A 46,761-nucleotide genomic window follows, 5' to 3' on the forward strand; every position below is an offset into this window, starting at 1 on the left:
GGGACTTTGCCTCCGGCTTCCTTCAGATTCCACCTCACGATGGACACCCTTGCCTTTGGCTAATGGTTCCCACTGCCAAGCCCATAGCGGACTTTCACCGCCAAGTTACTGCCCATGCCGGGCGCACATTATAAAGCCGAGTATCCACTCGGCTTTTAGCTTGTAGACAAACCCTTGAGATTTTCCTTCCTGCTCAGATCCGCGCCGCTTTTCTAAATAAAAAAATAACAAAGCCTTCCATTTGGAAGATTGAAAGGAATACTTTGTTGAAACCCATGACGGAAATTATGACTTATCTACAATTTAGGAAAGTACATAATTTCCTATGGGTTATAAGGAAAAAAGCGGCTTGCTGATTCGCGACGAAGCCTAAATCTCAAGGGTTCTTACTTATCCCATTACTTTTTCTACAGAATGAAGCCGTGCATCCACTCGGCTTAAGCTATCTCTTCATAGTGTTCAATATATCGATCTGCCAATAAACAAATATCTCTCTTATAGGGAAAAGAATATTCATCTGCAATAGCAAACACCTGCATTCCCGCCCTTTTGGCCGCTAAAACCCCTGCATACGTATCCTCAAATACTAAGCATTTTTCAGGCTTTACCTTTAAATCCTCCGCAACCTTTAAAAACACATCAGGATGAGGCTTTCCCTTTTTTACTTCACAGGAGGTTCGGATAGTATCAAAATAATGCAAAATATTGTGTCTCTTTAATACAGCTTCTGCTAAATCCCTGTCATTGCTCGTTCCGATACCTGTTTTGATGTTATTTCCTCGCAAATATTCTAAAAATGAAATAACACCCCTTTTCAAAGGTATCTTGTTTGCATAAAAATCCTTAGCCATAGCTGTCCATTCACCCTTGATCTCTTCAATGGTATCAGGCAAAGAAAATCTCTCTTTAAAATATTGGGCTGTTTCCGTAAAACTCATACCTTCTACTTCTTTTTGAAGATCATCAGGCAGTACAATTCCTCTCTTTTCTAAATATTCAATGTCGATCTGCTTCCAAATCCACATGGAATCTACAAGGGTTCCGTCCAAATCGAAAATAACGCCTTGAACATTGTAAAACATCTTCTTCTACCCTCTTCCTAAATTTAAGCTAAAATCATATCATATTTAGGGTATCACATCTTTCATCACCATTCAATAAATTTGCAGATCTTTCTTTCGCAGGCGACAAAAAAACTTCGTAGCTTCCCATGCAGTTCTTTTAGGTTTTTTATCTACAGCACAATCCTTTTTATCCTATACGCATAAAAGCTGTATGTACAGATCATACAGCTTTTGTATTATTCTAAAACTCTTCATTTTTCAACTGTTCTGCCCTTTTGGCTGCCCTGTGAAGCAATCCATCTTTGTTTACAATCCATCTTTCATGGGTACCTCTGCCAATCATACCCACTTCATCACAGGCAATCATATCTAGCACAATCTTTTCTCCATCGAAATCCTTAACTTCCACCTTTACACTTACCGTCGCCCCAAGGCCTGTGGGCTTTTCATGCACGATTTCAACCATTCTTCCTACAGTGATCATCCCTTCCGGCAGTTTATCATCCAGTAGATTTACTGCTGCCTCAATCATTAAAGCCACTAGCGTAGGGGTTGCCAATAAATTTTCCAGCTTTCCACTACCGTAATTCAATGCAGTATCCTCTTCCCTAATTTTCTTCTGAATTACGATGGATGAGCCAATATCGATTTTAGGAGCTTCCAACATGTTGCTCTCCCCCTTTCCGTGTATATATATTATTTTTACCACAATATTGTATAATTATTCAAAATTTCTCAATTTAAAAACCAGGACCCTCCTGGTTTTTATTTAATAAAATTTCTTACATGCATTATATTCTTCTACGCTTCTTAAAGCTTCTCCGAATCTTTGGAAATGGACAACTTCCCTCTCCCTTAAAAATCTCAAAGCATCTTTCAATAGAGGATCATCTGTCAACTGCAAAAGCTGCTCATATACTGCCCTTGCTTTTTGTTCTGCCGCCATGTCTTCATGAAGATCAGCCACGGGATCGCCAATGGATTGGATATAGGCAGCCGTCCAAGGATTTCCGGTGGAATCCGCTGGATAAATGGCTTTATCCCGAATGGCATAATATGCTCCCATATCTGATTCCTTAATCTCTTCAATGGTCGCCCCTTTGGTCAACATATGCACCATGGCGCAAATCATTTCCCAATGGGCCAATTCCTCTGTTCCGATATCTGTCAACAGGGCCTTTGCCTGATCTGTGGGCATATGAAACCTTTGATGAAGATATCTTAGAGAGGCAGACAGTTCCCCATCCGGACCTCCCAATTGTGTCATGATATATTTTGCCATTCTTGGGTCCTTACATGAAATTTTCACCGGATACTCTAATTTTTTTTCATAGATCCACATATGCATTTATTCCCCCTCTAGTATTCGATTTCCCAAGGCCAAGGTCCTTCGATCCACTTCCATGGATATTGGCTCTGGGAACATCCAAAATTCTTTAACGGACCATACATGCTCTCATATCGGTTCTTTAACATCATTAACTGGTATGTGTACGTATTATAGTCCATTAAAGCTTTCTGATCCATGGGATGGGTATCTAAATATAAGTTTAAATCCACACAAGCAAATTCAAGCTCTTGGATTCTTTTTAACACATCTAATTGATCTTTGTGCATGTGTTTCCCCCCTTATTTTTTTACAATTTCTTCACAATAATACGGTGGCCAGGTTTTTACTAGCTCTGGAAACAACGTACCTATTTTTAATGCCATGGGTAGCGGATACTTCATCCGATACACCTGATAAGGCACATAGGCTTTGGCGAGCACATATCTTAACTGTTTAACCTCTGGCGAAACAGGATGATGTTCATAAGAATATTCATGATATTTCAAGCGTGCTTCCCCCTTTGATATGATTTTTACCTTGCAATACCATAATATTCAAAAACAAAAAATGGGAAACTGATTATCTAAGGATTTCCTATAACTTTCCATAAAAAAACTGCCTTCTTCGTGATCCAGGCAGTTTCCAAGACAATGTGCAATAATAATCTGACTGCTATTCCCAGTTTTGTCGATTCTCCCATCCTGCTTGGGCTCTTATATAAATTTCCTTTGATTCCTTGGCATATTCATTCAACTTTCTTAAATTTACGATCCAAAGATATAATACAAAAGGAAAGAATAATCCCATGAATGCTGGGATTCTTGCCATAAGGATAAAGTCAAAGATACCATGTAAAATGACGGGTACGGTTAAGGCCTTTCTTAAGAAATGCTTCCTATGAAATTCGTCCCTGGCAAATCTCGAAAGAGATAAATAATAGCCCATGGTGACACCAAACAGCATGTGGGCAGGTACAGACAGAATTCCCCTGTATAATCCCACATAAGGATTGGCAGCAAAGCGAAATACCACATACATGATATTTTCAATAGTAGCAAATCCTAAGGCAGCAAAAACTGCATAAATAATTCCATCCAGCTTTTCATCAAAAGCTCTATGATAATAGGCCGTTCTTAACACAACGCCTCTTTTGAAAAATTCTTCCGTAAAGCCTGCCACAATGAAGGCTGTATAAGCAGCCGAAAAAATACCCGGAAAGATATTAAAAGACAATAAAAAACGCTCCACAATAGCCGTGGGAATTACCGATAGTGCTCCCAAAACAAATACTTTGATCAAAAGATGCAAAGGCTCTCGATCATACCGATCCGTCAGATAAGCGGCCAAAGCTAAGGCCAAACCCGGAGCAACAGCTATAATGAATAATCTCGTTATCACAAAATCATCCTTTCTTCCTTGGACTACTCTTAGTATTTGTATATCAAAGCAATATTAAATAGGTTAATATTTACAATCATCTTTTTCCATTTTACAGTAAAATCTTCTTTTTTGCCACGGCATTTTTCCATCTGTTTTGGAGGCTTTTTCTTACCTACACAAAAACTCCGGCTTTTTTCTGCCGGAGTTCTTACTACTCTGCTTTTTCCCTTTCAATTTTTCTCCAATGATATAAATAGAAAGGAACAGCCACAATAATCATGGAAAGACTTTGCACCATTTGTTTTTTCTTGTAAGATTTTTGCCGTTGGAGATCTAATTGCTGTTGTTCTTCCCGCATTTTTTGATATTCTTCCAAAGTCATGGTATTGTTTGTTCCTTGGTTGTACTTGATATAATCTTGATAATCCCTTGCAATCATTTCGGGCCCTATAGAATAATACTCCGGAAAAAACAAATCAATAAAATTATTCAAAGCTGTCACGGTTCCTACCAAAATCATAATAATACAAACAAAACATACAAGATACAGATAAATATTCCTTAAATCCCATGCTGTACGCTGCTTTATCATGGCATCACATCCTTTAGAAATTTTATACTTGTAGTGTAATTTTACACTATTATTTTGACTATGTCAATCCTCCTGTCATCGATGAACCATGTCAAAAACTTCTTGCAGCCTCTATGAAAACTTATCCCTTGAATATCTTTCCTTTATTTGAACTTTTCCAGAGATCTCTTCCTATGCAAAAAAGAACCTCCCTGCTACCGTGTAATTTTATTGAAACCTACGGATACTAAATATATATGGACAAGGAGGTTTGTATATGGATAAAAGAAAACTTTACGCCGGCTATGTAAACAATACCGATGTCAATGGCTATATCAGCAATCTGATTCATGAAGATAAGAAAATTATAGGTGAACAACCAAAAAAAGATCAAAACTCTCCCCATCAAAAAAAGATGTTCTATAGCGAACACATCAATGATTCTGTTGCCAACCTGGATATTACGGTATAAACCTCGAAAAAACATGTGCACAGCTTTCCAAGACAAATGCAATCCCTTAAATTTGAAGACCCGTAGAATTTTCGCCGGGTCTTTTGTCAATATCTCTCATTAATATAACTTTCTATAACAGATCTTTTCTTTTCTTCAAGCCATACACCTTCTTCTTTCAAGCACTCCATCAACCAAGGACTTTTTGAGTGAAAAACTACATTTTCGTAATCTTTCAGTACAATCTCAAATAATTTATCCTTCAAATTGTTTGAATGCACCTTCACAAAGTAAGCTTCTACATTTTTGAATTCCAGGTATTCCAACAGGCGAAGAGCTGATTTATCTTTTTGACGATAATACCCATCGGCATCCTCCAGTAATTTTTTCGCAATGGCAGGATGTTTTTGAATCAGCTTCGGGTCCTTTGCCTTCATATAGCTGTATTTCGCAAGCATGTTATAATACTGATAGTTATAGATTCCCTTTTCAAAGGAATCAATTCTTTGAAAAGGTTTTAAATTCAATCTTTCAATAAATGCGTAGTGTTCCTCAATAAACTCCCTCTTGCTGATATCCCCTTTTTTAAACTGTCGTATCAGCGACTCACGATGCTTGAAAAATTTGTCAAATACATTTTCTTGAATACGATAGCTCAATATAAACACCTAATTTCATCTAAATTCCCTATATAGATGGCTGCATCATACATGTTTTTTCCCTGCATGTTTCCCGTCATTGCTAATAATGTTCCCCATTTTCATAGTAGCGATGCCTATCAAAAACTTGAAAAAACACATCTACATGGGAATAGCCCAGTTCATGGATAAACTTTGTAATCGACTTTGCCACTTGATCCTGTACTGCCTGCCCACGATCAAACCAAGCTACTTCTATAAAAGGATACCCCGATGTTATTTTCCCGTCCATGATAAAAGTGGAAGGTATACATTCAATCGTAAAATAATCCCTTGGACATCCAATAATTTTTTCCAATGAATCAATCATTTCCTTACTGACGGCACATACTTTTTCTGCTGCTATACCTCTGATTTTAATTTGAGGCATTTTCTCACCTCCCCCTTATTATTGTACCCTCTATTGCAAAAAAAGCAAAGGGGAAAAGAAATATTATTTCCCAAGAAATAATATCAGTCTGTAGAAAAAGCAGATTTTCAAAAAAGGGAGTTGTGTTATGCACAAATTTATAGGAAAAAGCCCTTTAGGGGCAAATTAGCTTACCTTGATGGCATACTTTTGAAATATCGCCTTGATTTTTTCCATGAATGCTGGGGTTGGCGTTTGAACATCTCGGAGCTCATAATGGAAACCAAGTTCCTCCCATTTATGGACACCCATGGTGTGATAAGGCAAAAGTTCCACTCGCTCTACATTTTTCAGTTCCTTCATAAATTGACAAAGCCTCTCCACATCTTGCAGATCATCGGTATAACCCGGTACAACCACATGCCGGATCCAAACAGGTATGCCCTTGACCGATAAATGCCAGGCAAACTTTAAAATTTTCTCGTTGCTGACTCCCGTAAGCTCCTTATGTTTCCTGTCATCTATATGCTTTAAATCTAAAAGAACCAAATCCGTGTAAGGAAGAAAGATATCTGCTTTGTCAAGGTCACAATAACCGGAAGTATCAATACAAGTATGAATTCCTTCCTCCTTGCACCTTTTGAGCAATTCCTCCAAAAATGCATATTGCATGGTAGGCTCCCCGCCGGAAACAGTAATGCCGCCCTTGGAAAAATGAAAGTAGGGCCTATACTTTTTCACATCCTCCATAATTTCATCAACATCCATGATTCTGCCCGTGCTTCCGGTCCAGGTATCGCAATTATGGCAATACTTACACCGCAAAGGGCAGCCGGACAGGAATAGGATATACCGGATTCCGGGTCCGTCCACTGTACCACAGGTTTCAACAGAATGCACTTTTGCCTTCACCGTCATATTCATCACCCCAGCAAATTACAGTATTTCATGGAAGGTACGATTGATTACGTCAATTTGCTGCTCCCTGGTTAATTTAATAAAGTTTACCGCATACCCGGATACACGGATGGTCAGCTGAGGATAATTCTCCGGATGCTCCATGGCATCCAATAATGTTTCTTTGTCAAACACATTTACGTTCATATGATGTCCTGATTGGGAAAAATAACCATCCAATAATCCTATCAAATTCATTTTTTGTGCTTCCCTTGTTTTTCCAAGGGCACCGGGTATGATGGAGAAGGTATAGGAGATACCGTCTTGACTATGCTCATAGGGCAGTTTTGCTACAGAGTTCATAGATGCAATGGCACCCTTCTTATCCCTTTTATGCATCGGATTGGCTCCTGGGGCAAAGGGTTCTCCTGCTTTTCTTCCATCAGGCGTACTTCCCGTCTTCTGGCCGTAAACCACATTGGAAGTAATTGTTAGAATACTCATGGTTGGAACAGAATTTCTGTAGGTTCTGCATTTTCTCAGTTTCTCCATGAATCGCTTTACCACATCCTTGGCAATTTCATCGGCCCTTGGGTCGTCATTTCCATAGGCCGGATATTCTCCCTCAACGATATAATCCACGGCCAATCCCGCTTTATTTCTGACTACATTTACCCTAGCATGCTTCATGGCTGACAATGCATCTGCAACCACAGACAATCCGGCAATGCCGCATGCCATGGTTCTTAACACATCCCTGTCATGGAGGGCCATTTCAATTCTTTCATAGGCATACTTATCGTGCATATAGTGAATAATGTTTAGGGTATTTACATAAAGTTTTGCCAGCCAGTCCATCAAGGTATCAAACTTGGCCATCACTTCATCATAATCCAGATAGTCGGAGGTTATTGGTTCAAATCTTGGTGCCACTTGTTCTTCCAGCTTTTCGTCGACACCGCCGTTGATTGCATAAAGCAATGCTTTCGCCAAGTTTGCTCTCGCACCGAAAAACTGCATTTGTTTGCCGATTCTCATGGCTGATACGCAGCATGCAATACCATAGTCATCTCCCCAATAAGCTCTCATCAAATCATCATTTTCATACTGGATGGAGGATGTATCAATAGATACTTTTGCACAATATTTTTTAAAATTTTCCGGCAGGTTTACAGACCAAAGAACAGTCAAATTGGGTTCCGGTGCTGGTCCCAGATTATAGAGGGTATGCAGCATTCTGTATGAGTTTTTCGTAACGAGAGGTCTGCCGTCAATCCCCATGCCGCCGATGCATTCCGTCACCCAAGTAGGATCCCCGCTGAACAATTCATTATAATCCGGCGTTCTTAGAAACCTTACCATTCTCAGCTTCATCACAAAATGATCCATGATTTCCTGAATTTCTTCTTCCGTATAGATACCATTTCTTAAATCCCTTTCCATGTAAATATCTAGGAAAGTAGACACACGCCCAATACTCATGGCTGCTCCGTTTTGTTCTTTTACCGCAGCCAAATAACCGAAATACAGCCATTGAACAGCTTCTTTGGTATCGGTGGCGGGCTCTGAAATATCAAAACCATAAGATTTCGCCATTCTATGCAATTCATGAAGCCCATTGATTTGCTCTTTAATTTCCTCCCTTAATCGAATCACATCCTCCGACATAAAATCCTCTTCTAATGAGCTTAGTTGCCTTTTTTTATCTTCGATGAGCCTTTGCACACCATATAGGGCAACCCTTCGGTAGTCTCCAATAATTCGGCCTCTGCCATAGGCATCGGGGAGTCCTGTAATAACACCTGATTTTCTGGCCAACCGCATTTCTGGAGTATACACATCAAAAACTCCTTGATTATGGGTTTTTCTATATTTTGTAAAGATCTCTTCGATCTGAGAATCCAGTGTATAGCCATAGGCCTCACAGGCATCCTTTACCATTTTGATTCCGCCGTAAGGCATCACAGCCCTTTTCAATGGTGCATCCGTTTGCAAACCTACGATGGTCTCTAATTCCTGATCAATATATCCTGGCCCATGGGACACAATAGTAGAGATTGTTTTGACATCTACATCTAATGTTCCTCCCTTTTCCCTTTCTCTTTTGAATAAATCCAGTACTTTCTTCCAAAGTTTTCTGGTTTTCTCCGTGGGTCCAACCAAAAAGCTGTCATCCCCTTCATAGGGAATGTAGTTTTTTTGAATAAAGTCTCTTACATTAATCTCTTCCTGCCATTGGCCAGGCTGAAAATCTTTCCATCCCTTCACATCCATCACTCCTCGTTTACAATTATTTCCTTCAAAAACCATCCTTTAAGAATATGTTATTTAAAAGAAACTGAGATTCCTGTGATATATCTCACAATAAATGAAAATTTTTATCAATGTATACAATATACTGTATTTGTTATTATCATATACCATTTCTATGCTTCTTGCAATACTTTCCATTCCATTATTTTTTGAAAAGAAAAATAAAAAACACCTGGACAATTTTTTGCCCAGGCGGTCGGCGCTTCTGACTCAATCACACTCCCTGTGGTAAACTCCACTTCCGCCAGTCATGTGACTGTAAATAAAACAATAGATTGTACTCAGAATATACAACAAAAATACATCTTTGTCAAATAGTTTTTGATGAATAGGCGGCTGAAAAATTCCTTATTGCCTTTGGAATGTTTGAATCTGATGGGAGATATTGTGGAAAAGGAGCTTATATCTGTCTATTTCCATCTCCAAAGCTGCAACCCTTTCCCTCAATTGCTTTATTTCTTCTATAAACATTTGATTGCCGGGAACAGTATCATTTCCGGTCAAAGGCATACTTAAAATTTTATCCAAAATCTTTAATATTCCTTCTCCATAATCTTTTCCCGGAACAGCCCATTTTCCGTTCAAATCAGTCACAAAGGGAGCCGTACCCAATAGTCCAGCATTCTGCAGGACAGCGTACCTGGGATCCACCACCGGCTGTTTCGGAGGTTCCTTGGTAGCATAACCCTTCAGATGTTGAATATGGGCCCTTACGCCGATCCTAGGCGTAGGAAAACTGGCCCCTTCACCGGGTTTGCTCCCGGCTAAGGCCCCTAATCCTGCATAATTATTTTGATCAGGTGTTACAATACCTCCATATCGGAAAAATCCTGTTTCTTTTAAAGCCTGAGCAAAGGCAATGTCTCCCCTTACCCCTTCCATATCACCTTCTTCCAGATAATAGACAATCAAGGCATCCACAGAGCTGTTCAGTTTTGGTGAAGGATTCACAGATAGAAGATATTGTTTCATTTGGCTATGGGTCGCCACGGCTGTTCCCATGATCTTTACTTTCCGATGAATTCTATCTAAAAACATGGCTTTATCTAAAGAACTTCCCGGACAAGTTTTCGATGCATGATCCCGATGAAACACAAGATGATCCGTTTTGAAAAGGTCAAAAAGTCCCTGGATCAGCTTGACTACAGCTTCATATTGCGCCCCTTCCAGCACTTCCTGTCCCTTGTCAAAATTGCCAATCATTTCAATAGCAAAGGCTTTTTGGTTATATCCCATGATGCTGGCAGGCACCTGATTCACATCCCTACCATCCCATACCAACCCATCAGGGGAAACCGTCACATGCTGTCCGATATCCTGCCACCCTAAAGTTTCCGTATGATACTTCCACATGCCATAGATCACCTGTTCCTTATTGCTGGCCAGATGATATCCTTTTTTTGTAGGCTTCCACGTATGATGCAAATGTATATCTTTGATTTCTCGTGTAATTTTTAAGCTTTTTAAATGTTCAAGGTAACTTTCCAGCTTATAGCTTTGAAATCTTCTCATTTTTTCACCCCCTCACCATTCTATATGCGGGAAGTGAAAAAATAATATATATTTTTTGCATACTGAAGACAAAGCAATAAAATACTTGAGAACCCTTGAGATTTCGGCTTCGTCGCGAGTCAGAAAGCCGCTTTTTTCCTTAATTCTTTTGTTCTCATGTTTTATCTTTTCGGGAAATCTGCAGATGCATCTTAGCCTTTTCCTTCGGCTGCAGCAACTGTCCCTTTACATTATCCATCTCCCTTTGTATCTCATCCCTGCATCGGGGACAATATTTGTGATGAGCAGACAAAAGCAGGCAACCGCACCTTTTGCACTCGATATTGATGAAGTTATTTTCGATTTCAATCAATCGGCCTTCTTTTACAAAATTATTCACCACATGATAGGGAATACCTGTCTCCAATTCAATTTCAAAGGCCGTGGCCCCAGGATACTCCTTTAAATAAGATCTTATTTTTTCAAATACTTCCTCTACAATTTTATAACAGTCGGCACAATAGTCATAAAGCGATTTCTCATCGATAGGTTTTTTGCATTTCTTGCAGGTCCTAACCAAAATACCCGAGTAATTTTTCTTGCCCATTGTTTTCACCTCTATAGAAGAAAGCTGTTAACCCATTCAGCCTACAGTTCAAATTGAAACATATCCTTGAGTACATTATACAATAATATTTAAAGAAAGATTATCGAAATCATAATTCTCCCCTAGGTATCTTTTCCTATTTTTTAAATATGACCCCCTTACAGGACAGATCCGTTCAAAACTTTCAAAGGGGTAAAGTTCAAATAGTCGCAGGAAACCAAATAATACTCGACACCGTTCATTTTTCCCTGCAAAGCACCTCGGAAGGACTCTGTCCCATGGAGATGTCCGTAAATCACTTTCTTTACCCTATATTCTTCGTAAATGGCTGTGAAGCCTGAAGGCTCCAATTTATCATTGGTAGGGGGATAATGGGTCATGACAATTATATTTTCGTATCCGTTTTTTTTCCCTTCATCCAAAGATAGCCTTAAGCGATGGAGCTCCCTGGCATAGATCTTTTCGTCCTGGGCATCAAATTTTTTTTCGTTGGGGCACATCCACCCCCTGGTACCGCAGATAGCAATGTTTCCGTAGGTGTAAAAATTATTTTGTAAAAAAGACATATTCTCAAAAAGAGCGTTCAGCTTTGTAACAGAATTCCACCAATAGTCATGGTTCCCCTTCAAAAGAATTTTTTTTCCGGGCAATGCATGGATCCATTTTAAATCAATCATAGCCTCCTGCAGGTTCATAGCCCAGGATATATCGCCGGGAATCAATACCACATCCCCATGACCTATACATTCAAGCCATTTTTCTTTTATCTTGTTATGATGCTGCACCCACTGCTCACCAAAAATATCCATGGGCTTATCTGTTCCACCGCTGAGATGCAAATCTCCAATCGCATATAATGCCATATGATCACCAACTTTTCTCAACCTTGTTTTTTTATGCCCTTCTCCATCCATATTTCCTAGAATTGTGTCTCCCCTGCATATACTGCATGGAAACATATGATTATCCATATTATAGCATAGGAATTCAGGCTATACACCATCTAAGAAAGATATCCCCTGCTGTTTGAGCAAATACACCTTCCCCGATGTCATGGGGCCATATGAGATTTGCCGCTATCTGCCATGTTTTGCTCTGAATTGAAAAATAAAAAAATACAAAAGAGATTAGCAGCAGTACAGCCTTGGCTAATCTCTGATGGTTTGCATATCCTAGAAAACAAGATCCTATATTCTTTCCCGTGCTTCAAAGTGGGTATGCAAAAGCTCATGGGCCTTTTCGCCGAAAGGCTTGCCCAGATACTTTTCATAAAGTTCTAGGATTTCCTTGTTTTCATGGGATTTTCTCACTTTTTTCCTTCTATCTTCTTCATAAATGGCTTGCTGGCGTTTTTTTACAATCTCGGCATTTCCATGGTGATAGGGTTGTCCCGGTCCGGCAATACATCCTCCCGGGCAGGCCATGATTTCAATAGCATGATACTCTGATTTTCCTTCTCTGATTTCCTCGAGGATTTTCCGTGCATTCCCCAAGCCGCTGGCAACGGCAATTTTTAATTCCTTTTCCCCTATTTTTACCGTAGCCTTTTTAATCCCGTCCATTCCTCTTAACTGTTCGAATTCAACATTCTCCAGTTTTTCACCTGTCATCCATTCATAGGCTGTACGCATTGCCGCCTCAATTACCCCACCGGCAGTACCAAAAATCACGGAAGCCCCTGTCGTTTCTCCAAGAGGTTTATCGTACTCACTGTCGGGAAGGGCATCAAATTTAATGCCGGCTTCTTTAATCATAGCTGCCAGTTCCCGGGTTGTTATCACAATATCTACATTGTTATGTCCATCCTTTGTAAGCTCCGGCCGTTTTGCCTCAGCCTTTTTAGCCAAACATGGCATTACGGAAACGACCACAATATTATCGGGATCTATTCCCTTCTTTTCAGCATAGTAGGTTTTCGCAATGGTTCCAAACATGATATGGGGTGACTTGCAGGTGGATGGAACATGTAAAAGCTCCGGAAACTGATGTTCAATGAATTTTACCCAGGCCGGACAACAGTTTGTCAGTATGGGCAATGTTTTATTGTTCTCTATCCTATAGATAAGCTCCGCTGCTTCTTCCATAATGGTGAGATCGGCACCAAAATCGGTATCAAAAACTCCGTCAAATCCCATTCTTTTCAGGGCTGTTACCAGTTTCCCCGTTACAATCGTTCCGGGCTCCATGCCAAAAAGCTCTCCTAGGGCTACCCGAATGGCAGGGGCTGTCTGGACAATCACATGTTTATCAGGATCATTCAATGCTTCCCATACTTTGTCCGTATGGAATACCTCTGTAAGGGCTGCCGTGGGGCACACCTGTACACACTGACCACAATAGGTGCATGAGGATTCCACCATGGGAATATTAAAGAATGGTCCTACAAAAGCATGAAAGCCCCGTCCAATTCCCGATAATATGCCACAGGTCTGCACCACATTGCAGCCTGTTTCACAACGCCTGCAATAAATGCATTTGTTGGCATCCTTCACAATGGCATCACTGGATGTATCTTTGGGATAATTCATTCTTTCCCCTTCCCATCGAATTTCCCTTACATTCAGTTCTTCTGCCAAAGCCTGCAATTCACATTCTAAATTTTTAGGACAAGTAAAACATTCGTTTGGATGGTTGGACAAAAGAAGTTCTACAGCCATCCTACGGGCTGTAATTGCCCGTAGTGTATCCGTTCTGACCTTCATCCCATCATATACTTCCGTCACACAGGCCGGCACCAATTTGTTCCGCATAGGATCATCCAATTCTACCATGCATACCCTGCACGACGCCGTCTTATTATATAACTGCAAGTCGTGCAAATCCAGATGACAAAGGGTCGGAATTCTTACACCGGCCTCATGGGAAGCCTCCAATATGGTAATTCCCTCTGGTACCCTCAGCTCCTCATCATTGATCTTAATCTTTATCATTTTTTTATTTTCATGTTTTTTTGGATCCCCAGACATCATTCCACCTCGCTTTTTTATTTAGACTTTCCCCTGGCAACATCTTTGTTTTTGGCAACATATCTGCCTTCGCCCCGGGGATGATCCACATCCTTGATAAAGCTTACATATTCATCCCAAAAATGCTTCATTGTGCTGACAATGGGATTGGGAGCAGTTTGACACAGTCCGCACAATGCACTATCCTTCACCATGTAGGCCAGCTGTTTCAAAGCATCCAGATCGGCCATGGTTCCCTTGCCGCCCGTTATTTTATTTAACAGCTCATACATCCTCCTTGTACCGATTCGCCCCGGTGCACACTTGCCACAAGCTTCATCCTGGGTAAATTCAAGGTAAAACTTAGCGATTTCAACCATATTATTTGTTTCATCCATGACAATCATGCCACCAGAACCCATCATGGATCCGATTTCCAGAAGACTGTCATAATCGATAGGTGTATCCAGATATTTTTCTGGAATCACCCCGCCCGATGGCCCCCCTGTTTGCACTGCTTTAAATTTGCGGCCACCCTGTATGCCACCGCCAATATCATATATGATTTCACGGAGGGTTATGCCCATGGGCACTTCTACCAATCCTACGTTGTTCACTTTGCCTGCCAGAGCAAAAACCTTCGTTCCTTTGCTTTTTTCTGTGCCAATAGATGCAAACCAATCGGCTCCTTTGTTGATAATCGGGGGAATATTTGCAAAGGTTTCCACATTGTTTACGCAAGTGGGATGTCCCCAATACCCTTCTTCTACAGGATAGGGAGGTTTGTAATTCGGCTCCCCTCTTTTCCCTTCGCAGGAATTGATCAGGGCTGTTTCCTCTCCGCATACAAAGGCTCCGGCGCCATATTTCAGATCTATATCAAAACTAAAGGATGTTCCGAGAATATTTTTTCCTAAAAGCCCAAGCTCACGAGCCTGTTTCAGAGCCGTGGTGAGTCTCGAAATGGCAAGGGGATATTCGGCGCGAATATAAATTATTCCTTTATCGGCCCCAATGGCATAACCGCCTATGGCCATAGCTTCCAGAATACTATGGGGATCCCCTTCCAAAATACTTCTATCCATAAAAGCTCCCGGATCTCCTTCATCGGCATTGCAGATGATAAATTTCACATCACTCTCCTGTTTTCTGGCAAGCTCCCATTTTACCCCTGTGGGAAATCCTCCTCCCCCACGACCCCGAAGACCTGATTTCTTTACAATATCAATAACTTCATCGGGAGACATGGAAGTTAGGGTTTTTCCTAAAGCCTCATATCCACCCACCGCTATGTATTCATAAATATCCTCGGGATTGATAAAGCCACAATTTCTAAGGGCAATGCGAAGCTGCTTCTTGTAAAAGGGCATCTCCTCATGTTTTCCCACTTTTTGCTTTTTCTTGGGCTCCGTATATAGGAGTCTTTCAATCTTTCTGCCTTTGATAATATGTTCATCCACGATATCCTTGGCATCCTTTGGACTTACCCTGACATAAAGAACATCGTCAGGCTCTATCTTAACGATGGGCCCCTGTTCGCAAAATCCAAAACATCCGGTTTGGATAACCTCTACCTCTTCATCATATCCCCGGGCTTTCAGAATCAGGTTGAGATTCCTCATTACCTTTTCACTTTCGCTTGCAAGGCAGCCTGTGCCGCCGCAAACCATTATATTCGTACGCTTTCTGGTCATACTTTTCCTCCTTCACCTTTTCCTCCAACGGCATATTTTTCTGCCAAGGGCTTTTTTACGCCCTCTCAAAATCCACGGGCAGTATCAGACTTTCTACAGGTTCTCCACCCTTGATATGTTTTTCCAGAATCTCATGAACACGATTTTTCTTTACATTTCCATAAAAGACAGGTTTTTTCCCCGGCATATTGACCTGCACCGTAGGTTCCGCATGACAGTATCCAATGCACCCTACAGGAATCACCTTTACATTGTCCAGCTTTTCCTTAGCGATTTCATCTACAAATGCATTCAATGTTTCTCTGGCCCCTGAAGATATTCCACAGGTAGCCATACCTACCAGAATTTCTATTCGATTTTCAACGGTTTCCCCATGTTCCCTCAATTTTATCTTCTCCAAGGACTCCTGCCTGATTTTTCTCAATTCTTCCAAAGATTTTATTTTCATTGCTTTCCCTCCTGATTGCGATAGGCATCTAATATTTGATCTAAATCTTCTTCCTTGACACGGCCATAGACCTTGTCATCTACCATGAGGACAGGAGCAAGGCCGCAGGCACCTATACAACGAACGTCCTTTAACGTAAAAAGACCGTCCTCCGTGATTTCATTAGATTCAATTTTTAATTTTTCTTTCAGTTTTTCAATGATTTTGTCTGCTCCCCTCACAAAGCAGGCTGTACCCATACATACACTGATGGTATGCTTTCCCCTTGGCTTTGTCGTAAAGTATGAGTAAAAGCTTACCACGCCAAAAACCTCAGCTCCGGGAATTCCTAATTTCCTTGCCACATACAACTGAACATCCCTGGGAAGGTATCCGAAGATATCTTGGGCTTTATGCAGTATTTCAATTAATGCTCCTTTTGTTGTTTCCATACCATCAATGAATTTTTCCAACTCGTCAAATTTTTCTCTGGGCAGATCTTCTGATATAGGCTTCGTTACACTGATCGTTCCAGGCTTTGTCACATCATTCACCATCCTTTGCTAATCTGTTCGAATATTTTTAATATGCTCATTTTTATATGGTCAATATACCTGAAAATCCTATTCTATCCATTTATTATTTGCAAAATTCATGTTTTTATTGGTGGGTGCAAAAAAACAATGGAAATTCTCCATTTATTTTTTTCTAAATTCCGATACAATAATAGAGAAAAGAAATACAACCTGGGAGTGATTTTATGGCAAAAATAACTTGGAAACCGGGCACAATGGTTTATCCTGTGCCAACTGTTTTGGTAACTTGCGGAGATTCTCAAGAAAATTATAATATTATCACCATTGCATGGACAGGAACCGTCTGTTCTGATCCTGCCATGACTTATATATCCGTCAGACCAGAACGACATTCCTATGAAATCATCAAGCGAACAAGGGAGTTTGTCATTAACTTGACCACTGAGAGTCTTGTAAGGGCTGCAGATTATTGCGGCGTAAAATCGGGCCGAGATGTGAATAAATTTCAGGAAATGAATCTCACCCCCGAGAAAGGCAGCAAAGTAAAAGCACCCCTGATCAAAGAAAGCCCTGTCAATATTGAATGCAAGGTTACCAAAATATTAAAACTGGGAACCCATGATATGTTTATTGCAAAGGTTTTGGCTGTAAACGTAGATACATCCTATATCGATGGCAAAAACAAATTCCATTTGGATTGGGCAAAACCCATATGTTATTCCCACGGCCAATATTATAGTCTCAAAAAATCTTTAGGCTCCTTTGGCTTTTCCGTGGCCAAAAAGAAGAAAGGAAAAAAATAGAGACGGGAGAAGTGTCTTTGACACACCTTCCGTCTCTGCTTTTGCTCCGCTTTTTCTTAAAAATCTTTCTTCCTTACTCAAAAACTTGATACTTGGCAATCCTATGCCGTATGCGTTCTGCCAATTCATTCAACTCATGAATATTGCCTTTTTCCCAAAGAGCTTCGAATTTTTCCTGAAATTCCTGAGCCTCTGATTTTTGTCCCATAAGACTCAGCATTTGAATATTATTTACAATGCTGCTCACCGTATTCGACTTCGCCTCAAACAACTTTTGGGCATTGATAATTTCATCCCTGATCTCCCACATTTCCATGTCAAGTCTTTGGGCAGCCTCCGCTGATTTTTTTAACCGCTCCCTTATTTTTTCAGGTATATTTTCTTTATATTTATAGTTCAAAGAATGTTCAATGGTAGCCCAAAAATTCATGGCTAACGTTCGAATCTGAATTTCCGCCAGGATCTCCTTTTCTCCAAAGGCCGTCTGTATGGGATATCTGATAATGATATGATAACTCTGATAACCGCTCTCCTTTTTATTCTGTATGTAGTCTTTTTCATACACAATGCGTAAATCCTTCCCGTCCCTCTGCCTGATTAATTCTCTTACCTTATAAATATCATCAATAAACTGGCACATGATCCTAATTCCAGCAATATCCTCAATTTTCTCTTCGATCTCCTCGGTAGAAACACCATATTTCTTGGCTTTTTCTAAAATACTGGAGACCTTTTTCACTCTTCCGGTGACAAATTCGATAGGGGAGTACTCATTGGTAGCTCTTAGTTCATTGCGAATTGCCTTAAATTTTACTTTTAATTCCTCAACAGCCTGCTCATAAGGAATTAAAATCTTGTTCCATTGAAGAATCTCCATCGTCATCCCCTCCATGTTCAATCTACAATTTTTATTTTACCATCTTTTTGGATATTTGATAACATTTAAGGTCACTTTCCATTTTTATTTTTCTCCTAAAGTAAAGACAAATAAGCACGCTTCGGATAATGACAGATATGCAACAACCCGCCCTGCACCATCGATATCTGCAAAAAATTATTTCACGCAACAATCCAATGCTATCGAAATATTTCAAAAAATCTATCTGTATCTCCAAAATTGGGAAATAGATAATCCGGCTGATACCTTGTCAGTTCTTCCATGTTATGGCTGCCCGTCGCCACAGCGATACTCTTGATCCCAAGTATCTTCCCGCATTGTATATCCAAAGGAGTGTCTCCGATAACATAAATATTCTCTTTTTTAAAATTAATTTTCGTATATTCCTGGGCTTTCTCAATGGCGTGCTGGATGATCTGCCATCGTTCTTTCTCTTCATCACCAAATCCTCCCACAGGAAAATACCGGTTGATATTATGAGGGGATAACTTTAATCGGGCACCCTGCTCTATATTTCCTGTTCCAAGGACATGATACAAGCGATAGCAGATCTCCCGCCTTTCTAAAATTTCCTTGATACCTGGAAGTATCTCAGGCTTTCTCCCTCGCACAATTTCATCTTCTAACATTTGGCAATACATATTGAAAAACAAAATAAGATCCCCATCCGCAACATTATTCCGATCCATGGCATCCTTTACGATAAGGGCATCCAATCTTCCCGCCATTTTCACATCTTTAAATCCGTTTTCTATTCCAAATAACTTGTAAAATGCCCTGTCCATGGCCCTTCTTCCACAACCTTTGCTGTCGATCAACGTCCCGTCTATATCCCAAATCAGCAATATATCCTTCATGTTCATCCCCCCATATGAAACTCCTTACATATACCAATCTTATTATACCATGTTCAAAACCTTTCGTAGAGCCATAAAAAGCATCTTCGATGTTTTCCATAGGTTTCCTTCGACGGCTGTGTTGCAACCTGGGCACCTTCCTGAATGCGAGTAGGAGATTACATCCCCTACAACCCCAGTTTTATATAAATTAGGAAAGTAGAACTTTCCTAATTTATATAAAAAATCCCGCCCTTCGGCAGGATTCTTTTACTAAGTGTCCTTTTAAATCCATTTTCCCATGTAGGAAGCCAGATCTACAACCCGATTGGAATAGCCCCATTCGTTATCGTACCATGCCACAACCTTTAACATGTTTTCCCCTACCATCATGGTAGATGGAGCATCTACAATGGAGGAACGATAATCCTTTTTAAAATCTATAGATACAAGGGGCTCTTCGCAATAGCCGAGGATCCCATGCAATGACCCTTCTGCTGCTTCCTTCAGCTTTGCATTTACCTCTTCTACTGTTGTATTTTGCTCTAGTTCAACTACCAAATCTACTACCGATACCACGGGAATGGGAACCCTCATGGCCATGCCATTGAGTTTTCCTTTTAATTCAGGAATCACCAGCCCGATGGCCTTTGCTGCTCCCGTTGAGGTCGGTATGATGGATTCCGCTGCCGCCCTTGCCCTTCTCAGATCCTTATGGGGCAAGTCCAAAATTCTTTGATCATTGGTATAAGCGTGGACGGTGGTCATCAATCCTTTCATAATCCTATAATTTTCATGAAGTACCTTTGCCACGGGCGCCAAACAGTTGGTAGTACAAGAGGCATTGGATACAATATGGTGTTCTTCCGGCCTATACTCCCCATGGTTTACTCCCATGACAATCGTAATGTCCTCATCTTTTCCAGGAGCAGAGATAATTACCTTTTTGGCCCCGCCTTCCATGTGTCTTGCACAATCTTCTCTCTTGGTAAACTTACCTGTAGATTCAATAACAATATCAACGCCCAATTCCTTCCATGGAATTTGTGCAGGATCCCTATATGCTGTGAAAGGGATTTCCTTGTCTCCAATGATAATTGCATGATCAGTAGCTTTTACGTCCTGTGGTAATATGCCGTAAAGAGAATCATACTTAAAAATGTGGGCATGTTCCTTTGGTCCACTGGTACTGTTGATAGCAACGATTTCTATGTCCCCTTCTCTTTCTAACCAAGCCTTCAGTACATTCTTTCCAATTCTTCCAAAACCGTTAATTCCTACTTTGACTGGCATATTGAGTCCCCTTTCCTTTATTTATGTATGTATACAAATAAGATATACTGTTATTTATATATCATATTGCGAATTATGTTATATTATATTCTTATACTATCATAAATGTACTATATTGTATACTTTATAATACTATTTTTACTTTTTCTTAATATTTTTGTCGAAAACACCTTCCCTTTTCTCCATATATTCATATCTGCAGGCATATACCCAGGGTATAGATTTTTCCTTTCTTCCGAAATTCTTTTCTATCTATTGGACAAGATCTTTCTCCTTCCTTCAACAAACCTTCAACAAAAATTCTTCTTCATGTGCACAAAATCGAAAATAGTCATATACTTTTTTACGCAAAAAACGTCTTTTCCCTTGTAATGAAAACCACCTATAGCGAATTTTGTTTATTTATTTATGCAAATATTATGTAAACTTATTTGTTGCTTTTTGTATAACCTAAACAAAGAAACTATGGCCCCCATAGTTTCACCCTACAGACAAAGGCCCTTTGTATTAAGAGAAAAACGGTATTTTTTATTCGTATGTGACAGAGAACCGTCCCCTGTCACGCTCTTGTCATCCTAAAAAAAAGCAACTATCCTACTCCATGAAGGAGCAGGATAGTTGCTGCAGTTTTCTAAGTGCCTTCCCGTTCAGATAATCAAATTTTCTCCCTTGATAAGTATCCCTTTCCAGCATCCATGCATCAATTTGATCTTTAATTTTCCACCAGCTGATATTCCAGTTGCAGAAAAGGGTATTTTCTTCTGGTGCCCTGCCAATCAGCCGTTGAATGACAATTTCGGGATGAAGATATTCTAAGAACAGGATCACCCGTTCCACATACTCTTCCATGGAAGTCATCTCAAATTCCTTATTTTCATACATTCTCCCCATCATGGTATCCTTCCGTATATATAAGGAATGGAGCTTTACCTGTTCTATTCCCAAAGCAGAAATCATTTTGGCATCCTCGATCACATCGTCCCTGTCATCCCAAGGCAGATTTAATATAAGATGGACACAGGTTTCAAACCCATATTTTTTATTTCGCAGAACAGCATCCACGAATTCCGCCAATGTATGGCCCCTGTTGATCTTTTTTAAAGTATGATAATTTACCGTTTGCAATCCTAATTCAATAGAAATATTCAAGTGATGCCTTTCTTTTATTTCTTTTAAAAAAGCCAAGTAATCGTCACGAATGCAATCCGGGCGGGTTGAGATTGCAATTTCCACCACATCTTCATGACAAGCCTGGAGAATGTGTGCTTTAAATTTTTCCAGCGGCAGGTAGGTGTTAGTGAAGTTTTGAAAATATGCAATAAACTTACTCGCCTTATATTTTTTTCGAATATATTGTATATTGGTCTGTAATTGTTCTGAAACAGGCATCAGGGCAGAAAGATTTTCAAAGCCTGCACCCTCTTCTCCACAGAAGATGCAGCCCCCAAGCCCCATCCTTCCATCCCTGTTGGGACATGTGACAGGAAGTTGAATCGGAATTTTATACACTTTTTCCTCATAACGTTCTTTGAGATACTGGGAATATACCCTATAGCGAAAGGTTCTCTCCATTGACATAACTCCTTGTTCCTCATCTATTCTAATTTTTTCTTTACCAACGGCTCCACAGTCCATCACGGTACAGAAAAGTGCACCCCTTTTCGGATGCACCTTCATTATACAACTTTCTGCTTTAATTTTGCAGGCACAATTTCAAATTCTATATTTTTAGGCAAACGTTTTCTTAAGCTGCCGATGATACTATGTCCCTCATTATCTTCACAGGATTCTCCCATCACAATAATATCAATGCCATTTTTTTCGACCTGTTCTTTTAAGGTGGCAATTACATCATTAGATCTTAAAACTGTCAAATTGGCCCCACAGGACTTCGATTGTTCAAAAAGATATTCCAGAGCATCTCCTTCTTTGGATTTTCCTAAAAAATGCCATCCTTCTTGGGCCACATGGATAACGAACAATTCCCCGTCATAAGAATCCCTAAGTTCAGCACCTCTTCTTATCAACCTTTCACAAGTCTTTTGTTGTGTAACGCACACCATAATATTTTTAGCCAATTTCATGTTAAGGCTCCTTTCGAAAGATAAGAATAACCAGTCCAGTTATTCTTATACCCACTTTCATTATAATTTATCACAAAAATTTCTTTCCAACTCTATTATACTATAAGATCCTTTGTCCCTGCCAGTATATAGATTTACAACTTAAAAATTGAATTTACTGTAAAAAATTATATTTTTTGAATAGTAGTTCAGCGCCAGTTATCAGTTAGCAGCTGTCCGTACGAGAAAAATCCTTCCACAAAGCTTCAAAACTCTCAAATACTCACCCTTGCTATCCATGGACAAACTAGATCTTTGTCCTAAAACGCCCCAAGCCTCCCCATGGAGGCTTGGGCCAGTTAGACAACAGCCGCAAGCAGCAGCAATTCTTCATTATCATTATATATTTGGTCGAACTGTTCAATAGGGAGGGGATTCCTTCCGCTTCCCACCTCAATGGTATATCCCGGCCTTCTGTATTCTTGAATGAACCAATCCTTATAACCGGCATAGGAAGCAATACCATAGGCTTCATCCAGGGTATACCCGCTCACCCTAGAAAACAACTCTCCTATGGTCCTGGCCACAGGAGGTGCTAAATTTTGGAAATTCCAGTAAATTACTTCCCCTTGGCTATGGTATGCAAGAACCAGTCTGAAATTACGTCTTCTTGTAAAATCTGCCACAGCCCTTGATTCAGGCTCAGATTCTGGATAAGGTCCCGAATACCTGGTAGGTCCCGGTCCATATACACCATAAAGGGGTTCGGCTTCCTTTGACAGTTGCCATAAAGCATCATAATTGTGATTTAAATCTACTCCCCTGATATTAGCCTGCCATACTTCTGAAAAGTCTAAACTCCCTCTGTTCCATCGAATCAAATCTTCATAAAAAGGATTACCTCTTTGCAGTCCATTCAGTACCAAATCCACACCGTCGGGATTCACCATAGGCATAATATAAATGCTGCTTTGATCCCAGATATCCCGCACATCATAACCCCTGATATTTCTTTCTTCCATATAAGCCTTGGCAAAGTTTTCGATAAATTTCATCAATAACGGTGAAGTAATCCATTCCAATGCATGGTGTGCTCCATTATAAAATACTTGATTCGGACCATTGCCCAATCGAATATAATAGAGGTTTTTTCCCAGAACGCTTTTGCCTGCAATTCCTACTTCCAAGAAAGGATACCTAGCCTTTAGCCCTTGGATATCTCTTTCCATAATTTCATAGGTATAGTCGATATTGGTATCCACCACGTCGATTCCATAAGGTATGAGGATTTGCTGTCCGATTTGCAAGTTATAGGGATTCACTGTAGGATTCGCCGTAACAATCTTTAAGACACTAGAGTAATATCTCCTTGCCAAATTATACATGGTATCACCGGGTCTTATCTCGTATGTGGCATAACCTAATAATAACGGTTCTAAAACACGGTAGGTATTAGGGCCGATGATGCCGTCAGGGGTTAATCCGTTATCTCTTTGGAATTGCATTACAGCCTGCTGGGTTTGAGGACCAAAAATACCGTCAATAGGCCCTGGGTCATACCCTATCTTTCTCAACAAGGCCTGAATCTCCATGACATCGGTACCTTTTGTGCCTAGCCTCAAGACTCTCAATCCAATCACCTCCACTCTCTACTAATATCATTTTACGTTTTATGATCTTTTTGGTGTCTTTCCACCGGAATTTCACCTTTTTTTCTCCATTTCGCTGGTTACCGAATAAACAAAGTCTTCCATTGAAAGATTTCAAGGAAGACTTTGTTGAAACACATGATGGAAATTACGACTTATCCAAAATTTATGAAAGTACATAATCTCCTATGTGTTATAAAAAAATATGCTATACTAATAATGTCAAAGAAAGTGGAGGTGATAAGCCATGAAGCGCTATACAAAGGTAATCAGAATGACAGGTTATTACTTTACAAAGGAATTTGAAAAGAAAAAGCATCATAAAAATAAAGTTCGTGAAATCAAAGAAGACACCGTGGCAAAATTCTTTCTTGAAGGAGATACAGAAGTCCTCGTATATTTTTGGGAAAGCGATCGGGAAATTTTAATTACGCCTGAAAGCAACCCAGAGGATATCAAACGATATCTGGGAGAAAAATTTCTAAATAAATAATAACAGCTAGTCCCCGGGACTAGCTTTAGTTTGTAGACAAACCCTTGAGATTTGGCCTCCTGCTCAGACCTGCGCCGCTTTTCTAAATAAAAAACAAGGAAAAAAGCGGCTTGCTGATTCGCGACGAAGCCTAAATCTCAAGGGTTCTTACTTATCTCGTTACTTTTTCTACAGACTGCAGCTAGTCTCCGGGACTAGCTTGTTTTACGAAAACCGAAAAAAAGCTGATGAAACCCTTTGCTGCCTTTCCATACAGGATACATATCCACATTGGTAATTTGCCATCCTTCGTCTCCATCCAAATGCCTCTTGGAAAAAATCAGCACCTCCACAGGCTCACGGATGGTCTGACCCCCAATCTCCTGACGATAATCGGCAATCACCCTCATTTGTGCATACATAGTTTCGTCTTCTTCGCTGTATGCCATCCCCACATCCTTGATTTCTTGAATCTTTACCCGGGAAATAACCTTGTTTTCTTCAACAAATTTCTTATTTTCTTCGTAATTTTCAAATAAATATGTCAGTCGAAAATTCAATGCGAAGGCCAACCCATAGCGACTGGGGTCATAGTTTTCATAATGGAAGCTTTGCCAATTTTCAAAGGTCCACTGCACATGTCGAAGCATTTCCTCCTTCAAAACTTCTTCATCCTTATGTTCTTCATTTTCTACGTAGAGGCTGAGAAGTTCTCCAGTATAAGCATTGATTACATACACATAAGTTAACAGGCCCTGTTCTTCATTCAGATGAAATTCCCAGAAGGGCCTGTCTTCAGTAGGTTTGATCTCTTCCTCCAAGACAAGCTTTTCTTTCCCCAATGTCTTTGTTTCAGGATGGTTTTCCACGATTTTTATCGCTTCTTCCCGGGTAATCATATGAATTTTTCCCGTGTCAGACGGTTTCACTGCCTGGTTAAGATCTACCTGTTCCCCAGCACATCCGGAAACCATCAGTACCAAAATAAAGGACATCATCATCCATGTAGATTTTTTCAATATATTCGCCCCTTATCCTTCCAAAATTTTATATCATGCAGGTTTTCTATTCTTTCTTCAACCTCTCCTCACCTGGCCCTATATCATTATATAACACCTTTTTGCCCTTTATGCAATCCCGCACTTTCTGGAATTATTCTTTCCCCTCTCAGTCAAAGGATCTAACCCTTCCTAAACCATAGGTAGGAAACTTAAAAGTTACACCTTTTGTTTATCATTTTTATATCATCATCCAACTTCCTGTAAAGCCTTAAATCCATAGAAAACAAAAATCCCCACCTTTTTGTCCTGTGGGGATTTTTGTTTTCTATCATATTTTCACCACATTGGAAGCCTGTGGTCCACGGTCTCCTTGTACAATTTCGAATTGAACTTTTTGACCTTCCTCCAAGCTTTTATAGCCCTCTCCGGTGATTGCCGTATAATGGACAAAAATATCGGGCTCACCCGGCACTTCAATAAAACCATATCCTTTTTCATTATTGAACCACTTTACTGTTCCTTCTTTCATCTTACGAATTCCTCCTAATGCGTCCTGACAGACAAAAATTTGCAAGTATGCATTATATATTTTATTATTGCCTGTTGTATAAAAAATAAACTCCGATGCTTAAAATTTTTCCCTTTGTAAACATATACATGGATAAAATAGTAGGAATGTGTTATTCTATTTTTGTAATGAAAACGAGAGGATGATGACGACATGGATTCCGCTGAATTTAAAGCGGTTGTTCTATCCAATGAAATTAGTCTGAATAAAATTGCAGAACATTTCGGCATCAACAAAAAATTCAAATGGGAAGATCCTTTAGCGTTGAATGAAACCTTCTTAAAAGGCATCATCCGTGAACCGAAAAAAAAACTTGTATACATATATCATTTCGGCAGCATCGTCTTTATTAATTTAGCCCATCACGAAATCATGGATATCATTCAATACTTGAAAAGAATTGAAAAGAATCTCCATAGCGAAACGCCTTTTCATTTCGTGGATGATTATAGAATTGATATTGTTTCCCAAGAAACTTTTGCAGTAAACAACGATTTTATGATTGTTCCCGAGGCAAAAAGTTATTACTTGGAAATTGTATCCACCGTCCTAGCAAAATCTGTGGCATTGGAAAAGATAGAAGCAGGAATCGAGGTGCTTTCCGACGAAATCGAGGATATTGTCGAACTATTGGCGAAGGGACATTTAAAGCTGTCTGAAGAACAATTGGCAAAGATATGGTCTAAAATCTTAGGATTCAAATACAATACCATTTCTTATATTATGCTTTTGGATAAGCCTGAAATTACTTGGAGCAATGAGGAGGCAGAAAATTTATTCAATCAGCTTAGCAAACTGTTTGAGCTGGAAGATCGCTATATAAATATACGGCACAAAACGGAAACCCTCAGTGATATCACGGAGGCCTTCGGAAGCCTGACCCATACCAAACGAAGCAATCGCTTAGAATGGATGATTATCTTGCTGTTTCTCTTTGAAATTTTGCTTACCCTTGGAGAGAAGCTTTTTCATGCCATCCAATAATCTGCCCCTGTTGATGGTATCATTTACATAAAACTAGGGCCTGCAAAGCCCTTTGCTTGTAGACAAACCCTTGAGATTTGGCTTCCTGCTCAGACCTGCGCCGCTTTTCTAAATAAAAAAACAAGGAAAAAAGCGGCTTGCTGATTCGCGACGAAGCCTAAATCTCAAGGATTCTTACTTATCCCTCTACTTTTTCTACAGACTGATGGCCTGCAAGACCCTATTTTTATGCAACAGTATACTCTCTCAATTCCTCGGGTAAATCATGATCAGTACAGCTCACACTGACAATAAAATTTATGTTAAACCTTTGGGAAAGCGTCTCTATTTCCTTTAAAATGTTGGACATTTCTTCCAATTCGATATTTGCAATCTTCATCAGCCCATCAATAAAAATTGTTTGAATGTCATGGTCTTCAGCAATAACTCCACATAAAAATCCCAAAAAGCCCCTTACATCTTTCACAGGATATTCATGAAGACTGACAAATCTGACTTGATGCTTCAAATCATACATATGACGGTTGTCATCATCTATAAACACGACATTCCCATGGTCCTGTTCCACCAAATCGTTGGCCATTTGAATCATTTTTTTCGTCTTGCCTGTACCTAGTCCTCCGGTAATTAATTTAACCATTTGCATCTCCCCCTTTGGAATTTGTGAGTACCTTGTATTATGAATATACTATATATTCATAATATTCTTTATAATATAATTCTATAATCTCCTTCAAAATCCTTCTGGAAATCATGCAACTTAGCATTTATTGCGATTTATTCTCCCTTTCTTTTAAATAGCGTCTTCTCAATTGCCCGCAGGCAGCATGAATATCGCTGCCCAATTCCCTTCGGATCGTCCCTTCAATTCCTTTTTTTCTCAATATGCTTTGAAATTTTCTTACCCTGTCTGTTTGTGCCCCTTCAAATTCCCGTTCGTTTACTTTATTTAGTGGGATCAAATTGACATGGCACAATATATCTTTTATTTTTTCTGCCAATTCCAGGGCATGTTCTTCAGAATCATTCACATCCCTAATCAAAGCATATTCAAAGGTGATCCGCCGATGGGTCCTCTGTACATAATACTTGCAAGCCTCCAGCAAGTCTTTCAAGGGATATCTGAAGTTCACAGGCATCATTATATTTCTTAAAGCATCATTGGGTGCATGAAGAGACACAGCTAGGGTAATTTGCAGCTTTCGATCGGCTAAATCAAGGATCTGAGGGACCAATCCGCAGGTAGATAAGGTAATATTCCGCAAGCTAATATGCAAGCCCTCCCGATGATGAATCATAGCAAAGAACCGCAGGATTTCGCTATAGTTGTCCAAAGGTTCTCCGCTGCCCATCAGCACTACATTGGAAACCCTTTCTCCAATATCTCTTTGTATGGCCAGTACTTGATCCAAAATCTCACCGGCCGTAAGATTCCTAATGACACCCTCCAAGGTAGAAGCACAAAATTTGCAACCCATCCTGCATCCTACCTGACAGGAAACGCATACCGTATTTCCGTGTGCATAGCGCATCAAAACACTTTCGATAATGTTGCCATCCTCTAACACAAACAGATATTTCCTTGTGCCGTCTATTTGAGATATGAGAATACTTTCTATTTTCAAGCTTCCGATATGGGCTTTTTCTTTTAATTTTTCCCTCAAATCCTTGGAAAGGTTGGTCATCTCATCAAAGGTTGTTACGCCTTTATGGATCCATTGAAAAATCTGCTTTGCCCGAAATTTTTTCTCTCCAATGGCTTCCAAAAATGCTTCTAGTTCTTCCATGGTACTGTTTTTCAAATCGATTTTTTCTACCATTTTCATTTCTCCTTATCCTTCTCCTTCCATCTCATTTCTATTATACCCTACAAGGAACAAACTCCCTATGTTGCCGACAAATTTTTTTAGATACAGACATACAACGCTAAAGTTTGATTTATGTCTTTATGAAGATAAACTTTTTATGCAGCAAATGTTTTGCTGTCAGCTGCCAGTACTGGTGACTGGTAACTGGTAACTGGCGACGAACTGCTATTCAAAAATATAACTTTTTAAAGTAAATTCAAATTTTGAAGTTGTAAATCTATAAAATACAACATGGAATTTCCAACATGCAAACGATTAGAAAAAACCTTAGGGGAATTTTCCCTAAGGCTTTATCCATGATCTTCATATTCTGCTTTTTTGTCTTGAATGGCATCGTAAACGGCATCCAGCAGCTTTCTATGCCTTTCTAAAATTTTGGCAAGAAGATTTTCCATTCCCTCTTGGGAATCCATCCACGTAAACGATACCTCCCATACCGGATTGTAATCATCCAATTCCTCTATGGACAAAACCATTTCCTTCATGGCATCCATATCGTAATAATCAAAGATCGCACCGTATTCCCAGTCTTCCACATCCCGATCCGTAGTCAACCGCAGATACACCATGTCCCTTTGATCCTTATGCATCAGATAAATGCCGCTCACCAAATTGCCATGCTCCGTAATGGTATAGCTCCCGATTTCCCTGGAAAGCAGGCCCGTTTCCCCATCTTTTTCCATCATCATCAATACCATCGGTTCCAACGCCATTGCCTCCCTATGCTTACTCTACATCAAAATAGGATTCATATTCTTCCAATACTCTTTCAAATTCGTCATCATCTTCAACCACCAGATATTCTTCTTTGCCATCCACCTCTACGACCTTGTATACATAGGCATCTTCTTCATCTCCTACAGGAGCCAGCAAAGCATATCGGTCATCTTCAATTTCAATATAATCCACCACTTCAAAATCCACTTTTTCCCCGTCTTCATCCACAAAAGTCACAATCTTTTTCTCTTCCATTTTGATCCACCTTTCAAATCTCTTGTAAATAGATTATATCCTTAAATTGTCCAAAGGTCTAGGAAATTATTTATCCCATGGTTTTATTTTTTATCGCCGACGCCTCTGTAAGACTTTTTAGCTTTGTATTAAAATATACCCCTGTAATAATAATCACAGCACTCAACAGTTTCACACCGGTGATTTTTTCATGAAGGATGATAGCTGACAGGATAATGGAGAATACGGGTACCAGATTGATAAAAGCAGCCGTTTTACTGGCTCCTATGGTCTTAATAGAAACTTGCTGTACCAAGTATCCTATCACCGATGCAAAAATAGCCATATAGAGAACCGATGCCCATCCTGCCCAGGTTACCTTAGGCAGATAGCCTGCCGGCTTCTCCCAAATTACAAAAGGAATCAACAAAACCAAGCATACAAGAAAACTATAGGAAGTTAAAATCAAAGGAGAATAGCGATCCATAATTTTTCTGCTGATAATGGAATACACAGCCCAACAGAAGACGGCAGCCAGCATGAACAGGTCTCCCACATTAAAAGAGAAGGTTTTCAATACGGTCATATCCCCATTGGACACCGTAAGGATGATCCCCGTAAATGCCAGCAGAATGGCGCCAAGGCGTTTCACTCCCAAATGCTCCTTTAGAAAAACTGCCGCCAAGATGCTGGTAATCAAAGGATTGGTGGCGCCAATCATGGAGGAATTCATGGCCGTGGTATATTTTAGGGCTGTAAAAAATAATGCATGATAGCCAAACATGCCGATAAGGCCCAGCAAAAACATATACAGCCAATCCCTATGCTTTAGCCTCCAGTCTTTTTTTTCATATTTGAACATTACTGCAAAAATAACAATCGTTGCAAATAGAAATCGAAAAAAAGCCAAAGAAAAGGGAGGGAATTCCCTAACGCCGATTTTTCCTGCAATAAATGCCCCTGCCCAAAATACAGTACAAATTACCATGAGTAAATAAATTTTTCTATTCTCTCTTTCCATTGCCCATCCCCCTCGTTTCCTATTTCACTCTAATTCTATTGTACATGAAAAAACAAATAATAAAAGCCCTAATATTTAGGGCCCCGTAATTTTTTTACGATCTGAAATTGGTAAATTGAAGCTCAATCCCAAAATCTTTTTCCCTTAGCATTTGGATTACAGCCTGCAAGTCATCCTTGCTTTTGCCTGAAACTCTTACCTGATCCTCCATGATTTGTGCTTGAACTTTTAATTTGGATGCCTTGATGGCAGCCACCACCTCTTTTCCCTTTTCTTTGGAAATCCCTCTCTGAATCTTGATGATCTGCCGTTCCATTCCTCCCGCACTTGGCTCTATTTTGCCATAATCAAGAGATTTTAAAGGAACACCCCTTTTTACAAACTTCGATTGCAGGATATCGATAATGCTTCTGATTCTAAATTCATCTTCTGCAATAATCTTAATTTCATCTTTATCCAAGCTGATCTCTGCCTTACTTCCCTTAAAATCATATCGCTGGGACAATTCTTTTTTTGCCTGATTCACAGCATTATCCACTTCTTGCATATTTACTTCTGAAACAACATCAAAAGAACAGTTGCTTGCCATAAAAAAACCCCCTTCATTTTTTACTTGTCCTCAAGGAATCCTCCATTCCTATTATTTCATCAGAAAACCTCTTTTTGTCAAGAATTCTTTCATATGAGGCCTAGTTTCCTTCTGCATTTTTTCAGCCATCTGGCGAGTCCAAGTATCATTTCTTTTTCCCTTGGTTCTGACCAGATAGTATTCACTAATCACTTTATCGTATTCCCTGATTTTTTCCAGATCAGCCCTGTCATCGTATATCTCTTCCTTATAGACAACCTCCACAGGAAGCCTTGGCTTTCTTTCAGGATCTTCGGCAGGATATCCCAGACAAATACCGAATACAGGATAGACATGTTCGGGCAACTTCAGCAGTTCACTGACCTCCTGGGGATTGTTTCTGATCCCTCCGATATAGACACCTCCCAGACCTAAGGATTCTGCCGCAAGCATGGCATTTTGGGAAGCTAACGCTGTATCTACCGTTGCCATAATAAAGGATTCCGTATATTCTCCCACCATTTCCGTCCCATGAATTTCACAAGCCATTTTCAGCCTATGCAAATCTGCACAAAATACTAAAAATACAGGACATGACGCTATATAGGGCTGTTCCCCGCAAAGATATGCTAGTCGCTTCTTGGTCTGCGGGTTTTTGATTCCTATGATGGAGTAAGCTTGTACAAAGGTTGAACTGGATGCCCATTGGGCAGATTCAATGATTTCCTTTAGCAGATGGTCTTCAATGGGTTTGTCTGTAAACTTACGAATGGAACGGTGGGATTTCATAAACCGAATCACTTCGTTCATCGCCCTGCCTCCTTTACCTCTTGATCTGTTCATTATGTCTATTATAAACGATAAAGAAAAAAATAGCAAAGGCAGATCTCGGTTTTCCCAAGCTAATGCCGAATGGAGATGGGTTTTGAAAAAATGTCCTTATAAAACATGAGCATACACCCGGCAGTGGTCCGTTCGGCCAGGGGAAGGATACATTTTGTCGTGCGATAATATCTCTGTTCATTTTCATGGATTACCTGAAATTTTTTATACACCTTCATGGCTACCCGCGCATTGAATCGTATATATTCATTGATGGAATCCAGCAATATGGCCCCCTTTTCTGCTTTGAAATCCCTTACATATCGGTAAGTTCTTTTGACAAAAGTCTCATACTGTCTATGGTTGTCCAAGAGCCTGATATTGGCATGTTGGGGAATCGTCATGTCCTGGATGATGTGCAGGGCGGCACCGAAATAAAACATGGCCTTATCAAATTCCCCTATGGCCCATAAAATTAATGCCCTTTCATAATACTCCCTTCCTAAATCCATGGCATTTCCCCTGCCATACAATCCTTTTTTAGTGTGGGGATTGTAAAAATGGCTGCTGCTCTTGAAATCTTGATCTGCCCAAACAGCCCCGTCATTGATGGTCATGAGATAGTTGCGGAAAAAATTATATGCTTCTCCATACCCATCGTTTTTTAATACCTCCAGAGCCTGTACATTCAAATATTGATGGACCTTGCACTGGGTTTTGATTACCGCTTTTTTAAAAGGATTCAGAACAGCAAAGACTAACTGCACAACATTTCTATAGGTCGACTCCAGTATACCCATCATAATCACCCTCCCATTGCTTTTACTCTTAGTATTTCTCATTCTCTCCAGAATAGACAAAAAACTTCTGCGAAGACAAAATCTCCGTCTGCAGGATAAGCACTGAGATCAGCAAAACTCCCTTAAGATGCAGACTTGGCCACCAATCAGCAAACCGTTGTTTTTATTATTTTTTGTCTTATCTTTTGATGATTTAAAATGACGATGAAAACGATAATGATTCCATCCGTAATTTCCCTCAATACAAACCAATCAATCCTAAAATACAAAAGACCTTTAGATCCAATCAACACGACTCAATCTAAAGGTCTTTTACACTCTTGCATCGACCGAGTGCAAAAGCATTGAAATGACGATTTATGAAACACAACGGTGAGAGCTACTCTCCTTTTTCATCTATAGTAAATTAACATAATAAAAATCTAAAGTCACAGGGGTATACCCGTCCCTTGGATAGAAATTTTCTTGTCAGCCTTTATTTTGTAATATCCATATTGAATGCATTGTTAAATCGATTAAAATAATTAAAAACGCCAATAACACATGCCAACTCTATGATTTCTCCTTCATCAAAATGTTTTCTTAAACGATTCCACAGATCATCACTGACATTGTTGGAATCCTTCGTCACGACTTCAGCAAATTCCAAGGCCGCCAACTCTCTTTCTGTAAAGAGATGAGGATTATCTTCTTTGTCAGCCATCGCATCAATCGATTCTTCCGAAACACCGAACTGTTTTGCCAAAACAGTGTGGGATGCCAGTCAGTATTGGCACTGATTCAATTGAGAAACCCTTACAGCCACCATTTCCTTTAGACGAATGTCTACAGTGCCTGTATGCAGTACTGTTGAAAAATGTTGATAGGCAGTTTTGAGAATCTCTGGTCTGTAAGCCAGGGTCCGAAACATATTGGGAATATTTCCCCTTTGCTTCAAGAAAGCTTCAAAAATCTCTCTGCTTTCCTGATCAACTTCCTGTGGTGTCAACGGTCTTATTCTTGCCATACGGAATTCCTCCTTTATTCTTCCATGGTTTTTATGAATTTTACAAACACTTTTCTCTGCCTTGGACCATCAAACTCGCAAAAATAAATTCCTTGCCAGGTTCCTAACTGAAGTTCTCCCTTCTCCACGAGAACCGTCACAGAACTTCCCATGAGAGAAGCTTTAATATGGGCAGCGGAATTTCCTTCCCTATGGAGGTAATTATCGTGAAAGGGTACAATTTCTTCCAATTCGCTAATCATATCCCTTTGCACATCACTGTCGGCATTTTCATTTATGGTAATTCCTGCTGTAGTATGGGGAACAAATACAATGCAGGCGCCGTCGGTCACTGGATTTTCTCTGAGGACTTTTTTTATTTCCCCTGTAATTTCAATCATCTCACAAAGCTTATGGGTCGTCAAATTTATAATTTTCATTTTTATTCACTCCATGTATCCAATCTTTTTTTCCAGTTCAATTTTATCCCTCAAGGGAATGCCCATCCATACCAATGAGATGTATTTGCGGTTTGATTCGCCTTGATGCTTCTAAGGCATTTCTATGGATTGCCACCAAAGAATAGCCTCTCTTTTGATAAAATCCTAGGGCATGAAGATTATCATTGGCAGTAATCAGCCATTATGTTCTATTTATAAAGCCTTTCCCGCAAACTTTTTCCTAAAGCTTCATATCCGGGCTTACCCAGCAGGGCAAACATATTTTTCTTATAATCCTCTACGCCAGGCTGATCAAAAGGATTTACCCCTAGAATATACCCGCTCATGGCACAGGCTTTTTCAAAAAAATAAACCAATTTGCCAAAATAATAAGGTGTTGCCTCTGGAATGCTTATGACCAGATTCGGTACTCCACCATCGGTATGGGCCAGCAAAGTACCCTCAAAGGCATGGTCGTTTACTTCATTCAATGATTTCAGAGAAAGAAAATTCAAACCGTCTACATTATCCTCATCCTCTACAATCCGGATATCCTCCTTTGGTTTTTCTATACGAAGCACCGTTTCAAAAATATTTCTCCTTCCATCCTGCAACAGTTGCCCCATGGAATGCAAATCCGTGGAGAACTCCACAGATGCAGGAAAAATCCCCTTGCCATCCTTCCCTTCGCTTTCTCCATAAAGCTGTTTCCACCATTCCGCCAGATAGTGGAGAGAAGGTTCATAGCTGGCCAGTACTTCAATCACTTTTCCTTTGCTATATAAAATATTTCTTAGAACAGCATATTGATAACAGGGGTTTCCTTCCAAATCCTCCCCATGGTATGCTTCCCAAGCATCCTTGGCTCCAGCCATGATTTTCCTAATATCGATACCGGCTACGGCAATGGGCAGCAGTCCTACGGCTGTCAGTACAGAATATCTGCCGCCGATATCATCAGGAATCACAAATGTCTCATACCTCTTCTCCCGTGCCAACTGTCGAAGGGCGCCTTTCTGACCATCCGTCACGGCATAAATTCTCTGATTGGCCTCCGCCTCCCCGTATTTTCCCTCCATATAGGCCCTCAACAGTCGAAAGGCAATGGCCGGTTCCGTGGTTGTTCCCGACTTTGAAATCACGCAGATACTTACGTCCTTGTTTTCTATTACCTCCATAAGATGCTGATAATATGTAGCACTAAGGTTGTGGCCTACAAAATAGATTTCCGGTGCATTTCTTTTTTCTTTGGGCAATAAATTGTGGAAAGTATGCCCTACCATCTCAATGGCTGCCCTAGCACCGGCATAGGATCCTCCGATCCCTATAATGATGAATGCATCGGAATTTTTTCTGATCCTCTCAGCAACGGTAAAAATCCGCTGAAATTCTTCCTGATCGTAGTCCTTCGGATAATCTAACCAACCTAGAAAATCATTGCCCGCCCCTGTTTTTTTGTGGAGCATATGGTGAAGCTGCCGTACCTGTGCCTTCAAATTTTCTATCTCATGTCTTTTTACATCGGCATTGGAATAATCAAACCGAATATCCTTCATCTGCTTCGCCTCCCATATCTTTTTTCAAATAGATGATACTTGCCCTGTTGTATCCATACAACAATCTACCAAGTTTCCATATTTCCTAGGAATTTTCTCCTAAAAAGGCAGCGCCTATAATCCCTGCATCATTTCCCAGTTCTGCCAACACAATATCTCCATATGTAACTTCTTTGCAGAAGGTCATTTTGCTTACTTCTTGATTCAGCAAATCTATCAAATAATCTCCCACTTTTGAAACGCCTCCTCCGATGGCAATGCGTTCAGGATCTAAAATATTAAAAATATTGATGATGCCGATAGCAAGATATTTTACCATCCGGTGAACAGCCTCCTGGGCCAAGGCATCTCCCCCTTTGGCTCCATCAAATATGATTTTTGCATCAATATCCTCCAGTCTTCCGTTGGCCATCCGCAGAATATTGGTGGCAACATCTCTCTCCGCTAACCTCTTTCTAACATATTTGATCAGTCCCGTGGCGGAAGCAAAGGTCTCAAGACAGCCGTTGGCACCACAATTGCAGTTATAAAAATTTTCCCCTACAATCATATGACCGATTTCAGAGCCGGCCCCATGGCTTCCACTGTAAATCTTATGATTGATAATCACTCCACCCCCGACGCCTGTGCCTAAAGTAATAAATACAGAATTCTTCAAGCCTTTTGTGGATCCTGCCACATATTCCGCCAAGGCGGCCACCGTAGCATCATTTTCTACAAACACTGGTTTCCCAAAATGCTGGGATATTTCTCTGCCGAGGGGAATATTGAACCATGACAAATTCGTACAATAGATTACATTTCCCGTTTGGACTTCTGCCAACCCAGGAACACCGATTCCTATGGACTTTACAGCTTCTAAACCTACCCCTGCCCAATCCATGGCATCTTCGATTTGCTCTATCATATCCTGGATAATCAAGGGATAGTCTCGTCCGGCATAGGTAGGCCTGGCATTTTGATACAAAATTCTCCCTTCTCCATTCACTACCCCCACTTTGATAGTGGTTCCCCCTAAATCTACACCAATGAACATTCCTTCATACCTCCTGCCCCCTAAAAGGTCTTTCAATTTTATGATTATTATAACACAGCTTGAAAAGGAAGAATATATTGGCCCTAAATCGTCCCGTGCCTGTAGAAGCCTCTATGACAGCTATCAAATCAAAAGCAGAGAAAATTTTTCATTCCCTGCTTTTGATTCACACCTCCTGCTAGCATGGACAGGCTTTTCTCCCATGCTATGACATTCCCTCTTATTTTGCCGACCCCTTAGTACCCCTTATGGAGATCCACTACATTCAGCAATGTTTCTCCTTTCAGGTATCTTTTCATATTTTCCAGGATTGTCTCAAATCTCCTCTCATTTCTCATCTCCGAAATCCAAGAATTATGGGGTGTTACGATAACATTTTCATAATCCCATAAAGGATGGGAAGCAGGCAGGGGTTCCTCTGCAAACACATCCAATGCTGCACCCTTTATCTTTCCGGAATCCAAATGTTTCATAAGGGCTTCCTCATCTACGATACTGCCCCTGGATACATTCACAAAATAGACCCCCTCCTTCATCCATCCAATGGTTTTTTCATTGATCAAATGATGGGTTTTTTCTGTATAAGGTATGGTCAGCACCACCACATCGCAAGCCTTTAGCATTTCTTCCATATCCTCCATAGCAAAACAGCCATGGAAATAGGGTATCCCTTTACCCGAGGTATTCAGCCCCAGTATTTTTACTCCGAAGCCTTGAAGCCTCTTTGCAGTCTCTGTGGCAATACTACCTGTTCCTATAAAACCCACGGTTTTCCCATACAATTCCAATAGACTCGTATCGATAGCCCATTTTTTTTGCTGTTGCAGCCGGTAGAGGCCCTTACTGTTTTTCAGCATCTCCAGAATTTTCATGACAATCCATTCCCCCATGGGGATACTGTACCCGCCCTTGTTGTTCGTCAGAATAATTCCCGCCTCCTTCACATAGGCAATGGGTACCTGATCTATGCCAATGCTGGATAGTTGAATCCACTTTAAATTTTTCATTTTCCGTATATCCAAGCTCTGAAAAGGATTATAGCAGACCAGTATTTCCGCATCCTTTGTTTCCTCATCTATTTTCACTTGTCTTTCATGGACATAAAGAATCTCGTAGCCCAGATTTTTGATCAGGCCCATTTTTTCTTGCCCATAATCATAGGTAAATAAAGCCTTCATTGTTCTCCCCCTTGTTTTTCTTTATGGTTTGATACATCGCCCATGGGCAGACAAAACACTAACGATGCTTCCTTTTCTTTTGAATAATCTTTTCCACAGGAACAATTTTTTCATGGATAATCGTTATGGCCTTTACTTGAATGTTCAGCTCTTTCATCATTTTGTACATAATGAATTTTTCCTGATCCCTTATAATATTGATCACTGTGCCTTCCCGATACATCCTGCCCGTACGGCCTGCCCGATGCAAATAATCGATCTTATTTAAAGGCAAATCCATATTGAAGATATGGGTAACATTTTGAAAATCCATTCCTCGGGTAAACAAATCTGTCGTCACCAAAAGCTTTCGCTGGCCTTTCTGGAAGGATGCCAGCAGATGCTGCCGGTCTTGATTGTTTGTTCTGGTTTGAATGCCCCCTACGGAATATCCCTTGCTTTGAAGGGTTTTCACAAAGCGGTCCACATTTTCATTTCTATTAATAAATATCAATGCCTTGGAAGGTTTTATGATTTGCAGAAGCTCCTCCAAAGTCTCTGTTTTCTTGGGTGCATTGCTCACGATATACTGGTGCTCTATTTTCTCTGGTACCGGCTGGGCCTCATCCAAATTGATAAACAAAGGTTCCTTCATCAAACGGTATAGAGTTTCCTTTGCCTCCTCCGAAATGGTGGCGGAAAAACTTAGCAACTGCCTTTCCTTCAATGTACTTTTGATAATCGCCTGTACTTTTTCTCCTAACCCTTGGACCAGGATTTGATCCACCTCATCCAAAGCAATGATTTTCACTCCATGCATTTTTATCTTTTTTAAACCGATGATATGCATCAATCTTCCCGGGGTGGCAATTACCATATGGGGTTTTTCTTTCAGCTTTTCCAATTGTCGGTTTAGATCTATTCCCTCCACAATCGTTTGGACACGAATCTCCGTATTTTTAACTGCCTTATCCGCCTCCCGCTGAATTTGAAGACTCAGCTCCCTGCTGGGGGCCAATACCAACATCTGCAACTCTCTTTTTTCCGGCTCTATTTTTTGAATCATGGGCAACAAATAGGCCAAGGTTTTTCCCGTACCCGTTTTGGCTTTTCCAATGACATCTCTTCCCCTAAGAATATGAGGAATTGTCTTTTCCTGTATTTCTGTAGGCACTGTGATATGTACAGCTTCTAAATTTTTCAGGATAAATTCTTTCCATGGATATTCCTTCAATGTTTTCACAGGCAATTCTCCTTTTTTCCATTTTCTAAATGTAGTATACCCTATAAAGCTTTATACCATATCCCCCATCTTTTTGCAAATCATCTTTGTGTTTTTGCCACAAAGGCATGGGAACTCCATCAAAATATCCATTGGACTTTGCCTTTAAGAAAAAGTCTGCATCAACAGACTCCTGCCACAGCCTTTCGAGTTTTTATTGGATTTTACTATTCATCTTACTCTTTTGACAGATGATCTTTCCCTCTCCGGTAAAATTCTTCCATCAATGGCTCAGGAACAAACAGGCCTCCCGTTGTCCAAGCAATGTGGTTGGCTTTTTCCATAGGAATATACTTTTCAACTTGAGGATTTTCGACAAAACGTTTCCATCCTAACAGGGCTGCCGATGAAGAAGGCTCAATCTTCATGGCCTCCGTATCTTTCAGCATAGCCAAAATAGGATACAATTCTTCATCTTCCACGGTGTAGACACCATCGATCCACTTGCCTGCCAGTTTGCTGACCAACCCGGAAGGGGCACCCACGGCAAGGCCATCGGCTTCTGTCATATTATCCATACCAAAATCCTGTACCCTGGCCTTTTCATGGAGCCCTGTCATAAGTCCCAACAGCATGCAAGGGGAGTGAGTAGGTTCCCCAAAGAAACAATACACATGTTCCCCAAATAATAGCTTCATGCCAAAGGTTACCCCGCCCGGTGCTCCACCCACACCACAGGGCAGATAAAGGATGAGGGGATGTTCTTCATCTACGGGAACATCTGCTTGTTCCAGCTGTTTTTTTAACCTACATGCTGCCACACTGTATCCCAAAAATAATTCCTTTGACTGTTCATCATCTACAAAATAACTCATCGGATCTTGATCCGACTGTCTTCTTCCTTCTTCTACAGCCTTGCTATAATCCGATGCATATTCTACAACCGTTACACCCTTTTGCCTAAGGAGATTTTTTTTCCACTCCTTGGCATCTGCCGACATATGCACCGTTACCCGAAATCCCAGGGCAGCACTAATGATTCCTATGCTCAATCCCAGATTTCCCGTGGAGCCGACGGCAACGGCATATTGGCTGAAAAATTCTCGAAATCTTTCAGAAGCCATTACGGAATAATCATCTTCATAGGATAAAAGTCCTTTTTCCACAGCAAGGTTCTCTCCATGCTTCAACACCTCATAAATCCCGCCCCTTGCTTTGATAGACCCTGCCACAGGAAGCTCATGATCACATTTTAAAAACAACCGGCCGGGAATCCTTCGGCCTATCTGCCCTTCCAATTGTTCCTTCATACGGGGGATTTCCTTTAAAGGAGATTCAATGATCCCTTTCCTTTCCTCTGTCTCGGGAAATAGTCTTCGGATTAATGGGGCAAAACGTTTCCATCGTTCTTCCGCATCCAGCACATCCTTCCAGGATAAAGGCAAAGTCGGCAGAACATTTGCTACCGTATCCTTATGGGGGTTCATCCAGAAAACCGGTTCATAGGCCCTCATTTTTTTTAGCAGTGGATACTTCTGAATCCATTCTTCCACGGATCTTCCCCATTCAACTTTCTTACCCATGTCAATCCCATCCTTTCCTTGGTATAACAATGCAGTTTTAGATCCTCTCCATCTTTGCGTCATGCTCCTGTCTTCTGTCAAAAATAAACAAGTGAAAATCTTTTTCCAAAGGCTGAAAGCCGCTTTTTTTAAATGCCTTTTGAGAACCTGGATTATTGGCAGCAACCAATCCGCTGACAAAATCCACATCCAAAATTCCTGCAAACCTTTTTCCATATGTCAGCAGTTTTCCCGCAATCCCCATATTTTGATACGACGGAACAACGGCTATCAGATCCACCCACAACCCCTTATAATGCAAAGTTTGCACCTGCAGCAAACTGATAAATCCTACAATTCTTCCGTCTATTTCTGCAACCCATATGGTATTGCGAGGATCTTTTGCAATTTCGATGATTTCCATCTCATTATATGGGCAATCCCGAAAGGTCAATTGATCTATCTCCTTCAACTGCCTTGCATCCTCTATGGTATGGCGAAATTCTCTTATAATAACGGAATCCATTTTCTGTCCTCCTTAAAAAAATTTTTATTTCCCATCCTTTCTTACGGCAATTCAATTTTTTCCTCTCCAATAATATTTCCCCTATTTCTTGCAGATTCCTTCATAAGATTTAGTACTTTTTTCTCCAATCATGAATAAAGTAGTAGTATCAGCAAAGAAATTGAGGTGATACAAGAATGGCTTTTGATAATAGAGAACTGCTGGCAAGAATGATCAAATGCGAGGCTGGCGGCGAAGGTGAAAATGGAATGAAAGCCGTTGCCACCGTAATTATGAACCGCGTACGTATCCCCTATGGGGAATATCAAAGAGTATGCCAAGGAGACATTCGAAAGGTCCTATATCAAAAAGGCCAGTTTGACTGCATGCGATCCGTCATCGGAGGAAGAACCAACCCACAGACGATCTGGGCCAATCCTCCGGAACAGATACATTATGATATCGCCGATTGGGCAATGGCTGGCAACCGATTGTATAATGTCGGCTATTCCTTATGGTACTTCAATCCCTTTCAGCCTACATGTCCTCAGATATTTCCTCGAAACGGCGTAGGCAGTTTCCAAGTAAGAATCGTAAACCACTGCTTTTATAACCCCACTGAACTCTATGCCCAAACTTAAATGGCATATAAATACCTAGTACGAAAGTTTCATTTATATCTTTATGAGATTATCTTTTTTGTACAATAAATGTCTTGTTGTTAGTTGTTAGTTGCCAATCGCCAGCTGCCAACTGCTGACAACTAATGATTGGCAGCTGCGACAAAAAGTTTATTGAGCGAAGCAATCCATAGTAAATTTTAGAATCGCTTATCCATATAAATGAAATATATGAAGGAGGATGATGTATGTTCCGCCAAGATTACCCAAATTTTTTCTATCCTAGGATGCCCATGTCTCCCATGATGCCCGGTGTTCCTATGACACCCGGCATGCCTATGACACCTGGCATGCCTATGATGCCATCACCTATGATGCCCGGTACAGGTATGTTCCCCATGCCCGGTGTGCCCGGCACTACGTCTGTTCCACCCGGACCTATGCCCACTCCAGGAGTTGATACCACCATTCCCCCTGATTTTGAATATGAACCGGGAGCCCCTGTGGAACAAGATATTAGTTATACCCAAGGGTATTTGAGAACGCAAATCGGAAGATATGTAAAAATTGAATTCCTTATTGGTACCAATATGCTGGTAGACCGGGAGGGTACATTGCTGGATGTAGGCATCAGTTACGTCATTATACGGGAGCCGGAAACAGATGATTTATTGCTATGCGACATTTATTCCATCAAATTTGTAAAAATCTATTACTAAGCAGCCATACAGCTTTCTACAACAAACAGACTACTTTACACCGAGGGAGTAGTCTGTTTCATAGTGTTGAAAAAACGATACAAGCCCTATATTTCTCAATTTTAAAATTAGAAAGGTGATGATTTTTTTGTACTATGGACCATATCCTCACTATATGTTCAGAATGGCACCCGTTCCCTCCTATGCAAGGGTACTCCATGCATCTCCCGATGCTCCGGCAGTGGATGTCTATATAAGCGGGAAACTGGTAGCCCAAAACCTAACCTATAAAAACTTTACCCCTTATTTGCCCTTGACACCTGGAAAATATACTATCCTGGTATATCCGGCCGGTACAAAAACAACCCCTGTCATCAATACCAGCTTAGACGTAATGCCAAATTCCAACTATACGGTGGCGGCCGTTGGCATGCTGAAAGATATCAAGGCGCTGATAGTTCCCGATACAGCCCTGCCTCTGCCACCCAACCGAGGCCAGATCAAATTTGTACACCTGTCCCCAAATGCACCCATGGTGGATATCACCCTAGCTGACGGAACCATACTCTTCAGAAATATTGAATATAAGGAAATCAGTAATAATTTAGCCGTTGCACCAGGAAGATATACCATCCAGGCTCGCATTGCCGGTACACCGCAGATCGTATTAACCGTACCTAATGTAGTCATTCAACCAAACAGGTATTATACCATCTATGCCGTGGGACTGGTCAATGAAAAACCACCCCTTCAAGTATTGATTGCCTTAGACAAAGCCTCCTACTGACAAAAGACACAAAAACTATATCCTTATCAGCTTGTAGACAAATCCTTGAGATTTGGTTTCCTGCTCAGACCTGTGCCGCTTTTCTAAATAAAAAATACGGGGAAAAGCGGCTTGCTGATTCGCGACGAAGCCTAAATCTCAAGGGTTCTTACTTATTTTCTACAGGCTGAAAGGACACAAAATTTGTGTCCTTTACTACATATGTCCTCTGTACAAATTTATGGAACACCCTTATAAAGGCGTCGGAAGAGGATATGATAAAATTGGACATGTCTGTGGAGGCCGCCATGAAACTGATTGTTTCTGGGGAGATTCTCTTGCCGGAAAATGGGCCTATATAAATCCAATGATATTTTCCCTAGGACAGTTCACCCATCCCCTATTGATGGCTTCCCACAGATATAAAGAGGCAATGGAGCAATAGGGCTTCCAGCGTTCTCCATAGCCCCCCATGGTTTTACTATCGGGCAGAACATCTAAATCATAAAGCCAACGGACTGCTCTCTTTAATCCTGCATCCTCCAAGGACATGATATTTTCTCTTCCCAATGAGAATATTAAAAACATCTCTGCACTCCATCTTCCTATTCCCTTTATTTCCATCAAAGCCCTTTTTGCCTCTTCGTCATTTTCGTGAGGAATAGCTTGCAGATCTATCTGTTTACGCAACACTTTATCTGACAAATCTTTTAAGTATGAAATTTTTGCCCTAGAAATCCCTGCCCCTCGCAGGCTTTCCCCAGGTGTTTGAAGAATTGTTGCCGGCGATATTTCCCCGCAAATAGCCTGGGTCCGATTCCAGATTGTAGCTGCTGCCTTGATGGAGAGCTGTTGTCCGATAATTGTCTGGGCTAGGGCTCTAAAGTAATCTTCCTCCAGTTCCAGTGTAGCATTTCCTATCTTTTGGATGAGCCTAGCCAAGACCACATCCCTTTCACAAAGAGCCTTAACCCTTTCATCCTGCAGGGTATAGTATAAAATTTTACCCATATTCCCTATTCCTCCGATCATTTGAAATCTGCATCATCCTTTATCATGCTTCTACCCTTAAGCATAACATTTTTATCATGGAATATAAACCGTTTTTCTATTTTCACAATTACAATACATATATTTCACATCCTATGTAGGAAAAAAAATTTTTTTGAAGAATATAATCTTTACTAGAAATTTAGAAACCCTAAATATTAAAGATATTTCCATAAAAAGGAGGATCATGTTATGGTAAAAACAAACAGGGACAAACTGATCATGCAATCTATACAGGGACAGATTGCCCATCCCACATCCATCTATCCTTATCGGCTGAAACATGACGGCACATCCCACATTCTTCCTGCCACCGGTGGAATTACCTATAACGTACAGGTGGGAGATCCTGCCATAGGTTGGGCAGGTGACCACATTGAACCAGGGGTTAGCATTAAGGCAAAGGATGAAAAGGCGAACGGGGCTTTGAATCTACTGGCTTGCATCGGCAATGAGGCCAAGGTAGTCAGCGGCGATGCCAAAGGAGCCAAAGGGTTTGTAACAGGCATCCACGGCGGCATTGAACATGTCATGATCTATTTCAAGCAGGAAGACCTTGAAAAAATGTCTATTGACGATCAAATATTGATCAAAGCCTATGGTCAGGGTTTAGCAATCACAGATATGCCGGAAATTGTCCTCATGAATCTTGATCCCGATCTTCTGGAAAAAATGAACGTAAAGATTGCTCCCGACGGCTATCTGGAGGTGCCTGTTGTAACGGAAGTTCCCGCTTATTTGATGGGTTCTGGTCTTGGAGCAGTCACAGCCGCCAAGGGCGATTATGACATCATGACGGCAGATCCTGAGGCCAATGCAAAATTCGGTCTCGATCAGTTAAGATTTGGAGATATTGTCCTTCTCAGGGATTGCGACAACACCTACGGGAGGGGATACTTAAAAGGTGCCGTATCCATAGGAGTGATTATTCATAGTGACTGTATCAAAATGGGCCATGGTCCGGGCGTAACTACCATCATGTCCTGCAAGACAACCAAGATTCGAGGAATCAAAGATCCCAAAGCCAATATTGCCCGATATATGGGAGTAAAAGGGTAAAAAATTGTTCAAAATTGATACAACCTATGATGTATTTGAATTAGAAGAAAGCGCTTGATCGCAAGGTGTCTAGACTATAGGCATCTTTTTTCTTTAAAAAAACAGAAAAAAAATAAAAAAAGCTTTTGGAAGAAGTGGTAATTTTTCATTTCAAAATACATCTTTATAAGTGTAAGGCGAAACAAACTGGCCAGAGAGTGGAAGTCTTACCAAAATAAAAATAAAAAATTAAAATAAAAAGGAGAGATTTTTTATGGCATCAGATATTCGTTTCGTACGTTCAACACAACCAGAGAGAATTAGCACAACAACACAAGCATCTTTAGCAGGATTTATTTCAACTTCAGCAGGAGCAACTCTTTTAGCAGCATTAAATCCAGGAGTTGCAATAGGAACTATAATTGGCGTGTTGATTGGAGCCATTGATGTAGTCTATGGAACAACTGCAATAAATGGATGGGTTAGATATTTTGAGTTTGTAGACTATTCTACAAATGACAGAGTAGTTGAAATGTATGTTTATAGCAGTTATACAGATGCAGTAAATGACGTAGGCAGAGAGTTCTTAGGTGGCGTGAACAAAGTACCAAGTATCGTGACTCGTGACTTCAAATCATTATAAAATGGTATCGAGTAGGAGGTAGATAATTAATTTATCTACCGTCCTCTCACACCACCGGACATACGGTCCCGTATCCGGCGGTTCATCAGGATTAATATCACATAGAAAGCCTTTTAGTTAGAGTAGTGAATCC

The 46,761-nt window shown here is 40.5% G+C and carries 53 protein-coding genes and 1 riboswitch; of the genes, 9 read left to right on the forward strand and 44 right to left on the reverse strand.

The genetic code is table 11. The annotated features are described in order from the left end of the window. Window positions 1–437 precede the first annotated feature (437 nt). From AN619_RS12925 to AN619_RS12955, 7 genes are all read right to left on the reverse strand, one after another. A complete protein-coding gene (locus AN619_RS12925; RefSeq protein ID WP_068557578.1) occupies window positions 438–1,082 on the reverse strand; it encodes an HAD family hydrolase in 645 nt (214 codons plus the stop codon). A gap of 223 nt (window positions 1,083–1,305) precedes the next feature. Next, complete coding sequence (locus tag AN619_RS12930; protein ID WP_068557580.1) at window positions 1,306–1,731, reverse strand: thioesterase family protein; 426 nt, start codon at window positions 1,729–1,731, stop codon at window positions 1,306–1,308. A gap of 102 nt (window positions 1,732–1,833) precedes the next feature. Next, complete coding sequence (locus AN619_RS12935; RefSeq protein ID WP_068557670.1) at window positions 1,834–2,406, reverse strand: manganese catalase family protein; 573 nt, start codon at window positions 2,404–2,406, stop codon at window positions 1,834–1,836. Between the two features lie 17 nt (window positions 2,407–2,423). Continuing rightward, window positions 2,424–2,681: a spore coat protein CotJB gene (locus AN619_RS12940; RefSeq protein WP_068557582.1), complete on the reverse strand. Its 258-nt coding sequence runs from the start codon at window positions 2,679–2,681 to the stop codon at window positions 2,424–2,426. Window positions 2,682–2,693: 12 nt separating this feature from the next. Further along, window positions 2,694–2,900, reverse strand: coding sequence for a spore coat associated protein CotJA (locus tag AN619_RS12945; RefSeq protein ID WP_068557584.1), 207 nt, complete (start codon window positions 2,898–2,900; stop codon window positions 2,694–2,696). A gap of 166 nt (window positions 2,901–3,066) precedes the next feature. Then, window positions 3,067–3,792, reverse strand: a complete 726-nt coding sequence (locus AN619_RS12950) for a PrsW family intramembrane metalloprotease (RefSeq protein ID WP_068557586.1) — start codon at window positions 3,790–3,792, stop codon at window positions 3,067–3,069. A 193-nt stretch (window positions 3,793–3,985) separates the two neighbouring features. Beyond that, on the reverse strand, window positions 3,986–4,366 hold the full coding sequence (locus AN619_RS12955) for a hypothetical protein (protein ID WP_068557588.1): 381 nt from the start codon (window positions 4,364–4,366) through the stop codon (window positions 3,986–3,988). Between the two features lie 256 nt (window positions 4,367–4,622). On the opposite strand from AN619_RS12955, the gene AN619_RS12960 reads away from it, so the two are divergent. Beyond that, window positions 4,623–4,817 carry a hypothetical protein gene (locus tag AN619_RS12960; protein ID WP_068557591.1) on the forward strand — a complete coding sequence of 65 codons (195 nt, stop codon included), beginning with the start codon at window positions 4,623–4,625 and terminating at the stop codon, window positions 4,815–4,817. An 86-nt stretch (window positions 4,818–4,903) separates the two neighbouring features. Here AN619_RS12960 and AN619_RS12965 read toward each other — a convergent pair whose 3' ends face one another. The 11 genes from AN619_RS12965 to nuoE form a co-directional block, all read right to left on the reverse strand. Beyond that, complete coding sequence (locus tag AN619_RS12965) at window positions 4,904–5,455, reverse strand: DUF6648 family protein (protein WP_330382088.1); 552 nt, start codon at window positions 5,453–5,455, stop codon at window positions 4,904–4,906. Between the two features lie 82 nt (window positions 5,456–5,537). Beyond that, window positions 5,538–5,864, reverse strand: a complete 327-nt coding sequence (locus AN619_RS12970) for a DUF1904 domain-containing protein (RefSeq protein ID WP_068557593.1) — start codon at window positions 5,862–5,864, stop codon at window positions 5,538–5,540. A 165-nt stretch (window positions 5,865–6,029) separates the two neighbouring features. Beyond that, entirely contained in the window at window positions 6,030–6,761 is a 732-nt protein-coding gene (gene pflA / locus AN619_RS12975; RefSeq protein WP_068557595.1) for a pyruvate formate-lyase-activating protein, read from the reverse strand. Window positions 6,762–6,779: 18 nt separating this feature from the next. Further along, on the reverse strand, window positions 6,780–9,014 hold the full coding sequence (gene pflB, locus AN619_RS12980) for a formate C-acetyltransferase (protein WP_068557597.1): 2,235 nt from the start codon (window positions 9,012–9,014) through the stop codon (window positions 6,780–6,782). 218 nt (window positions 9,015–9,232) lie between these two features. Then, a riboswitch (ZMP/ZTP riboswitch) is annotated at window positions 9,233–9,315 on the reverse strand. Between the two features lie 86 nt (window positions 9,316–9,401). Continuing rightward, the gene (locus AN619_RS12985) at window positions 9,402–10,565 is read right to left on the reverse strand and encodes an N-acetylmuramoyl-L-alanine amidase (RefSeq protein WP_068557599.1); all 1,164 of its coding nucleotides are present in this window, start codon (window positions 10,563–10,565) and stop codon (window positions 9,402–9,404) included. A 154-nt stretch (window positions 10,566–10,719) separates the two neighbouring features. Next, window positions 10,720–11,151, reverse strand: a complete 432-nt coding sequence (locus AN619_RS12990; RefSeq protein WP_068557601.1) for a hypothetical protein — start codon at window positions 11,149–11,151, stop codon at window positions 10,720–10,722. Window positions 11,152–11,309: 158 nt separating this feature from the next. Next, on the reverse strand, window positions 11,310–12,014 hold the full coding sequence (locus AN619_RS12995) for a metallophosphoesterase (protein ID WP_068557673.1): 705 nt from the start codon (window positions 12,012–12,014) through the stop codon (window positions 11,310–11,312). 324 nt (window positions 12,015–12,338) lie between these two features. Next, entirely contained in the window at window positions 12,339–14,117 is a 1,779-nt protein-coding gene (locus AN619_RS13000; protein WP_068557603.1) for an NADH-dependent [FeFe] hydrogenase, group A6, read from the reverse strand. Between the two features lie 17 nt (window positions 14,118–14,134). Beyond that, entirely contained in the window at window positions 14,135–15,790 is a 1,656-nt protein-coding gene (locus AN619_RS13005) for a NuoF family protein (RefSeq protein ID WP_068557605.1), read from the reverse strand. A gap of 55 nt (window positions 15,791–15,845) precedes the next feature. After that, complete coding sequence (locus tag AN619_RS13010; protein WP_068557607.1) at window positions 15,846–16,238, reverse strand: (2Fe-2S) ferredoxin domain-containing protein; 393 nt, start codon at window positions 16,236–16,238, stop codon at window positions 15,846–15,848. Then, window positions 16,235–16,762, reverse strand: a complete 528-nt coding sequence (nuoE, locus tag AN619_RS13015) for an NADH-quinone oxidoreductase subunit NuoE (RefSeq protein ID WP_068557609.1) — start codon at window positions 16,760–16,762, stop codon at window positions 16,235–16,237. Before nuoE ends, AN619_RS13010 begins: the two co-directional genes overlap by 4 nt. Window positions 16,763–16,977: 215 nt before the next feature. Between nuoE and AN619_RS13020 the strand changes: the two genes are divergently transcribed. After that, window positions 16,978–17,556 (forward strand): flavin reductase family protein, encoded by a 579-nt coding sequence (locus AN619_RS13020; protein ID WP_068557611.1) that lies wholly within the window; start codon window positions 16,978–16,980, stop codon window positions 17,554–17,556. 73 nt (window positions 17,557–17,629) lie between these two features. Here AN619_RS13020 and AN619_RS13025 read toward each other — a convergent pair whose 3' ends face one another. The 6 genes from AN619_RS13025 to AN619_RS13050 form a co-directional block, all read right to left on the reverse strand. Beyond that, window positions 17,630–18,433 carry a GTP pyrophosphokinase gene (locus AN619_RS13025; RefSeq protein ID WP_068557613.1) on the reverse strand — a complete coding sequence of 268 codons (804 nt, stop codon included), beginning with the start codon at window positions 18,431–18,433 and terminating at the stop codon, window positions 17,630–17,632. 200 nt (window positions 18,434–18,633) lie between these two features. Next, on the reverse strand, window positions 18,634–19,311 hold the full coding sequence (locus tag AN619_RS13030; protein WP_068557616.1) for an HAD hydrolase-like protein: 678 nt from the start codon (window positions 19,309–19,311) through the stop codon (window positions 18,634–18,636). Between the two features lie 264 nt (window positions 19,312–19,575). After that, window positions 19,576–20,583 (reverse strand): type I glyceraldehyde-3-phosphate dehydrogenase, encoded by a 1,008-nt coding sequence (gene gap / locus AN619_RS13035; RefSeq protein WP_068557618.1) that lies wholly within the window; start codon window positions 20,581–20,583, stop codon window positions 19,576–19,578. Between the two features lie 594 nt (window positions 20,584–21,177). Next, window positions 21,178–22,260 carry a TIGR01212 family radical SAM protein gene (locus AN619_RS13040; protein WP_330382090.1) on the reverse strand — a complete coding sequence of 361 codons (1,083 nt, stop codon included), beginning with the start codon at window positions 22,258–22,260 and terminating at the stop codon, window positions 21,178–21,180. Continuing rightward, window positions 22,260–22,667 carry a universal stress protein gene (locus tag AN619_RS13045; RefSeq protein WP_068557619.1) on the reverse strand — a complete coding sequence of 136 codons (408 nt, stop codon included), beginning with the start codon at window positions 22,665–22,667 and terminating at the stop codon, window positions 22,260–22,262. The genes AN619_RS13040 and AN619_RS13045 overlap by 1 nt, the downstream gene beginning before the upstream one ends. A gap of 338 nt (window positions 22,668–23,005) precedes the next feature. Further along, complete coding sequence (locus tag AN619_RS13050; RefSeq protein WP_068557621.1) at window positions 23,006–24,277, reverse strand: M14 family metallopeptidase; 1,272 nt, start codon at window positions 24,275–24,277, stop codon at window positions 23,006–23,008. Between the two features lie 265 nt (window positions 24,278–24,542). On the opposite strand from AN619_RS13050, the gene AN619_RS13055 reads away from it, so the two are divergent. After that, entirely contained in the window at window positions 24,543–24,788 is a 246-nt protein-coding gene (locus tag AN619_RS13055; protein ID WP_068557623.1) for a hypothetical protein, read from the forward strand. 194 nt (window positions 24,789–24,982) lie between these two features. Here AN619_RS13055 and AN619_RS13060 read toward each other — a convergent pair whose 3' ends face one another. Beyond that, window positions 24,983–25,786 (reverse strand): PepSY domain-containing protein, encoded by an 804-nt coding sequence (locus tag AN619_RS13060; RefSeq protein WP_068557625.1) that lies wholly within the window; start codon window positions 25,784–25,786, stop codon window positions 24,983–24,985. Between the two features lie 310 nt (window positions 25,787–26,096). After that, a complete protein-coding gene (locus AN619_RS13065) occupies window positions 26,097–26,297 on the reverse strand; it encodes a cold-shock protein (RefSeq protein ID WP_068557627.1) in 201 nt (66 codons plus the stop codon). Window positions 26,298–26,489: 192 nt separating this feature from the next. Here AN619_RS13065 and AN619_RS13070 point away from each other — a divergent pair, with 192 nt between their 5' ends. Beyond that, on the forward strand, window positions 26,490–27,320 hold the full coding sequence (locus tag AN619_RS13070) for an RMD1 family protein (RefSeq protein WP_068557628.1): 831 nt from the start codon (window positions 26,490–26,492) through the stop codon (window positions 27,318–27,320). A gap of 226 nt (window positions 27,321–27,546) precedes the next feature. Here the strand turns inward: AN619_RS13070 and AN619_RS13075 are convergent, their stop codons facing one another. From AN619_RS13075 to AN619_RS13155, 17 genes are all read right to left on the reverse strand, one after another. Then, window positions 27,547–27,960: a hypothetical protein gene (locus tag AN619_RS13075; RefSeq protein WP_068557630.1), complete on the reverse strand. Its 414-nt coding sequence runs from the start codon at window positions 27,958–27,960 to the stop codon at window positions 27,547–27,549. Window positions 27,961–28,087: 127 nt separating this feature from the next. Next, window positions 28,088–29,140: a 23S rRNA (adenine(2503)-C(2))-methyltransferase RlmN gene (rlmN, locus tag AN619_RS13080; protein WP_068557631.1), complete on the reverse strand. Its 1,053-nt coding sequence runs from the start codon at window positions 29,138–29,140 to the stop codon at window positions 28,088–28,090. A gap of 338 nt (window positions 29,141–29,478) precedes the next feature. After that, a complete protein-coding gene (locus AN619_RS13085) occupies window positions 29,479–29,886 on the reverse strand; it encodes a DUF6762 family protein (RefSeq protein ID WP_330382091.1) in 408 nt (135 codons plus the stop codon). A gap of 28 nt (window positions 29,887–29,914) precedes the next feature. Further along, the gene (locus AN619_RS13090; protein WP_068557636.1) at window positions 29,915–30,160 is read right to left on the reverse strand and encodes a DUF1292 domain-containing protein; all 246 of its coding nucleotides are present in this window, start codon (window positions 30,158–30,160) and stop codon (window positions 29,915–29,917) included. A gap of 70 nt (window positions 30,161–30,230) precedes the next feature. Further along, entirely contained in the window at window positions 30,231–31,160 is a 930-nt protein-coding gene (locus AN619_RS13095; RefSeq protein ID WP_068557639.1) for a DMT family transporter, read from the reverse strand. Window positions 31,161–31,254: 94 nt separating this feature from the next. Then, the gene (locus AN619_RS13100) at window positions 31,255–31,749 is read right to left on the reverse strand and encodes a YajQ family cyclic di-GMP-binding protein (RefSeq protein WP_068557640.1); all 495 of its coding nucleotides are present in this window, start codon (window positions 31,747–31,749) and stop codon (window positions 31,255–31,257) included. Between the two features lie 51 nt (window positions 31,750–31,800). Next, on the reverse strand, window positions 31,801–32,538 hold the full coding sequence (gene nfsA, locus AN619_RS13105; protein ID WP_068557642.1) for an oxygen-insensitive NADPH nitroreductase: 738 nt from the start codon (window positions 32,536–32,538) through the stop codon (window positions 31,801–31,803). A gap of 92 nt (window positions 32,539–32,630) precedes the next feature. Next, window positions 32,631–33,353 (reverse strand): zinc dependent phospholipase C family protein, encoded by a 723-nt coding sequence (locus AN619_RS13110; protein ID WP_068557644.1) that lies wholly within the window; start codon window positions 33,351–33,353, stop codon window positions 32,631–32,633. Between the two features lie 472 nt (window positions 33,354–33,825). After that, complete coding sequence (locus AN619_RS13115; protein WP_157065019.1) at window positions 33,826–34,095, reverse strand: carboxymuconolactone decarboxylase family protein; 270 nt, start codon at window positions 34,093–34,095, stop codon at window positions 33,826–33,828. 18 nt (window positions 34,096–34,113) lie between these two features. Further along, the gene (locus AN619_RS13120; RefSeq protein WP_068557647.1) at window positions 34,114–34,356 is read right to left on the reverse strand and encodes a carboxymuconolactone decarboxylase family protein; all 243 of its coding nucleotides are present in this window, start codon (window positions 34,354–34,356) and stop codon (window positions 34,114–34,116) included. A gap of 14 nt (window positions 34,357–34,370) precedes the next feature. Further along, window positions 34,371–34,775, reverse strand: coding sequence for a secondary thiamine-phosphate synthase enzyme YjbQ (locus AN619_RS13125; RefSeq protein ID WP_068557649.1), 405 nt, complete (start codon window positions 34,773–34,775; stop codon window positions 34,371–34,373). A 209-nt stretch (window positions 34,776–34,984) separates the two neighbouring features. Beyond that, on the reverse strand, window positions 34,985–36,331 hold the full coding sequence (locus AN619_RS13130; protein ID WP_068557651.1) for a glucose-6-phosphate isomerase: 1,347 nt from the start codon (window positions 36,329–36,331) through the stop codon (window positions 34,985–34,987). Window positions 36,332–36,416: 85 nt separating this feature from the next. After that, the gene (locus AN619_RS13135) at window positions 36,417–37,367 is read right to left on the reverse strand and encodes an ROK family protein (protein WP_068557653.1); all 951 of its coding nucleotides are present in this window, start codon (window positions 37,365–37,367) and stop codon (window positions 36,417–36,419) included. 236 nt (window positions 37,368–37,603) lie between these two features. Then, window positions 37,604–38,545: a phosphoglycerate dehydrogenase gene (locus tag AN619_RS13140; protein WP_068557655.1), complete on the reverse strand. Its 942-nt coding sequence runs from the start codon at window positions 38,543–38,545 to the stop codon at window positions 37,604–37,606. Window positions 38,546–38,603: 58 nt separating this feature from the next. Then, window positions 38,604–39,767, reverse strand: coding sequence for a DEAD/DEAH box helicase (locus tag AN619_RS13145; protein ID WP_068557657.1), 1,164 nt, complete (start codon window positions 39,765–39,767; stop codon window positions 38,604–38,606). A 215-nt stretch (window positions 39,768–39,982) separates the two neighbouring features. Continuing rightward, window positions 39,983–41,329 carry a D-serine ammonia-lyase gene (locus AN619_RS13150; protein WP_068557678.1) on the reverse strand — a complete coding sequence of 449 codons (1,347 nt, stop codon included), beginning with the start codon at window positions 41,327–41,329 and terminating at the stop codon, window positions 39,983–39,985. Window positions 41,330–41,366: 37 nt separating this feature from the next. After that, window positions 41,367–41,834: a GNAT family N-acetyltransferase gene (locus tag AN619_RS13155; RefSeq protein WP_068557659.1), complete on the reverse strand. Its 468-nt coding sequence runs from the start codon at window positions 41,832–41,834 to the stop codon at window positions 41,367–41,369. Window positions 41,835–42,010: 176 nt separating this feature from the next. Here AN619_RS13155 and AN619_RS13160 point away from each other — a divergent pair, with 176 nt between their 5' ends. From AN619_RS13160 to AN619_RS13170, 3 genes are all read left to right on the forward strand, one after another. Next, complete coding sequence (locus tag AN619_RS13160; protein ID WP_068557661.1) at window positions 42,011–42,454, forward strand: cell wall hydrolase; 444 nt, start codon at window positions 42,011–42,013, stop codon at window positions 42,452–42,454. A gap of 227 nt (window positions 42,455–42,681) precedes the next feature. Then, on the forward strand, window positions 42,682–43,152 hold the full coding sequence (locus AN619_RS16380) for a hypothetical protein (RefSeq protein WP_242867408.1): 471 nt from the start codon (window positions 42,682–42,684) through the stop codon (window positions 43,150–43,152). A gap of 127 nt (window positions 43,153–43,279) precedes the next feature. Continuing rightward, window positions 43,280–43,918, forward strand: a complete 639-nt coding sequence (locus AN619_RS13170; RefSeq protein WP_068557663.1) for a DUF4397 domain-containing protein — start codon at window positions 43,280–43,282, stop codon at window positions 43,916–43,918. 333 nt (window positions 43,919–44,251) lie between these two features. On the opposite strand, the gene AN619_RS13175 is transcribed toward AN619_RS13170, so the two are convergent. Beyond that, a complete protein-coding gene (locus AN619_RS13175) occupies window positions 44,252–44,908 on the reverse strand; it encodes a DNA-3-methyladenine glycosylase family protein (protein ID WP_068557680.1) in 657 nt (218 codons plus the stop codon). 231 nt (window positions 44,909–45,139) lie between these two features. Between AN619_RS13175 and AN619_RS13180 the strand changes: the two genes are divergently transcribed. Further along, window positions 45,140–46,006 (forward strand): DUF4438 domain-containing protein, encoded by an 867-nt coding sequence (locus AN619_RS13180; RefSeq protein ID WP_068557666.1) that lies wholly within the window; start codon window positions 45,140–45,142, stop codon window positions 46,004–46,006. 253 nt (window positions 46,007–46,259) lie between these two features. Next, a complete protein-coding gene (locus AN619_RS13185) occupies window positions 46,260–46,628 on the forward strand; it encodes a hypothetical protein (RefSeq protein ID WP_068557668.1) in 369 nt (122 codons plus the stop codon). Window positions 46,629–46,761: the final 133 nt, after the last annotated feature.

The organism is Thermotalea metallivorans, from assembly GCF_001562415.1.
GTDB classification, from domain to species: domain Bacteria; phylum Bacillota; class Clostridia; order Peptostreptococcales; family Thermotaleaceae; genus Thermotalea; species Thermotalea metallivorans.

Bases quoted from the DNA above. Each gene is read 5' to 3' on its own strand.
- AN619_RS13180 (WP_068557666.1), top strand. From the start codon at position 45,140: ATGGTAAAAACAAACAGGGACAAACTGATCATGCAATCTATACAGGGA.
- AN619_RS12930 (WP_068557580.1), bottom strand. From the start codon at position 1,731: ATGTTGGAAGCTCCTAAAATCGATATTGGCTCATCCATCGTAATTCAG.
- AN619_RS13090 (WP_068557636.1), bottom strand. From the start codon at position 30,160: ATGGAAGAGAAAAAGATTGTGACTTTTGTGGATGAAGACGGGGAAAAA.
- AN619_RS13025 (WP_068557613.1), bottom strand. From the start codon at position 18,433: ATGGAGATTCTTCAATGGAACAAGATTTTAATTCCTTATGAGCAGGCT.
- AN619_RS12970 (WP_068557593.1), bottom strand. From the start codon at position 5,864: ATGCCTCAAATTAAAATCAGAGGTATAGCAGCAGAAAAAGTATGTGCC.
- AN619_RS16380 (WP_242867408.1), top strand. From the start codon at position 42,682: ATGTTCCGCCAAGATTACCCAAATTTTTTCTATCCTAGGATGCCCATG.
- AN619_RS13150 (WP_068557678.1), bottom strand. From the start codon at position 41,329: ATGGGTAAGAAAGTTGAATGGGGAAGATCCGTGGAAGAATGGATTCAG.
- pflA (WP_068557595.1), bottom strand. From the start codon at position 6,761: ATGACGGTGAAGGCAAAAGTGCATTCTGTTGAAACCTGTGGTACAGTG.
- AN619_RS13110 (WP_068557644.1), bottom strand. From the start codon at position 33,353: ATGATGGGTATACTGGAGTCGACCTATAGAAATGTTGTGCAGTTAGTC.
- AN619_RS13135 (WP_068557653.1), bottom strand. From the start codon at position 37,367: ATGTTCATTGGTGTAGATTTAGGGGGAACCACTATCAAAGTGGGGGTA.
- AN619_RS13010 (WP_068557607.1), bottom strand. From the start codon at position 16,238: ATGAAAATAAAATCTTTGGAAGAATTGAGAAAAATCAGGCAGGAGTCC.
- rlmN (WP_068557631.1), bottom strand. From the start codon at position 29,140: ATGGTAGAAAAAATCGATTTGAAAAACAGTACCATGGAAGAACTAGAA.
- AN619_RS13040 (WP_330382090.1), bottom strand. From the start codon at position 22,260: ATGAAGGTGCATCCGAAAAGGGGTGCACTTTTCTGTACCGTGATGGAC.
- AN619_RS13075 (WP_068557630.1), bottom strand. From the start codon at position 27,960: ATGGTTAAATTAATTACCGGAGGACTAGGTACAGGCAAGACGAAAAAA.
- AN619_RS13140 (WP_068557655.1), bottom strand. From the start codon at position 38,545: ATGAAGGCTTTATTTACCTATGATTATGGGCAAGAAAAAATGGGCCTG.
- AN619_RS12960 (WP_068557591.1), top strand. From the start codon at position 4,623: ATGGATAAAAGAAAACTTTACGCCGGCTATGTAAACAATACCGATGTC.
- AN619_RS12935 (WP_068557670.1), bottom strand. From the start codon at position 2,406: ATGTGGATCTATGAAAAAAAATTAGAGTATCCGGTGAAAATTTCATGT.
- AN619_RS12955 (WP_068557588.1), bottom strand. From the start codon at position 4,366: ATGATAAAGCAGCGTACAGCATGGGATTTAAGGAATATTTATCTGTAT.
- AN619_RS12995 (WP_068557673.1), bottom strand. From the start codon at position 12,014: ATGGCATTATATGCGATTGGAGATTTGCATCTCAGCGGTGGAACAGAT.
- AN619_RS13005 (WP_068557605.1), bottom strand. From the start codon at position 15,790: ATGACCAGAAAGCGTACGAATATAATGGTTTGCGGCGGCACAGGCTGC.
- AN619_RS13175 (WP_068557680.1), bottom strand. From the start codon at position 44,908: ATGGGTAAAATTTTATACTATACCCTGCAGGATGAAAGGGTTAAGGCT.
- nfsA (WP_068557642.1), bottom strand. From the start codon at position 32,538: ATGAACGAAGTGATTCGGTTTATGAAATCCCACCGTTCCATTCGTAAG.
- AN619_RS13100 (WP_068557640.1), bottom strand. From the start codon at position 31,749: ATGGCAAGCAACTGTTCTTTTGATGTTGTTTCAGAAGTAAATATGCAA.
- AN619_RS13160 (WP_068557661.1), top strand. From the start codon at position 42,011: ATGGCTTTTGATAATAGAGAACTGCTGGCAAGAATGATCAAATGCGAG.
- AN619_RS13125 (WP_068557649.1), bottom strand. From the start codon at position 34,775: ATGAAAATTATAAATTTGACGACCCATAAGCTTTGTGAGATGATTGAA.
- AN619_RS13085 (WP_330382091.1), bottom strand. From the start codon at position 29,886: ATGGTATTGATGATGATGGAAAAAGATGGGGAAACGGGCCTGCTTTCC.
- AN619_RS13155 (WP_068557659.1), bottom strand. From the start codon at position 41,834: ATGGATTCCGTTATTATAAGAGAATTTCGCCATACCATAGAGGATGCA.
- AN619_RS13095 (WP_068557639.1), bottom strand. From the start codon at position 31,160: ATGGAAAGAGAGAATAGAAAAATTTATTTACTCATGGTAATTTGTACT.
- AN619_RS13070 (WP_068557628.1), top strand. From the start codon at position 26,490: ATGGATTCCGCTGAATTTAAAGCGGTTGTTCTATCCAATGAAATTAGT.
- pflB (WP_068557597.1), bottom strand. From the start codon at position 9,014: ATGGATGTGAAGGGATGGAAAGATTTTCAGCCTGGCCAATGGCAGGAA.
- AN619_RS13120 (WP_068557647.1), bottom strand. From the start codon at position 34,356: ATGGCAAGAATAAGACCGTTGACACCACAGGAAGTTGATCAGGAAAGC.
- gap (WP_068557618.1), bottom strand. From the start codon at position 20,583: ATGCCAGTCAAAGTAGGAATTAACGGTTTTGGAAGAATTGGAAAGAAT.
- AN619_RS13065 (WP_068557627.1), bottom strand. From the start codon at position 26,297: ATGAAAGAAGGAACAGTAAAGTGGTTCAATAATGAAAAAGGATATGGT.
- AN619_RS13130 (WP_068557651.1), bottom strand. From the start codon at position 36,331: ATGAAGGATATTCGGTTTGATTATTCCAATGCCGATGTAAAAAGACAT.
- AN619_RS13000 (WP_068557603.1), bottom strand. From the start codon at position 14,117: ATGTCTGGGGATCCAAAAAAACATGAAAATAAAAAAATGATAAAGATT.
- AN619_RS12985 (WP_068557599.1), bottom strand. From the start codon at position 10,565: ATGAGAAGATTTCAAAGCTATAAGCTGGAAAGTTACCTTGAACATTTA.
- AN619_RS13020 (WP_068557611.1), top strand. From the start codon at position 16,978: ATGGCAAAAATAACTTGGAAACCGGGCACAATGGTTTATCCTGTGCCA.
- AN619_RS12940 (WP_068557582.1), bottom strand. From the start codon at position 2,681: ATGCACAAAGATCAATTAGATGTGTTAAAAAGAATCCAAGAGCTTGAA.
- AN619_RS13045 (WP_068557619.1), bottom strand. From the start codon at position 22,667: ATGAAATTGGCTAAAAATATTATGGTGTGCGTTACACAACAAAAGACT.
- AN619_RS13030 (WP_068557616.1), bottom strand. From the start codon at position 19,311: ATGAAGGATATATTGCTGATTTGGGATATAGACGGGACGTTGATCGAC.
- AN619_RS13185 (WP_068557668.1), top strand. From the start codon at position 46,260: ATGGCATCAGATATTCGTTTCGTACGTTCAACACAACCAGAGAGAATT.
- AN619_RS12925 (WP_068557578.1), bottom strand. From the start codon at position 1,082: ATGTTTTACAATGTTCAAGGCGTTATTTTCGATTTGGACGGAACCCTT.
- AN619_RS12990 (WP_068557601.1), bottom strand. From the start codon at position 11,151: ATGGGCAAGAAAAATTACTCGGGTATTTTGGTTAGGACCTGCAAGAAA.
- AN619_RS13055 (WP_068557623.1), top strand. From the start codon at position 24,543: ATGAAGCGCTATACAAAGGTAATCAGAATGACAGGTTATTACTTTACA.